At 65.7% G+C, this 46,847-nt stretch carries 42 protein-coding genes and 1 pseudogene; 34 read left to right on the top strand and 9 right to left on the bottom strand.

Going from position 1 to position 46,847, the window contains the following annotated elements; translation table 11 throughout:
• Positions 1 to 131: 131 nt before the first annotated feature.
• The 6 genes from AC6EH9_RS19270 to AC6EH9_RS19245 all read right to left on the bottom strand — a co-directional run bounded on the left by AC6EH9_RS19270 (position 132) and on the right by AC6EH9_RS19245 (position 6,931).
• Positions 132 to 674, bottom strand: a complete 543-nt coding sequence (locus AC6EH9_RS19270) for a hypothetical protein (protein ID WP_498425295.1) — start codon at positions 672 to 674, stop codon at positions 132 to 134.
• Positions 675 to 1,158: 484 nt separating this feature from the next.
• Positions 1,159 to 2,202 (bottom strand): sigma-70 family RNA polymerase sigma factor, encoded by a 1,044-nt coding sequence (locus AC6EH9_RS19265; protein ID WP_498425294.1) that lies wholly within the window; start codon positions 2,200 to 2,202, stop codon positions 1,159 to 1,161.
• 90 nt (positions 2,203 to 2,292) lie between these two features.
• Positions 2,293 to 2,589, bottom strand: coding sequence for a hypothetical protein (locus tag AC6EH9_RS19260; protein WP_498425293.1), 297 nt, complete (start codon positions 2,587 to 2,589; stop codon positions 2,293 to 2,295).
• A 98-nt stretch (positions 2,590 to 2,687) separates the two neighbouring features.
• The gene (locus AC6EH9_RS19255; protein ID WP_498425292.1) at positions 2,688 to 4,661 is read right to left on the bottom strand and encodes an AAA family ATPase; all 1,974 of its coding nucleotides are present in this window, start codon (positions 4,659 to 4,661) and stop codon (positions 2,688 to 2,690) included.
• Complete coding sequence (locus tag AC6EH9_RS19250; RefSeq protein WP_498425291.1) at positions 4,648 to 4,869, bottom strand: hypothetical protein; 222 nt, start codon at positions 4,867 to 4,869, stop codon at positions 4,648 to 4,650. The genes AC6EH9_RS19255 and AC6EH9_RS19250 overlap by 14 nt, the downstream gene beginning before the upstream one ends.
• A 19-nt stretch (positions 4,870 to 4,888) precedes the next feature.
• On the bottom strand, positions 4,889 to 6,931 hold the full coding sequence (locus AC6EH9_RS19245) for a DEAD/DEAH box helicase family protein (RefSeq protein ID WP_498425290.1): 2,043 nt from the start codon (positions 6,929 to 6,931) through the stop codon (positions 4,889 to 4,891).
• A gap of 384 nt (positions 6,932 to 7,315) precedes the next feature.
• Here AC6EH9_RS19245 and AC6EH9_RS19240 point away from each other — a divergent pair, with 384 nt between their 5' ends.
• From AC6EH9_RS19240 to AC6EH9_RS19225, 4 genes are read left to right on the top strand one after another with little or no spacing between them, the layout of a single operon-like run.
• Positions 7,316 to 8,095, top strand: a complete 780-nt coding sequence (locus AC6EH9_RS19240; RefSeq protein ID WP_498425289.1) for a ParB/RepB/Spo0J family partition protein — start codon at positions 7,316 to 7,318, stop codon at positions 8,093 to 8,095.
• Between the two features lie 32 nt (positions 8,096 to 8,127).
• The gene (locus AC6EH9_RS19235; protein ID WP_498425287.1) at positions 8,128 to 8,958 is read left to right on the top strand and encodes a hypothetical protein; all 831 of its coding nucleotides are present in this window, start codon (positions 8,128 to 8,130) and stop codon (positions 8,956 to 8,958) included.
• A gap of 17 nt (positions 8,959 to 8,975) precedes the next feature.
• Positions 8,976 to 10,325 carry a DNA methyltransferase gene (locus AC6EH9_RS19230; protein WP_498425286.1) on the top strand — a complete coding sequence of 450 codons (1,350 nt, stop codon included), beginning with the start codon at positions 8,976 to 8,978 and terminating at the stop codon, positions 10,323 to 10,325.
• 1 nt (position 10,326) lies between these two features.
• Positions 10,327 to 10,884 carry a DUF1643 domain-containing protein gene (locus AC6EH9_RS19225; RefSeq protein WP_498425296.1) on the top strand — a complete coding sequence of 186 codons (558 nt, stop codon included), beginning with the start codon at positions 10,327 to 10,329 and terminating at the stop codon, positions 10,882 to 10,884.
• Positions 10,885 to 10,896: 12 nt separating this feature from the next.
• On the opposite strand, the gene AC6EH9_RS19220 is transcribed toward AC6EH9_RS19225, so the two are convergent.
• A complete protein-coding gene (locus AC6EH9_RS19220; RefSeq protein ID WP_498425285.1) occupies positions 10,897 to 11,178 on the bottom strand; it encodes a hypothetical protein in 282 nt (93 codons plus the stop codon).
• 39 nt (positions 11,179 to 11,217) lie between these two features.
• Between AC6EH9_RS19220 and AC6EH9_RS19215 the strand changes: the two genes are divergently transcribed.
• The 11 genes from AC6EH9_RS19215 (at position 11,218) to AC6EH9_RS19165 (ending at position 19,817) form a co-directional block, all read left to right on the top strand.
• Entirely contained in the window at positions 11,218 to 11,526 is a 309-nt protein-coding gene (locus AC6EH9_RS19215; RefSeq protein WP_498425284.1) for a hypothetical protein, read from the top strand.
• Between the two features lie 738 nt (positions 11,527 to 12,264).
• Entirely contained in the window at positions 12,265 to 13,527 is a 1,263-nt protein-coding gene (locus AC6EH9_RS19210) for a tyrosine-type recombinase/integrase (protein WP_498425283.1), read from the top strand.
• A gap of 1,361 nt (positions 13,528 to 14,888) precedes the next feature.
• Positions 14,889 to 15,200: a hypothetical protein gene (locus AC6EH9_RS19205; RefSeq protein WP_498425282.1), complete on the top strand. Its 312-nt coding sequence runs from the start codon at positions 14,889 to 14,891 to the stop codon at positions 15,198 to 15,200.
• Entirely contained in the window at positions 15,200 to 15,895 is a 696-nt protein-coding gene (locus AC6EH9_RS19200) for a hypothetical protein (protein ID WP_498425281.1), read from the top strand. The genes AC6EH9_RS19205 and AC6EH9_RS19200 overlap by 1 nt, the downstream gene beginning before the upstream one ends.
• A gap of 1 nt (position 15,896) precedes the next feature.
• Positions 15,897 to 16,343 carry a hypothetical protein gene (locus tag AC6EH9_RS19195; RefSeq protein ID WP_498425280.1) on the top strand — a complete coding sequence of 149 codons (447 nt, stop codon included), beginning with the start codon at positions 15,897 to 15,899 and terminating at the stop codon, positions 16,341 to 16,343.
• Positions 16,344 to 16,348: 5 nt separating this feature from the next.
• Positions 16,349 to 17,356: a DUF6881 domain-containing protein gene (locus AC6EH9_RS19190; protein ID WP_498425279.1), complete on the top strand. Its 1,008-nt coding sequence runs from the start codon at positions 16,349 to 16,351 to the stop codon at positions 17,354 to 17,356.
• Positions 17,353 to 18,057, top strand: coding sequence for a hypothetical protein (locus AC6EH9_RS19185; RefSeq protein WP_498425278.1), 705 nt, complete (start codon positions 17,353 to 17,355; stop codon positions 18,055 to 18,057). The genes AC6EH9_RS19190 and AC6EH9_RS19185 overlap by 4 nt, the downstream gene beginning before the upstream one ends.
• A gap of 1 nt (position 18,058) precedes the next feature.
• Positions 18,059 to 18,406: a hypothetical protein gene (locus AC6EH9_RS19180; RefSeq protein ID WP_104105342.1), complete on the top strand. Its 348-nt coding sequence runs from the start codon at positions 18,059 to 18,061 to the stop codon at positions 18,404 to 18,406.
• 4 nt (positions 18,407 to 18,410) lie between these two features.
• On the top strand, positions 18,411 to 18,854 hold the full coding sequence (locus tag AC6EH9_RS19175; RefSeq protein ID WP_498425277.1) for a hypothetical protein: 444 nt from the start codon (positions 18,411 to 18,413) through the stop codon (positions 18,852 to 18,854).
• Positions 18,855 to 19,116: 262 nt separating this feature from the next.
• Entirely contained in the window at positions 19,117 to 19,350 is a 234-nt protein-coding gene (locus AC6EH9_RS19170; RefSeq protein WP_489967009.1) for a hypothetical protein, read from the top strand.
• Entirely contained in the window at positions 19,347 to 19,817 is a 471-nt protein-coding gene (locus AC6EH9_RS19165) for a hypothetical protein (RefSeq protein ID WP_498425276.1), read from the top strand. The genes AC6EH9_RS19170 and AC6EH9_RS19165 overlap by 4 nt, the downstream gene beginning before the upstream one ends.
• A 76-nt stretch (positions 19,818 to 19,893) precedes the next feature.
• Here AC6EH9_RS19165 and AC6EH9_RS19160 read toward each other — a convergent pair.
• Positions 19,894 to 20,004: pseudogene (locus AC6EH9_RS19160) on the bottom strand (hypothetical protein); the annotation flags it as partial.
• Positions 20,005 to 20,437: 433 nt separating this feature from the next.
• Here AC6EH9_RS19160 and AC6EH9_RS19155 point away from each other — a divergent pair.
• Positions 20,438 to 21,292 (top strand): PIN domain-containing protein, encoded by an 855-nt coding sequence (locus AC6EH9_RS19155; RefSeq protein WP_498425275.1) that lies wholly within the window; start codon positions 20,438 to 20,440, stop codon positions 21,290 to 21,292.
• Between the two features lie 462 nt (positions 21,293 to 21,754).
• On the opposite strand, the gene mobF is transcribed toward AC6EH9_RS19155, so the two are convergent.
• Positions 21,755 to 25,276, bottom strand: a complete 3,522-nt coding sequence (gene mobF / locus AC6EH9_RS19150) for a MobF family relaxase (protein ID WP_498425274.1) — start codon at positions 25,274 to 25,276, stop codon at positions 21,755 to 21,757.
• Positions 25,277 to 26,563: 1,287 nt separating this feature from the next.
• Here mobF and AC6EH9_RS19145 point away from each other — a divergent pair.
• The 18 genes from AC6EH9_RS19145 to AC6EH9_RS19060 all read left to right on the top strand — a co-directional run bounded on the left by AC6EH9_RS19145 (position 26,564) and on the right by AC6EH9_RS19060 (position 46,843).
• Positions 26,564 to 27,136, top strand: coding sequence for a hypothetical protein (locus AC6EH9_RS19145; protein ID WP_498425273.1), 573 nt, complete (start codon positions 26,564 to 26,566; stop codon positions 27,134 to 27,136).
• Between the two features lie 27 nt (positions 27,137 to 27,163).
• Positions 27,164 to 27,835 (top strand): SAF domain-containing protein, encoded by a 672-nt coding sequence (locus tag AC6EH9_RS19140; RefSeq protein ID WP_498425272.1) that lies wholly within the window; start codon positions 27,164 to 27,166, stop codon positions 27,833 to 27,835.
• Positions 27,835 to 28,599, top strand: a complete 765-nt coding sequence (locus AC6EH9_RS19135; protein WP_498425271.1) for a CpaE/TadZ family protein — start codon at positions 27,835 to 27,837, stop codon at positions 28,597 to 28,599. Before AC6EH9_RS19140 ends, AC6EH9_RS19135 begins: the two co-directional genes overlap by 1 nt.
• 149 nt (positions 28,600 to 28,748) lie before the next feature.
• Entirely contained in the window at positions 28,749 to 30,080 is a 1,332-nt protein-coding gene (locus AC6EH9_RS19130) for a TadA family conjugal transfer-associated ATPase (RefSeq protein ID WP_498425270.1), read from the top strand.
• Entirely contained in the window at positions 30,077 to 30,934 is an 858-nt protein-coding gene (locus tag AC6EH9_RS19125) for a type II secretion system F family protein (protein WP_498425269.1), read from the top strand. The genes AC6EH9_RS19130 and AC6EH9_RS19125 overlap by 4 nt, the downstream gene beginning before the upstream one ends.
• A complete protein-coding gene (locus tag AC6EH9_RS19120) occupies positions 30,931 to 31,833 on the top strand; it encodes a type II secretion system F family protein (protein WP_498425268.1) in 903 nt (300 codons plus the stop codon). Before AC6EH9_RS19125 ends, AC6EH9_RS19120 begins: the two co-directional genes overlap by 4 nt.
• Positions 31,834 to 31,875: 42 nt before the next feature.
• On the top strand, positions 31,876 to 32,061 hold the full coding sequence (locus tag AC6EH9_RS19115; RefSeq protein ID WP_498425267.1) for a hypothetical protein: 186 nt from the start codon (positions 31,876 to 31,878) through the stop codon (positions 32,059 to 32,061).
• Positions 32,030 to 32,437, top strand: a complete 408-nt coding sequence (locus tag AC6EH9_RS19110) for a TadE family protein (RefSeq protein ID WP_498425266.1) — start codon at positions 32,030 to 32,032, stop codon at positions 32,435 to 32,437. Before AC6EH9_RS19115 ends, AC6EH9_RS19110 begins: the two co-directional genes overlap by 32 nt.
• A 26-nt stretch (positions 32,438 to 32,463) precedes the next feature.
• The gene (locus AC6EH9_RS19105; RefSeq protein ID WP_498425265.1) at positions 32,464 to 32,892 is read left to right on the top strand and encodes a TadE/TadG family type IV pilus assembly protein; all 429 of its coding nucleotides are present in this window, start codon (positions 32,464 to 32,466) and stop codon (positions 32,890 to 32,892) included.
• On the top strand, positions 32,889 to 33,311 hold the full coding sequence (locus AC6EH9_RS19100; protein WP_498425264.1) for a TadE/TadG family type IV pilus assembly protein: 423 nt from the start codon (positions 32,889 to 32,891) through the stop codon (positions 33,309 to 33,311). The genes AC6EH9_RS19105 and AC6EH9_RS19100 overlap by 4 nt, the downstream gene beginning before the upstream one ends.
• Entirely contained in the window at positions 33,308 to 36,412 is a 3,105-nt protein-coding gene (locus AC6EH9_RS19095; RefSeq protein WP_498425263.1) for a LysM peptidoglycan-binding domain-containing protein, read from the top strand. The genes AC6EH9_RS19100 and AC6EH9_RS19095 overlap by 4 nt, the downstream gene beginning before the upstream one ends.
• 159 nt (positions 36,413 to 36,571) lie before the next feature.
• Positions 36,572 to 37,471, top strand: a complete 900-nt coding sequence (locus tag AC6EH9_RS19090) for a bifunctional DNA primase/polymerase (protein WP_498425262.1) — start codon at positions 36,572 to 36,574, stop codon at positions 37,469 to 37,471.
• A gap of 352 nt (positions 37,472 to 37,823) precedes the next feature.
• Positions 37,824 to 38,660, top strand: coding sequence for a serine/arginine repetitive matrix protein 2 (locus AC6EH9_RS19085; protein WP_498425261.1), 837 nt, complete (start codon positions 37,824 to 37,826; stop codon positions 38,658 to 38,660).
• Positions 38,653 to 39,612 carry a ParB N-terminal domain-containing protein gene (locus AC6EH9_RS19080; RefSeq protein ID WP_498425260.1) on the top strand — a complete coding sequence of 320 codons (960 nt, stop codon included), beginning with the start codon at positions 38,653 to 38,655 and terminating at the stop codon, positions 39,610 to 39,612. Before AC6EH9_RS19085 ends, AC6EH9_RS19080 begins: the two co-directional genes overlap by 8 nt.
• A 219-nt stretch (positions 39,613 to 39,831) precedes the next feature.
• A complete protein-coding gene (locus AC6EH9_RS19075; RefSeq protein ID WP_498425259.1) occupies positions 39,832 to 40,314 on the top strand; it encodes a cell wall protein in 483 nt (160 codons plus the stop codon).
• A 2-nt stretch (positions 40,315 to 40,316) separates the two neighbouring features.
• Positions 40,317 to 41,966 carry a M23 family metallopeptidase gene (locus tag AC6EH9_RS19070; RefSeq protein ID WP_498425258.1) on the top strand — a complete coding sequence of 550 codons (1,650 nt, stop codon included), beginning with the start codon at positions 40,317 to 40,319 and terminating at the stop codon, positions 41,964 to 41,966.
• A gap of 129 nt (positions 41,967 to 42,095) precedes the next feature.
• On the top strand, positions 42,096 to 42,923 hold the full coding sequence (locus AC6EH9_RS19065; protein ID WP_498425257.1) for a hypothetical protein: 828 nt from the start codon (positions 42,096 to 42,098) through the stop codon (positions 42,921 to 42,923).
• 500 nt (positions 42,924 to 43,423) lie between these two features.
• Complete coding sequence (locus tag AC6EH9_RS19060; RefSeq protein WP_498425256.1) at positions 43,424 to 46,843, top strand: NACHT domain-containing protein; 3,420 nt, start codon at positions 43,424 to 43,426, stop codon at positions 46,841 to 46,843.
• Positions 46,844 to 46,847: the final 4 nt, after the last annotated feature.

The following is a 46,847-nucleotide window of genomic DNA, read 5'->3' as shown; positions in this document are numbered from 1 at the left end:
AGTTCGAGACCATCATGACCACGCCAGCCACTCAGGCTGCGTGACCCAACCTGTCACCCGATCGTGCAGCAGTCCCGAGTCGACCAGGGCGGACATCCACCGGAGAGCCACGACCCCGGAGAGCAGGACGATCAGGACCAGCGCGAGCCACGGCAGCAGTCGCTGCTGCAGCACCGTGACGATCTGCGCAGACTGCGGGGCATCGCCTCGACCGCGGAGGCGGCTCCGGACGCCGCGCGCACGACGGCCACCACCGCCACGACCACCGAGGCCACGGACGCCGACATCCCCACCACGGGGGTCGGTGCCTTGTCGACCAGCCCGATGACGGCGAGCAGGTTGGCGACGAGGGAGTCGTGCTCCGAGGCGTAGTTGTGTCCCGCCACCATCAGCCAGGGGACGACATGGGTGACCGTCACCAGCACCACGCCGATCCAGAACGCCACGGGCACGAACTCCCGGAAGCCCCGGAAGTGCCACACCCGGCCGAGTCGGTCGACGCCGTTGACGACCACCCAGGCTACTAACACCGCTGCGAGAAGGACCCACGAGCACCCGAGGACGGACCAGTCACCGTCGTACCGGGCCGCGACTGCCGACGCCGTGGCCCAGCCCTGAATCCCACCGGAGGCGGAGTAGAACCAGGCCAACCAGGTGGTCGCCAGCAGCAGCACGCTGCCGCAGGAACAGGTTGACGAGGACTCCGACGACCAGGGTGAAGGCCGCCATCGTCACCACGCCGAAGGACGCGAGCAGGTAGCGCGAGTTCCGTCGGAGCCAGGCGGTCTCCGGGCTGTCGCAGTGGAAGGAACCCCAGCGGCCCCTGAATGCGAGAAGCGTTAGACCTCCTGACCTGGCGCTTCTGGAGCTCCCTGGTGGCCCTGACCCGGCAGAACGTCAACACCGGTGCCACCCTGTCAGCCCCTTCCGATCGCTCAAGGCCTGAGCCGTACCGGAGGGTCTCGCATGCAGTGAAGCTGAGCCCGTTCGTCTGTACCTTGGTGGACAAAGCCTGCCCGACGTTACGGCCAAAGTCGGCGTCTCCCGCTGGGTTGTCAGAACTGCTGTCATAAGGGCTGGTTATAACTTGCGAACCCAAAACCAACCATACGCTTTTACCAAAGAGTGACCGCGATAAATAGCTCTCCCATTCGGATGTCAGGTGAGGTAGTCGTCACGATCAAGGTGACTAGTCCATTCTTTCATTCTACCCATTGCTTTAGATTCGATCTGTCTAATGCGCTCACGAGTGACGCCAATGGTCTGACCAATCAGTTCTAGAGTTAGGGGCTCGTCGCAAGCGCCGTCTAGGGCGTATCGGAGGCGCATGATCTTGGCTTCTCTGTCAGAGAGCTGATCCAGGAGCGCGCCTACTAGCGCCTTACGAGCAACCTTGACGTCGATCTCATCGAGCAGTCCGTCCCACTTTGAATCAAAACCGTACTCGACTCGAACATAGTCATCACCCGCTGCGCAAACGTCCTCGTACGAGACAACGTTTTGGGCGCGGGCTGCAGCTCTTCTTATTTCCTCCGATAACTCGCCCTCATCTTCCTTGTCTAGTTGCTCCCAGACGTGGGCTGGAACTCGGATAACACCGACTTCGTTCATGCGCCATCGCTGAATTGCTTGTCGGACGTGCCACGAGACGAACGTGCTGAGTTTGTAGCCCATCTCATGGTCCCACCCCTGGAGCCCCCGAATTAGCCCGTTGTAGCCCGCTTGAAAGGCGTCTTGCACCCAATCCTCGCCAATCGACGTTGCAGTCCCCTTAGACCAGTGAAACACCAGGCGAAGATTCGACAAAATGAGTAGCTCGAACTCGTCGCGGCCGATCCGTTCGACCTGGCCTAAGGCGTCTCGTACGTGCTGTGGGATCGTCTCGGCAGACTTTAGACGCTCCTCGGCAAGAACTCCCGCCTCAACCCATTTGGCAGCTTCCACCGTTCGGATTGGATCGAGAACAGGAGGGATATTTTCGGAAATAGACTGATACCAGGCAAATGCGGTTGAAGCGCTACGGCGTCGAGTCCGCGTTGTGACTTCAGGCTTCGCAACGCACTTTCTGGGTCGCCTTCCCAGAATCTGATCAACCTCGCTGACCACAGATATCTCTGCTGCAGTGGGATTTCGCTCCTCAATATTCGCGAGAAACGCGTCTAAGTCGAGTTTGGTCGCGACCTCCGACTGTCGGTCTTCCATTAGTTAGGCGCCTTCACGGAAGATCTCTTAGCAGATACGCCGTCATAATCAGACGTAGCGCTCGCGAAACAGACCGGGTATTTCAGCGACTCACTCCGCGTCCGGCCGCGGCAGTTCAAAAATTTCAGTAAGGTTGTAGCCACCGGCGGTTACCTTTTGCGCAATGTACTCAGTTCCAACGTTGCCTAGCTGTTCAAGGACACGGATCGGGGTGTCCGTCGACATGTACCACGACAAGAACTCGCGCACCTGCGGATTAACGGAGCCGCGGTTCCACATGGTTCCAGCTGAGGCTGGCGCTGCGGACAGGTCGAAGTCTTTCTGAATCGCCAACATCGCCGCGGCTTGAAATGCTCCTAGCGACGTTTTAAAGTGCCCAAGGGTCACCAGCAATTCTAAGACGTCGCGATTGACTGTCGATGGCCCGAATGTGACCTTGTCCGCGTTTGACGCTGACTCGTCCGAGTCTGAATTTGGATTGGTCGTCACTTTACCCTCACTTCTGAACGTACTGGCGACAGCCGTTCGATGCCGTACTCACGTCCGATTTTACCGCCGAGCATATGCGCGTGATGTTCGGCCGTGTATTCACCCGACTGAACAAAGAGAATCACCTGCGTGTCGAACGTGCTGACCCAGCGCAGGATACTTTCTCGGTGTCCAACATCGAGGCGGCCAAAGGGCGTGTCCATGACCATCGGGGCTTCCTCCGCAGAGCATTCTGCCAATGCGCCGATGAACGCCATCGTAAGGATCTGGTTCTCACCTGACGAGATGAGAGCCAGAGGGCGATCCTCTTGGTCCAGCACACTCAGGAGGTAGTCCTCGCTGATCGCGACACCCGAGTACTCTTGCTCCGTGGCCAGTCGACGGAAGAGGTCCGACGTAGCCGTCTCCACCTGCGCACGCATGGCTCCCCGGAATCGATCGTATGAGCGTGCAACTATCTCCGTTGCTTCTTTCACCGTCAGCTGAAGTCGCCGTTCGTTCTCATCTACCTCCGGCTGCGCGGCAATCTGGTTGCCGAGCGATGCCACCTCGGATCGCAGTTTGCCCCGATCAATTTCAAGGGCGGCGACCAGAGAGCTGATCCTCAAACGTGTTGTCTTCTGGGCGATCAGGTTCCGGTCAAGGCTCTCAATGTCGACGGTGTTGCTACTGATCTGCTCACTGATCTGGCGGATTTTCTGCTGCCGCTTGTCGTCCCTGAGTCGCTCACGGCGAAGGTCCTGTTCCTGCTCATGAACGCGTTGCAGTGTGCTGGCGGCCGTGCTGAACCGGCGCAAGCGGTCTCGCTTGAGGCGAGCTTCCTCCACACTGACCGCGGGAACCGCAGCTAGTTCGTCCTGAAGTTTGGCGATGTCCGCACGTAGGTCAGCCTCATTGTGCGTCGCCACCGGCTGCTGACATGCCGGGCATACTCCACTTCCCAGTTGCTGCTCGATCTGCCCGATCCGATACCGAATCTTGAAGCGCTCGCGATCGGCGTCCTCGGCGGCAACGATCGCACCCTCCGCCTGCCCGAAGTCATGGATCAGCGAGTTGGCTGCTGGCAGCCACCAATTCGCCTCTGCGAGACTCCCCAACGCATCTCGATAGTCAGCAATGGTGTCCTTCGCTGCCTCGCACTCCTTCTCCAGGCTTTTGCGCTCGTAGTAGAGTTCCTTAATCTCATCTACTTTCGAAAGTTGTGCTTCAAGTTCTTCGATCTGAGCGGCTAGCTCGTCGTCACGGGCGCGGAGCTCCTTGAGGTCGCGCTCCTTACTGGCTAGCTCGTCCTTCTTAGAGCGGTACTTCTCACTAAGGGCGTCGTGCTTCTTAGTCTTGCGAAGCATCTGCTCCATGCTCGTGGCAATCGAATCCTGGATAACGTCAAGATCCGATCCCATGCTCCGCATGAAGGGAAGACCTAGAGCCTTTTCGACTTGGGTTCGCACGAATCCTTGCGATGACGAGCGCTCTTCCCGCAATCGTTCTTCGAATCGATTCAACATCTCGCCGTCGAACAGAAAGAAGTCTGAGATGTCATGGCTCAGAATACCGTCAACGATGTCTGGAATGTTGGATGCGGGAAACGGCAATCCGCCTGTTGGGAGTAGATCGGTGCGTAAGTCACTAATCTCTGCGACGTCGGTTCCGTCGCTAGTTCCAATGCCCGAACGGTGGAGTGTGTACTCCGCGCCGCTATGGCTGAACTTTAGGCTGACACCGAATGGCGCCTCACCCCCTGCGAGTGCGTCGAGGTTGACCAACTTGCCAGTCGGCAGAGGTGTCCTGCCGTCCTTCTCCTTCAGTTTGCCGTATAGCGCCCACGTGATCGCTCGCAGGAGACTTGTCTTGCCGCGCCCGTTCTCGCCGTGAAACAGAACAACAGGAGCGGAGGAGTCAACCGCAAGTTCAATGGCGTGGTCACCGTAGAACGGACCCCAGTTCTTAAGAGTGAGCTCAAGTAGTTGCATTGTTTGCATCCTCACGGTTCCTGGCGGCATCGAGTAGAACCTGGCGGATCGTGCGCTGAATTTCGCGCCGGTCTCCGCCGTGCGTTCGGCTCTCCCAGGCGATCGTGACCAGTTGGTCCCACACGTGGGCGTCGATGGTCGCGTCGGCCTGTTCCGCGCGCTCCTGCAGGATCGCGTTCAGCGCCTCCTGTCGAGGCGAGAGTTTCATGGGTCTTCGGTCTCCTGTCCTAGTCCTCTTCGACATCCGGGAGCGGCTGATCGGCCGTCACGGGTAGCAAGCCCTCAAGGTAGATTTGCGCACCGACATTTCTTGAGTCGCCTGCAAACTCCATCGCACGAACCACCTCGCTTGGCGTGATCGCGAAGCCATCACTGCCTACGACGATGACGTCCAGGATGCGTGAGCTGAACTTTCCTGGCGTTCGACGTAGCACTCGACCGCGTCGCTGGATGTACTCGCGTGGGTTGGTCGATGAGGCGAGGATCAGAGCGCGGTTGATCATCGGGATGTCGACGCCCTCGTCAAGGCACTTGATCGCCAACATGATGCCGCCTCGGTTGGTGAAGAAGTCGATCGTCGTCTCATGGTCTCCACCGTCCTGAGAGTGGTACTCAAGAAGGTCGGGACCAAGTCCTTCCAACTCACTGCGTACATCGCGCAGGTGGTCGACGTCGCTGCAATATACGAGCCAACGGTCTCCAGGGGAGTACTCCCTGGCCACGACGGTACGCGCAATCGGGGCTTTCGCCGCCGCACGCTTCGAGATCCGCGCACGCTGGCGAAGAAGGTGCAACGCGTACTCGGTCGCCTCGCCATTGTTGCGCGCCATCTCGCGCGAGACCTGCGTCGTGAGCCTGTCCCAACGTTCCTCTTCGTCTTCGGCAAGAGTGCAGGTTTCGAAGTAGTACTCGTATGGCACCAGGACCTGAGCATCCAGGGCGTCACGGAGTGTGAACTCCGGCTGCAGGACCTCGCCAAAGAACGTCTGAATAGCCGCAGTGCCCATAGGGTCGCCGTACCGTTCCGCCGTGGCGCTCAAGCCCAGACGGCCTCCGGCCTCGACTGTCTCCAGGATGCGCCGTGTGTCCGGCGCTCCGACACGATGGACCTCATCCGCAACTACTAACAGATGCTCGCCACCGTGAAGCAGGTCAAGGAAGCGCTCAGTCGAAGCCGTTTGATAGGTGGCCAGAATGATCCGCTGTCCGAGCGTCGTGTCGTCCCGGCTGTAGTCACCAAGGCGTCGGCTCCACCCGTCGCGCGAATAGCCGGCTCCGGCCAACAGCACTGGTGCGCTGCCGATCAGTGCTGTGATCTCGGCCCTCCACTGCTTGTGGAGGAGTTCTGATGGCACGAGCACGAGTGCTGGTCTACCTGAGGCCGTCCATCGCCGTATCGCTTCGAGGGCAGTCCTGGTCTTGCCGCCACCCGTGGCGAATGCGACTACGCCGTGGTGACCGGCGGCGACCCACGAGTCGAGAGCTTCTGACTGATAATCCCGAAGCGGGATCGCGTCCGGTAGTAGCTCTGCGCGCTCGACCGCCTGGCGTAGCGAGATGATGATGTCTTCAACTGGCTCCGCTGGCACCACTCGCCGAATGACGGCTGCGGCGTCGGCGGAGTTTGTGACGACCAGTCCGCGGCGCAGTCCTTCCCAGGTCTCATCAAACTGATCTTCGTGACGCGTACAGCGCCGTTCGTCCGTGTCGCCCGCCCAACTACGGAACGTCTCGATCTGCTCGTGATTGGCGAAGCCAGACCACGCGGCAGCGGTCTCGTTCGCGCTACCAATGAACGAGACTCTGTCACCGCTGCCGTCGCCGAAGACGCCGATCTTGTCGTGGAACAGTCCGGACCGGCCGGAGGTCACGAACCGAATCTCGAGCACGTCCGCGTCGATCAGTGCTCGAAGCGCCGCAACTGCACGTGTCTCTAGGTGCGTTCCGTGGGTGAGCGCTGCCAACGACGTGGCAGCGACATCAAGCGGAGCAGGTTGTTGATCCTCCGCAACGCGGACGATGGCGTCTGCATCGGCCTCACTCAGATGTGGGGAGCACAGCATGCGCATCCGTCCGCCCCGAGCTGCAAAGTCGCCAAACGCGACGGGAGCAAGTGCCAGGATCGCGGAGGAGAAGTACCCCGTCGCACGGTCGTAGGTCGTGGCGTTCGCCAGCGCAGGGATGTAGAACTCGTTCAACAATGAGCTGCCACTGCTTGAGTAGTTCTCTTGGAACGGGGTGCTGCGCAGACTCGGTAGCCCTGCGTTCATGGCCAACCCTTCGCGAGGAACCCTTGCCGTGTAGGCCGAGAGCCTAGGTGATTTTCATGCGTGACATCTGACATCACGACACATCGCCCGCTGGCGCTGAGGAGCTACTCGGTGGTCATCGCAACGCTGGGCTGCCCGGGCTGTCGGCAGTCCCTTCTAGAGTCCCAATCTGACGAGCGGCCAACCAGGACCCTTCAAACGTCTGGCCTGTCGGTCGCGACACGACGGTTCTGCGGCGGTCCAATGCCGTGCTTGAAGGCGCGGGCTGGCACAATCGTGGGGATGTAGTTGGGAGGGGTTCCGGGCGTGACAGCGAGACAGAACGACGGGCCCTCATGGCCAACTGTGGTGGTCCCGACGGCCGACGATCGCCGCACGTTCCCGATGAGGGAGGTGCCGGTCGAACGGATCAGGCCCGAAGACGGACTTGGGCGCAAGCGTGATCGAGATGGGCACCGAGAGCTGCAGCGTTCCATTCAGCAGTTCGGTGTACTGACGCCGATCACGGTACGTCCTGCCCCCGATGGCAGCGGCGAGTACCTCCTGATCAAGGGTCAGGGTCGAACTCTGGCCTGTCGGCTCCTGGGCATTCAGACTGTCCCTGCCGTCGTCGTTGATGATGAGTATGCAGAGACTGAAAAGGTCCAGCAGTTTCTGGTTGAAAACGTCGCACGACTTAAGATGCGGCCGGTCGATCGGGCCCTCCTGATTGCACGCGCCCGTCAGGACGGTGAGGAGACCGCTGACATCGCAGGCCGCTTCGGCGTTTCGTCCTCAACCGTTCGACGACTTCTGGCGCAGCTAGATGGCGCAACATCCCATGAGGTCGAGGCGCTCCAATCTGGCGAAGTCAGTCTGACGATGCACGCGGTTATTGCTCGCCACGTTGCCCCCGCCGAACGACCCGGTGTGCTCGACATCATCTCAGGCTCTGCCATCACGACGAAGGAGCTCGAGGCACTCTTCGTCGCGCTTGGGTGGCAGCAACTGGTTGGACTCGGGGACGAGACGCGTGCTGAGCGACTGGTTCTCCTCAACTGGGCGTGCGGCGCCTTGGATGGACTTCCACAAGGCACGCCGAAGCAGCGCCTGCAGCGCCTCGCCGCGCAGTTCCCGACGGCGATCAAGAAGCAGGGACGCTCTTACGCGGTGGTAGCGCAGTGAAACTTGTGCAGGTCAGTCCGGACGATCTGACGGTGATCCCGGAACTCGCCCGGTCGGGAAGCGCCAAATCGTTCGAGGATCGACTTCGGTCCTCGATCGACGAGATCGGATTGGCTGAGCCGCTCAAGGTGGCGGTCAACCCCGATGGGGGCTACCTGGTCATCGATGGTGCTCTCCGGCTCCGAGCGGTCCGATCGATCAGAGAACAGGACCCGTCTCGCTTCAGTGTCGTGTCGGCGTATCTTCTGGCATACGAGCAGCGGTACGAGATCCGCTACCAGTCGGACATCTATCAGGACCTGCTGCCGAGCCAGCTGGCGACTCTGGTGGAACACCTACACAAGTCAGAGAACGTTTTGAAGGTCGACATTGCGCGGTACATCGGTGTTTCGCCGGCAACTCTCCGCAACTACACGGGTCTAGGGCGCTTGATGGAGCGCGGCGGACAGTTCGCGCGCATCGTTGAGCTGATGGACGTCGGTGTGTTTCCTGCGTCGAATCCGTACGCCTGGCTGCGGCTGACCGAACAGGGGCTCAACCGTGTCCTTCAGGAGCAGTTTGCGAAGGGGGACGATCCAGACGAGTGGATGACGTCGGCCGCTGATGCGGCACGGCTCGGCGGGACAGAGCGGTATCCGCTGAAGTACATCGAGATGGTCACCGCCGCGTTACCCCCAGAGTGCTTCCGCGTCGGCGAGGACGTACGTGCGATTAAGCGGGACTTGGGCCTCCGACGCGCAGATGGCCGATCGAAGCTCCACGGCATTCAAGCCGCACGGAACCACTTGAAGATGGTGAGCGAGCAGTCGCACCAGCCGGTCTTGGTGTCCGCGGCGAGGTCGCTACAGGAGTACCTGAAGTGACGGCTCAAGTGGACTGGTTGGACGACGCATTCTTCGACACGCCTGAGCGTGGCTCAGTCGATGGAGGCACGACGTCGTCGGGCGACCTGTGGCACAGCATCAGTTCGCGCTGGGGCCATTCGATGCACACGATGTGCTCGTACCACGGCATGTTCCCGGCCAAGGTTGCGCACCACTTCATTCAGCGTTATTCGCTTCCCGGCGACGTAGTGCTTGATCCGTTTAGTGGTCGTGGCACTACGGCGCTCCAAGCGCGCGTCGAGGGTCGCATTGCAATTTGCAACGACCTCAATCCGCTTGCCTACGTGCTGTCACGATCGAAGGTGGATCCGCCAGGGTGGGAAGAGGTCAACGACTTCGTAGACGAGCTCGAGCGAGACTTCAAGAGCACGAAGCACGGCGTTCCGGATGTCTCATCCGACATCCGGATGCTCTACCACGACAACACGTTGGTGCAACTCTGCTTCATTCGCGATCGACTCCCTATCAAAGATTTGGAGGCATGGTCGCGCAACCAGTTCATGGTGGCGGGCGCGCTAGCCGGGATCATGCACGGTGGGTGGCGGCGAAACGGCACCAGCCAGTACCTCAGCATCAGCATGCCGAACACCTTCAGTATGTCGCCAACCTATGTCGAGAAGTACATCCGTGAGAACGGGCTAGAGAAGCCGGACCAGGACGTCTTCGCTCGACTGCGCGACAAGCTCGCCCGTCTGTACCTCGATGAGAGCCCTGGCGAGGCAGGCCAGGCCTATCACCTCGACGCCGCATCCCTGTTGTCGGGCGAGACCATTGCGCAGGGGTCAGTTGACCTGGTCGTTACCTCCCCGCCGTACCTCCAGGTAGTGAACTACGGTCAGTCGAACTGGATTCGTCTTTGGTTGCTGGGCATTGACGAGGTTGGACGCGAGCAGGGTGCCGGCCGTAAGAAGCTGAACGCCGTACTCGACCACCGCCACACGTACTCGTCCTACTGCGACTTCATGTTGCGCACAACCTTGGGCATTCAACGAGTCCTGAAGAAGGACGGCGTGGCTGTCCTCGTAATCGGTGACGTCAAGGATTCAGGCAAGGACGACCCGCTTCCGCTTGCGGCAAAGATGTGGGCCGACATCGAGTCACGTACCGGTTTGCGGCTGATCGAGCTCGTCGAGGACGACCTGCCTGCACGCAGCAAGGTCAGCCGTATTTGGGGTGACACCAAGGGAGAAGCGACGAATCGCGACTGCGCTCTCGTCCTTGCTCACGCTGACGGCAAGCCGGAGCTGGACCGAATCGACATTGACTGGGACGAGCCCTGGAAGGACGGCGGTCCCGACGCAGCTCATGATCGCGTCCGTTCGATTCGTTTGACTTCGGAGATGTGATCTGAGCACCTCGGTCAGACCAGGCCTGGGGTCGCGGAGGCTCGTTGCAGTCCTGCTGAATCCGCCAGCCACCACGTCGGGAGCGCGCACCCGCAATGCTGTTGGTCGAGTGGCAACCGTCCTAGATTGCGACGAGGTAGAGATCGTAAACCTCTGTTCTGTCGCTACACCGACAGTACTCGAACTGAACGCGCTCCGCGGTGACGAGTGGGCGTCAGCGCGTGAGGCTTTGCAGACCGCATTGATTCGTGCCGACGTACTACTCGCCGGATGGGGTGTCGCAGGCATCTCGGGACACGCTCGGACGAAGCTAGATGCTCAGGTTTACTGGCTGTACGGGCGTGCGGCTGCGCTTGGCCTTCAAACTATTTGGATGGTTGGCGGGGAACCCCGACATCCTTCGAGGTGGCATCAATACGTTGCGAACAAGTACGGGCGGACTGCGGGTGGGAGTTTCGAGGAGAGGATTAGACAGGTTCTCGTACCCTGCCCGATCCGAGTCGTCCGCGAAACGTACCGAAGTTCGGCAATCGGCGAGTGCGGTCCGCCAATTGATTGACCGAAATCTTCTCTACGTAATTGTGACGAGTTTGAGAGTTTGACTTTCCGCGAAATACTTAAGGCCAACGACAAGTCTGATCGGGTGCGATGACGGGCCCGGACGCTCTAGGGCAATACTGAACTGCACGGTGCCGTCGACATTTGCTTGCAAACGGTAAATGTAGTCACGCGCAAGCTCCGCTCGAACCGCAGATGCGAGTTCCTCGCGACTGTGGTCGTCGAGTCCGGCAATCTCAAGGATCCCTGCCTTCTTCTTGGTAAGATAGCCGTACTTTCCCTCGTCAATCACCACATCAAACCCACCTAACCTCATCGTATCCGCGCGGTCATCATGCCGTTCATCGACAAGCTCCTCCCATACCAGGAAGAGATGCGTGTAGCCGCCGAGCGTCGGCTTGTCGAACTGGAGGGCGCATCGAAGAAGCTCATCGCAGCTCACCTCTCAGACGCTCTCGAACTGGCGGACCTTAAGCGGGAGCGCGCCAGCATCGCGGCTGAGCGCGCCGAGCTGGGCGCGGCGATGAAGGCGGGTGACCTCTCTCGCGGCCGGATCCTCCAGTCGCTGTCTCACGTGTTCAACTTGCTGGAGAACGGCCACACCTTCTACATGGCTGCAACGACCAGTCGCGGCGAGACTTGAACCAGTCGCACTTCAGCCCGATCTGGTTTCTCTACGACGAGATTGTCGGCAGCGATCTCACGGCAACTATCCAGAGACTCCTGTCGGAGGACCTACCGGAAGACGTCCAGCGCGAGCTTGCCTCGATCTCCCAGGTCAGTCCAACCCCCGACCCCCTTGGCGACGCCGGGATCCAGAGCCGGCGCCACGCGCACACGTTCACTCTCGGGGTGACCTGAGGCCACACGGGCAGATCTCGGGCCCTGCGGCACCCAGTTCGCGGCCCACGCGACGTGAACGGCCCCGGGGACAGCTTCCTTGGGAACACAAACGCCCCGCACCAGAGGTACGGGGCGAGTTGAATGATCATTTGGTGGTCGGGGTTCGACCGAGACCATTTTGGGCAGAGCCTAGGGGCCTCGGACCCCTAACCCCCTGCTTGCAAAGGACTCGGACGCCGTCGGCCTACGTTCGGCTCCGAGCCGTGACAGAAGCGGTCAGAACAGGACGTTCCTTGTTCCTCGTATGTTCCTCGTCGGGGTCGAAGGCAAGAAAACAAGCCTCTGACCTGCAGAAACGCTGTGGGCGATACTGGGTTCGAACCAGAAAACCACGCTCCCCCTTGCACGCCCTGCAACCAGCAATTTACGCTTCTGACCTGCGGTTTTACTGAATCTCGGGGTTGGACAAGCGTGGACTACGAGGACCACGAACCGCCCCCTGAGGACTACGTAGGGACTACGAAACGGGGCGCTGCAGATGGTTGACCGACGACAGTTCGGCCAGATCATGCGGCTGCCGAGCGGCCGGTACCAGGCACGCTACGCCGACCCCAAGGGCCGGGTCACCGACAACGGCACACGCCTGCGCCACAACGCGCCCCACACGTTCACCACCAGGGGCGACGCCGAGGCCTGGCTCGTGGACGAACGCCGACTGCTGTCGGCCGGCACCTGGACTCCCCCAGCCGTACGCCTCAGGAGCGCGTTCGCGAAGCCCGTCACTCTGGCTGAGTACGCGCCCCAGTGGCTAAGAGCGCGGAAGGTCAAGGGCCTACCCCTCGCCGACCGGACCCGCGACCACTACCAGGACCTGCTGGAGCGCTTCATCATCCCGACGTTCGGCGATGTGCTCCTCAGGGACATCTCCCCCGAGGCCGTCGCTGACTGGTACGACACCGCGGCCGCCGACCGGCCGACCTATCAGGCTCACGCCTACTCGCTGCTGCGCGCGATCATGCGCACCGCCGCCGACCCCACCAAGAACAACGGCACTCCCCTGATCCCCTACAACCCGTGCGGGATCTCTGGCGGCGGCTCGTCCGGTGGCAAGCGCAAGATCAGGCCCGCCACGGTGGATGAGATCATCACCATCGTCCAGAACATGCCCGAAAAGCACCGGCTGATGGTCCTCCTGGCCGACGGGTGTGCCCTGAGATTCGGTGAGCTGGCCGAGCTGCGACGTATGGATGTGGACGTGAAGAACGCCGTGATCCACATCCGCCGCGGCGTCGTGCGCTCGAAGTCAGCCGGTGTCGTCGCGAAGGCGCCCAAGAGCGAGGCCGGGATCCGCGACGTCCCCATCCCACCCGACATCCTCGATGCCGTCGTCGAGCACAAGAAGCTCCACGCGGCGCCTGGGCTTCAAGGGCTGATGTTCCCCGGAGCCACCGGTGGCCACCTCTCCCCCAGCGCCTTCTACGGCAAGGTCTCCAAGAAGCGTCGTGGCAAGCCCGACACCAGAGGCTGGGGTTGGTACGAGGCCCGTCGCCTCGCGGGCCGCGAGGATCTCCGCTTCCACGACCTTCGTCACGGCGCCCTCACGGAAGCCGCGCGTCACGGCGCAACTCTCGCCGAACTCATGGCACTAGGCGGTCATTCCACTAGTGCCGCTGCCATGCGATATCAGCAGGCCGCTTCCGGCCGACTGGCCGAGCTTGCGCGAAAGCGTGCCGAAGCCAGGGGCTGGAACCCGGATCGGGATCTGGCGCGGACTCGGGATGGACGTCAGGCTGCAACTTGAACATGCGACCCCTTGCCCCACGTGCGATCGCATCTGCTAGCCGTCACCGCTTGTCGATTTATGGCATGTTGAGCGCTGACCTGCGGAAACGCCCACGCTGCGGCGACTGCATCGCTCGCTCGTTTGATCCGACGTGCCCCGGATAGACCCCATGCACCCACGTAAACGCGACATAAACGCGGCACGGCTCGAATCTCATTCTCCGCGTCGACGAGAACGCCAGCCGCTGTAACCAGGGCAACCCCACCACGCTGGCTCCCATCTCGGGTGTAGTCGCCCTCCTGTTTACTGCGACCGCCACGGGCGTCGCGCTCGCGGCGTGCCGGAATGACCCCGTGCTGCGGGATCACGGCACACATATCGTGGGCCAAGGGGCCGGGCTTCTTCGCCTTGCCCTTGTTGGGCTTGCCGAACACCAAACACCGGCCTAACTGCGAGCACATCCCCCACGCGGTCCGCTCCGCAATCGCTTCTCCTCCGGGGGTCGCCCCGTCTGCCAAGAACCGGTAGCCGAACTCCGGATCGTCCTGGTGGGCGCCGGGGTTGGTCATGCTCCAGGCCTAGACCGGTTGACCGCGTTGGGGCGCAGAGGGGGCGATTGTGCCGGTTCCGCCTTCCGGCATGCCCGATTCCCTTTACCGTGCACGTACTCGTACAGGGGTGCGGCAACGAGCAGCCCTTCTCCAGAAGCAGGGTGGCATGGTTCGGCGCGCGCGAAACCTAGGATCAAGTGGTCTTCTCGGCACTTCGACAAGTCGGGAACAGCGTTCGGGGCCTCGCGTGGGTGTGCGCACCATGGGAGCGACGTGTGTCTGGCTGATGGCTCTCGTCCCGACGCTCGTGGTGGTCGACAGCCTTGAGGTTGAGGTCGCCGAGGCAGTCGGGCCGGTGCTCTCCCAGGAAGAGCTTGCCCTCGCCCAGGCGCGAGCGAGCGGTGAGCCGGAAGAGATCGTTGGGATGCGTGAGGAGTACGCCAAAACCTTCGCAAACCCTGACGGCGCCTCGTTGACGCAGGAGTCCTCCACCGCCCCATTGTTCGGGCGTGACGAGGACGGGGACCTCGTTCCCATCAACACCAAGCTGCGGTTCACAGAACACGGAACCGTCGCGCCGGGGGCTACCGCCGTGCAGATCGAGTTTCCGTCGGAGGGCTCCAACACTGTCACTCTCAACTATCTGGGACGAAGGGCATGGACGGCTTCGTGCAAGCGAACGGCAACACCCGATACGTCCTCCGTAACCCAGGTGGCGTGGGCGTTGACCGGACAACGGGCCTTCCAACAGACGTTTTCACGGTCATCAGACGCGGCGACGGCTCCGTCGTCACCATGTTCCCCGGCACGAGTCCGAAGGGCTGATCCGTGGCTATCAGAATCGAACTCTGGACGAGCGACGGGCTCATTGACGGTGCGGAGCACTGGTGGGATGACGTCGAAGCGACTTTGGACTCGCTGGATCCAACCAGAGAGTTGTTTCCGTTGCTGTGGCAAATCGACCCCTTTGGGGACGCAACCTTCACAAAGTCTCAGCTTGATCCTCTCGGTGAGGAGCTACGACATCTCGCTACGGCAACGTCACGCTCGACGGTGGTGGCGATCGCAGAGGAGCTCACAGCGCTATGTGTGAGCGGCCTCGACGCGAACTCGTCAGAGCTTAGGTTCGTGGGGGATTGATGGCTTTCCTGCGCGTCCTTGTAGCGAGCGTCATTGCGTGGCTCGGCCTCGTGTCGGTCGCCGAAGCCATTCCCCTGCCGGACGCGGTGAGGACCGGTTACACCTACCACGCTCCGGAGTTGCCGGCTGCGACGGATCACGCGGTCAGCGAGCGCGGACCGCCCTCGTCCGCCTACGACCAGCTTCCTCTGTCCCCCGACGTCGACGACTCGTCGTACGGCATTGCCTCGCGCCCCGACGTTCGGCCGGTCCACGACTACAACGACCGACCTCGCTTCGCGCAGATCGACAGTTGGGCTGCGACCCCGAAGTCGGCCGAGGACCTGGGGAGCATCTGCGTCGGCCTCACGCGGAGTCGTGTTGCCGCAAACGCAGGAACCAAGCTTGGCTGGAGCACAGGCGATGACATCTACTCGCTGACGAACGCGGGTAACAATCCTGCTTGGTCCACGGTGAGGGGACGGTTCTGGAAGAACGAGGCCTCCAGCCCCAAGTACGGCTCGTGGACAGACGATCAACTCGCCCGAATGCGGACGGGCCGCGCTCCGCAGCGATACAACCCCGACAAGGGCGGAATGGAGTCCATGGACCTCAGCCACGAACCGATTCCATTCCGTGACGGTGGGACATCCGTCATTCCTCGGTGGCCGCAGGATCACGCCGCGGTCGATCCCTTCAGACATCCGGGGTACTGACATGACCAACCTTTCTGCAATCTTCACCGCGCAGCAAACAAGCCAGATCGACTGGAACGGGCCCCTCTTTAGTCTGTACGAACTTCCGAGCGCGGTATGCCGAGTATCGCTTGAGTTCCGGTCGGCCGGCTCCGCCTTCCGGCAGGGCGTACGCCTGAAGGTCCGTGGCGGACAACTTGAGATCGACGGAGTCGAAGCGACTGACTTCGCACTGTGGTACGACACTGCGCCGAGTCAGGTTGAAGTTAACGTTCGCTGGAAGGGGAAGGGTCCGCGTTCGCTCCGGATCTGGAACTCCTGGGAGCACAACGGCGTGGCGCATGCCTGGCTCGGCAACGCGGGAATGCGCGTCGAGGAGGTCGAGCCGGGTCGCTTCCTCCTGCGCTGCAGTGATGGTGAGGGTGAGCCGGACTTCGATGATCTCGTTGTGGGCGTGACTGTCGAATGAGACGGGTGGCGTCGTGGCTCGCGGCGTTGGCCGTCGCACTATTGGGCTGGCTGCAACCGGCGACGGCCCAAGCCTTTGCTGCTCCGCAGCCGGTTCCTGTTCACATCTACGACAGCCCGATCTGCGACGCGCCGCAGGACGACACCGTGTCCGAGCGAGGCCCGCCCACCAGCTACGGCTACACCCATCACCCCGCGGCCGACGACCTCGTGTCGCACGGCGCTTTCGAGCGCTCAGATGTCGCCGCTCATGGAGCTACGACCACCTACAGCAGCAGTGCCGAAGTGGCACAAGCAACGGGCGCCACCACTACGACCAGCCGGTCTGCTCAGGTACGGAGTGGGGACCTCTCGTCGCATTCGGTTGCGGTGGTTGCCGCAAACAAGGGACCGACCACGCTGTTCCACTACACGGACGAGGCGGGCCAGCGAGGAATCCTTGAGAGCGGGCGCCTGAACCCGTCGCTGAAGAGCGTCAGTCCCAAGGACGCTCGCTACGGCGACGGGCAGTATCTGACCGACGTCACTCCAGGAACGAAGAACTTGCGCATAACTCTCGGCGTGCTTCCTAGGTATCCCGTTCCAAGGCCGGAAGTTCACCCATTACGTAGAGATCGATGTTTCCGGCCTCAACATCGTCAAGGGACGCGACGGCGTCTTCGTCAACCGGTCAGGAGACCCACTCGATATCACCCGCCGCCTGATCAGTGGTGGGATGAACTGATGCGATATCAGCGCGTTCGATGGCTCCAGGACTCGCCGGAGTTCCCTGTCATCCTGTACAGCGAGATCGACGACGACGGTTGGGAGATCCGGAAGGTCGATGAATACGCCGACGGGCACCAGGACCTTGCCTCCTCGAGCATCGAGACCGGCAAAACAGTCCTCGGAGAGGACCGCGTCCCGCCCCTGGTAGAGATCAATGAGGATCCCCAGTTCGAAGGTGGAGCGATCACGAAGCAGGAGTTCGAGGCCGTCTGGGCCAAAGCCAAAAAGTGGTTCGACCTGCCATGACCTTGCTTCGCCTCGCGCTCACCCTCGTCCTCGCAGCCTTCGGTTGGTTTGTGCCGCCGAGTGCGGCCGGCGCACTGGCCGATCCTGCGCCCATCGCCATCCACACGTACTACGACGACCACCACACTGAGTCGCTCATGCGCACGGCGACCGAGCGCGGGCCGCCTGCACGAGACCACCGCACCATCTACGACCTCGACGGACTACAGCGGCTCGGGCACCTGGCGCGCCCGCGGGCCGCTACACCCCGCCTGGCGTATACCTATGACCACCAGGGACCGCTTGTGTCGCCCATGGGCGGTAGCCAGCCCGAGTCGAGGCCACCCAGCTGTCTAACGCTTGGTCTTGCCTCCAACCATCGATCTGACAACGCCGCAAACACGGGTCAGAAGTGGGCGTACCGCGGTGTAGGACGCAACCACCCTGGTTACGACGATGCAATGAAGGGCCGGGTGAATCCGCGCAATCCGAACGGCACGGCCACTCCCGAGCAGCACAACCTCGGTAACACCACCGACAGCTCTTACACATCCTGGACCCGTGATCCGGCTATCGCGAGGCGGTTCGCTGGCGAGGATGGCGTAGTCCTCCGCGTACCGCGAGGTGGTGGCTCCCCGTACAAGTTTGAGTGGTCGCCAGACGTCTACTACGAGCAGGAAATCCTGATCCGAGGACCGGTGTGCGGAGCTCTGATCTGCTGACATGACCAGATTCCTCGAACCTGACGAACTCCGCCAGATCCTCGCGTCGAGCAGCGACACCATCGCGCAAGAACTCGCTGACCTGCTGGAGGCCACAGACTCGGCCGAACTGATCGCTGTGGAGCCTGCTGCTGCCTCGACGCTGCTTCCGACGTACGAGACGCGACTGGCTGCCGCGGAGGCGGGGCTCGGGCCCCGAACGGAGGGGCTCGCGCCGTTCGTAGCCGCACTGCGTGAGGACCGCACGGTCGAGATGTTCTCGGTCGCTATGGGCAGGACCGTCGGGATTGGACTGCTATCGCTTGACGGCGATCTGGTGGCCATCACCCTGATACGGGCTGGAGGGTAACGGCGTGATCAGACTCTGCGGCGCTGTCCTGCAACTGGTCCTCGCCTGGTTCGTGCTGCTCGGTGCACTGACGTCGCCCGCATCCGCCGACGTCGTTCCGCCGACTTCGCAGGGTTCGGTCTTCGCCTACGATGCTCCGCATGGCGCCGCACTGATCACGTACAACACCAACAGGCGCGGTCCGGCGACCACCTACGCCGCCGACCGCTGGTCGCGAGGAGCGTTGACGGGCCAGGAATCGGCCGTTGACCCGGCGAGCAAGCGCTACACCATCCACACGCTGCTCGTGCAGCCTGAACTGCCTGGGGCTACGACCCGGGAGCAGGTTCGGCGAGCCAACGTGGCTCTCTCGTCGCGTCAGCGCTTGCGTGTTGCCGCAAACGCAGGACGCCGAGCGTTCGACATCCATCCGCGAGTCTCGGGTGTCGGCGACACTCGGGCCAGCTGAACGATCCCCGTCTGGGAGCGCTCCGGGGCAAGCTGACGCCGGACGACCTCCAGGATCTCGCGCACAATCCGAACGCGAACTACTTGCTCGACAGCGCCACCGGCAACATCAACGTCATCCAGGAGGTTGACGGCGTCATCCTGCGCATCACCACGCCGCGGGACGCGTTCAAGATCATCTCGGTGGGGCGCATGAGGCCTAACCAAGTGCCCAATGGACTTGAGAGTGGCCGCTTCGTACCGATCGGCCCGGGAGGCTAACCATGGCAACCGTCCACATCCGCGACATCATGAGATGGCTCGCTGAGGCCGGCCAGGCCGATGCTCAGCCATGGTCGGGCGAGTTCTTCCTGGAGATTCGCTTCGATGAGCCGACAGCCTCGCTCCCTGTGGACGCTGAGATGGCAGGAAAGGTCATCACGGCTGACACTGCTCAAGGCACAGTGACAATCGTCTTCGACGACAACGGGCAGCTGAGGTCGCTGGATATCTCATGAACGTCCTGGTCCGCGTACTCGTAGCGCTGCTGATCGCGCTATCGATCGGCGGGACTCCCAACGCAGCCGAAGGTGCGGACGTCGGGCGCGCCGTGCTGCCAGTCCACACGCACGACGGGCTCTGGACCACCTGTAGCACGCAGGTGACCTGCCACGCCGACCTCGGGCCGCCTCCTCATTACAGCCATCGCTGTCGCCATGCCGCCGAGGCGAGTGGATCGCGCGCCGCTTCGGCGCGCCCGCACAACGCGGCACCCCTTGCGAACACCACGTACGACGACCCCACGCAGCTCGTCCTGGTCGCCGGCGGCGGTCCCACGACCGGGAGGCTGGGTCAGGTCGATAGGGAGAACCTTCCCTCGCGCGGTCGATCGCAGGTTGCCGCAAAGGGCGGAGGTGCTCTTGTCGATGCCGGCAAGTACGACTACCTCTTCGGCCGAGTGGCGTCGGACGGCCACCGAAGTTGATCGGCCGGTGGCAGTGATGCTGGAGGTCGATGCCCTCGCCGGCAGCGTCAGTGGCGAGAAGGATCCGCACGGGCGTCTTGACGGGATCCTCGTTGAATCGGGCACGGATCAGTTCGCGGGTCTCGGCATCAGTGCCGCCCTCGATGATCTCGACGCGTTCGTCCTTATAACCCTGCTGGCGCAGAATGTCGCGGAGCCACCGAAGGGTGTCGACGTACTCGGTGAAGACGACAAGGCGCTCGTTGTTCCAATCGCCGTGCGAACGGAGCGTGCCCTCGATGTACGCGAGAAGTGCTTCCAGCCGCGAGTCGGGTCGGCCCTCGAAGCGGTGGCCCCATTCGCTGAGCCAGTCGAGATCCTCCAGATCCTCATCGGTGAGGGGTGGCAGGGAGCTCTTGGCCTCACGGAGGGCCTCAAGCTCGGGCTGGTCGACCTTGCCTTCCTCAAGCTCGTCGGCACCGGGTCCGAAGATCTCGTCGTAGTCGAGGTCGAAATCGACATCTAGACCACGCGAGCGGGTGCCTCGGTAGACGTCGACCTTCTGGGCGAACGCGACCGGCGACGAGAAGAATCGCTTCGTTCAGCTCAACGGGCAAAGGCGACGCCTCGGGTTGAGTGCCGTGGCGCCTACCAGCGACTCGTTCGACTACCGCTCTTACATCACCGAGCGTTGGGATCAGCGGCTCGCGTTCAATGTTCTTCCTTGGCCAACAGTGACCCACCAGAAGCTCGTCGAGCGGGCGGTGGACCATCTCCCGCCCTTCAACTCCAAGGGGACTGGGTACCGGGACGCCCTGATCTGGTCGGATGTCGTGACGCTGGCTGCCGAGGGATGCGATGTGGCGTTCGTGTCTGCAGATGGCGTCTTCGGTGATACGGCGGGGAACCTCGCTGAACTCCTTCAGGAGGACGTTGAACGGGTCGGCGGCAAGGTCGAGCTGGTCCGTGACTTCGGCGCGTGGCTACTGGAACAGCTTCCATGGCAGGTTGAAAACCTGCCAAAGGCTCTCAAGATCAGTCGAGATGCCGAGTTCTACGGCTTCTACCTGAAGTCCGACTTTCAATCCGAACTGGCCCCCGAGCTCTCCGACCTCGGGCTGGATCAAGCTCCCTATGCCCTGGAAATCGACGAGGTTGAATGGGACGGCCACTTTGAATCCGTGAGCGAAGCTGCTGTCCCGCCGGATCTCACATTGGTTGAATACGACATCGGCCAGACGGTGCGATTCACCGCGGTCTTCGATCGTGAGGTCCAGCCAGAAGGTGACTGGGAGGGGTCGCGCCTCGGAGTCGGCGGAGGGTGGCAGGTCGCTGGATCTGTCGCGATGGTTGTGCAATCGGCAGTCCTCTTCGGCGGTGAGTTTGGCTTCAGTATCGACGAGGTCGCCTGGCGCAGAGCTGACGGCCGCGGACCTGGCGCCACCATCTATCGTCCGGAGTTCGACCCAGCCCAGCTATCGCTCGACATCCGATGACCAAGTCCGGTCGTAAGAACTCACACTGGGCGTGAGAGCCCGGTCCCAGGCCGCCGCGTGTGCACCGCACACAGAGTTCGAAGTGCAGTAGCGAGGGCTACGCCGCCACATTTGATTGCGTCCCATGCCAAGACGAGCACGACGAGGTTGAGCCACCCCGGTGCACCGTTCGCGATGATCCCGGCCAGCATGTGCATCGCCACAAGCAGAGCCGCCGCGAGCGCACTGAGCGCGGCAGCAGTACGCCAATGAGGCTCCTGCGCACGCACGCGGCGAGCCAGCAGGTTCGTGGGCGCGTAGAACTGGAGGTAGCGGTGCATGCCGCGACGGCGACGATGACCGTCAGCGCGAGCAGGATCAGCATGGGTCCTTCCCGGTGGTTGGACTTCCTCGATACGCCGGTGGCTGACGGGACCCGAACTGCACCGGACACCCCTGTGGAAGTCGACGCCGCGCGCCCACCTATGGAGCCGAGATGGCCCGGGGTTCCATCGAGGGTGACGGCGTCGGCCGCTCGCTCAAGTCCGCCGATCCGGCCACGCGCAGGGCGGCGAGTGCACGCTGACGCTCCCAGCGCTGGGCGTCGTTCTTCGCTCCACCACCAACCGGCAGGTCGGAAGTGATCTTGTAGTGATCGCGGTATGCCGCGACCGTCGCCGCTTCGTCGAGCCAGACGTCGCATCCAGTCACGCCGACGGGGCGGGGTCCGAGTCGCCGAGTCCATGGCTCGTGGCTCTCGACTGCGTCCTGCGCCAGTGCCCAGGCGCGCGCCTCGATCAGTTCCTTGCGCTCGTCGATCGCTTGGCGGTCCTCAGCGGGCATCGCACCGAGCGGCTCGGGGATCAGACCGGCGATCAGGCGTGGGCGGAGGTCACAACCGCGCGGCGGAGCCGCGGCCAACTTGTCGACGCGGTAGCGGAGAACGGCGGCGATATCGTCGGCGTCGTCCAGACCGTGACGGCCGACGGCTCGCGGAACCAGTCGCTCCAGATCGTGGTGGTAGGACTCCGCGCGACGAAGCGCCGCAGTAAGCGGGCCGAAGGCCGTCGACTCCACGACCGCGGCGTGCTCCTCTGCGGTCAGCCCCGATCGGCTCAGCAGGTCAGCGAAGCGATCGTGCTGAGCCTCGGCCGCGATCGTCTCGAGTTCAGCGGCGAGGCGGTCGATGCCACCGTGGAGCTCATACTCGGCCTCGATCGTCTGCGTGGCCGAGAGGTCTGCGCCGCTGTGCTGGAGGACGCCGTACAGCACGGTTCTCGCAGTAACGTCGTCCGCCTCGGGCGTGGAATGGCTGTCGTCGGGCTGGTCGAGGGCGACGTACGCGATGTTGGAGTCGCGGCCGCGGGTCATGGACACGTAGAGGTTTTCCCGCGTCGTCGACGCGGTCACGACAACGTGCGCCGTGTCGACGGTGATGCCCTGGGCACGATGCGCGGTTACGGCGTATCCGAGGTCGACGTGGTCCGCTACGTACTCCGCCGGGAGCACGGTGCGCCCACCACGGCCCGGTCCCAAGCGCTTGACCACAACGGCTCCGTCGCGCCGGATGTCGGTGACCCGCCAGCGGTCGCCGTTCTTGACCCACCCACCGCGCAGTGTGCGGATGCGTCGGTCGTTCTGGCGCGTGATGACATTGTCTCCGACCGAGGCTCGGCCGCCGTCGACCAGGTCGATCTCGTGCTGGTCGACGGCGCCGTCCAGGAGCAGCCGTTCGGCCCGTGCGCGCTCGTTCAGAGCGCGAACGTCCCGAGCCGACTCGGTCACGAGGATGCTGGCACGGCCCGCGGCACAGTCCGCTCGCCAGGCGACGTACGCGGCATCGACCATCTCGTCCGTGACGCCCTCGCGGATGCGCTTGTGGCGGGCGTACGCCGAGATGACCTGCACGTCGCCCCGGCTGAGCGCGAGCGAAGCCTGCTTCTCCCAATTATTGGTGAAGCGATGGATCTCGACCAGTTCCGGTGCGTCCGTACGTCGCTCGACAACGAGTGCGAAGGCGCCACCGGCGTCGACCGACTGGAGCTGGTGGGGGTCGCCGACGAGCAGCACCTTGGCACCCGCACCTGCGGCGATCCCGGTAAGCCGGTCGAGTGTCACGGTGTCAGCCAAGGTCGCCTCGTCGATGATCACCAACTGACCGCGCCGGAGTTCGGTCCGGCCGTGGTCATGCTCGTGAAGCCACTTCGCCGTGTTCTCGCACGCGACGCCAAGGTCATCGGCCAACGCCTGGGACGCCGCGGCGGACGGCGCGAGACCGACCACGCCCCCCCGCCCGCGCTCCGCCGTCCAAGCTGCTCGCAGCGCTCGCATCGTGGTGGTCTTGCCTGCCCCGGCCGGCCCTACGAGTACGTCCACCTGGCGGCCCGACTGGCAGATGCTCTCCACCGCACGGCTCTGTTGTGCGCTCAACTGGACCTTTCCGGTCGCAGCCGCCCGCCTCGCAACGCTCGCGGCCGTCGGTGCAGTCACCTTCTCGGCACGACCCAACAGCCGCGCCTCGGCATCGAGTACCGCGGCCGAGGAGTACTTCTCACCGTGCCGCGGTCGGAATCGGCTCGTGCCGTCCTCGTGCTGGAACCGGGCGGGGCTGAGCGCGAGTTCCGGCGGCGTCAACATCACGGAGCGCGACTGCGCCGCATCGACGATGAGACCGACGACGGCCTCGCGGTCCTCGGTCGTCGCGAACCTCAGTGCCATGGTCTGCTTCGACGCCTCGGCCATCAGGTTCCAGTGCGTCCACACGGCCCGTTTCACTGCCACGGCGGCGACCACGTCGGCGCTGATCGCCGCGATCGCAGACAACGACACGTCCTCCGCAGTCACGGCCTTGCCCTGTCCGCCGGTCAGCGCCTGTGCCCACGCCATCGGCTCGGTCCCCATCCGCTCGGCGGCACGCTGCCGCCACTCGGCCGTCAGGTCTGCAAGCGATCGGAGCTCCTTCGGCGGGCGAGTGGCAAGCGTCGCCTGGGCTCGGAGTACGACGATGGTCTTCGCTGAGGGCGTGCGTCCGTGGCGGGCGGCGTACTCAGCGATGAGCTCGTCCTTCTTGAGCTCGATCTCGCGGGTGCGACTGGAGAACTCGGTGATCAGGTCGTCGCTCACGCCAGCGATCTCCCATCGAGCGTTCCGGTCGGGTCCCCGCTGCCGTAACTCCCACTCGATGCCGAGGTCACGCGACAGGCGATCCGCGACCAGGGCGTCGTAGTGCGCCGACAGGCCGGTTCGGGAGGCGAATGCCGGGCGTCCGTCGAGGCTGCGCCAGCGGCCGTCCATGACGGTGAGGACCTTGTTGGCGATGACGACGTGCGTGTGGAGCTGCGGATCGCCGGCCCGCGAATCGAAGTGGTCGTAGGCAACGGCCGCAACGCCTGCCACGTCGACCTGGGCCACGGCGCCGTCTCTGTCGGAGATGCCTGCCCGGGTGGCAGCCACCCCTCGCTCAAACAGGTCGATCACGTCGGCGACCGCCCCGTGGTGGGCGGCGACGATCCGCTCCTGGGTGGCGGCGTCGGCCACACCCCAGAGCACGGAGACCGACTTCGGGACGCTGAAGGTGAGGTCGAATCCGGCGACCGCTCGTCGCATCCCGGCCGCGGTCTCCTCGGCCTCGGTCCGGGTGATCTCGGCCGCGAAGTCACCCTGGGTCATCTCCGGGTCGAGCGCGGCGACGCGCTCCTCGATCCGGTCAGCGAGCCGCTTGTACGACGGATACGCCCGGCCGAGTTGTTCAGCTGTGATGGGGTCGCGGCCCATGCCAACAAGCAGGGCGAGCTGGTCCTCGGTCACCTGCATGCCCGACCGGATCTGGCCGGAACCGAAGGCTCCGACGCCGGACCCGAGCCAGCGGCCCGGCGGCGTACCGATCTCAGAGTAGTAGCGGGTCAGGGGCGTCGACATCGCGCGCAGGCCATCACCGGCCGCGACGCTGCGCAGCAGGTACTGGTATCCGCTACCTGCGGACATCCGGCGCATCGAGACCGTCACGGCCGCCTCCGTTCCACAGGCGTCAGGTGCGCGTGTTCCTCCACAGCCCCCTCGATCTGCACACCGTGTGAGAACAAAAGAGGAGTAGGACCGGGTGGAGGGAGGCGCGTACCTGATGTAGGCGAATCGAGGAACTAGAAGGGTGGCGAACGCGGTGAAGTCTTGCGCAGTCCAAGGACTTGGTGCCGTAATGGAAATCGGACGACGTCTTGGTTCGTCAACGAGGCGACGTTCTGACCCATCGCTTGAGCCGACCAGGCTCAGGACAGAACAGGTCTCGGGCATGACGAACCCACGAGCATTCATCGCGATAGCCGCGGTAGCCACGCTGCTGGCGGCACTGGCCGGCTGTGCTGGGAACACACAGGAATCGGTGGCCAGGCCCTCGCCCTCGAGCGCTTCTTCCACGAGCCCTCGCTCTACGGCCTCGCCGTCTGACACCAAGCCGTCGACAGACTCGCACCGCGCCGCCGAGGCGGCTCGCAGTTTGGTGGGGGACTACTTCACCGTCGTGGATCGCCTTCGCCAGCAACCCACTGCCTCGATGAGTGCACTCAACAGGGTCACGACGAGCTCACAGTTTGTCGCTCAGCGAAGGTTGATCAGCAGCGAGCGCGCCAAGGGGCTCCGGCAGGCGGGTTCCACTCGCATCGCTGAACTTCGAGTCGAGTCTGTCAACCTCGACAACTCCGACCCATCCGCCGGCAAGGTCCCCACAGTGGCGATCGATGTTTGCTGGGATGTGCGCGAAGCCGACCTCGTAGACCGGCGCGGCAGGTCAGTCGTGAGTGCCTCCCGCCCGACCAGGGGCTGGACCCGGTACACCGTCGCCAACTACCAGTACTCCAAGAGCCCCACAGAAGGCTGGCGAGTCGCGACTAGTGAAAACCTTGATCAGGCGCCATGTACCGCCACGTGACCTCGTCTATCGCGACAATCCTGGTGGCCGCAGCCGTGACACTGGGAGCTCAAGTTGCGGCCCATGCCGAGCCCGCCTGCCAAGTCACCGATCCGCTAACCGGGCATTGCACGGTCTGGGTCGAGGTGCCGAGCCAATCGGGAACGCCCCGGACGCCGCCTGATGAGGGCCCACGGGACACCGGGTCGGGTGCATCGTGCTACTGGGACCCGGAGGCGCCGGGGCTCGGTGGCCCTGCGGGTCCGGTGCCCTGCCAGTCGGAGTACGGCTACTGGTCCAACGCACAGAACTGCTATCTCATGGCGTTGGATCCTCAGCCGCTTGCGGGCGATTCTTCCTGGCAGGGCCACGAGCCGGGTGATGGGGCGGTGTACACCTGCTATCAGCCGCAGACCGACATTGGCGTCTGGGTCTGGTTCCAAAACCCACCACCCGGCTCTGGGACGGGGCCAACTCCTCGAGAGGTCGCCCAGATCGCGATCGACTCGATGCAGTTGCGCGCCATCGACATCGGCATCGTGCCCGAGTCGGGGCCAGATCGCGTCGGCCTCGTGGGGATGCCGGTGTGGATGTGGGCGCGGAACCCTGATGAGGAGACATTCGGCCCGACTACAGCGACGGCCAGCGCCGGCGGCATCACCATCACCGCGACCGCGCGGACCCACCGGGTCACCTGGGACATGGGGGACGGAACCACGGTGGTCTGCCGTTCGGCCGGGACCCCGTACCAGCCGCGCTTCGGGAAGCAGCAGTCACCTGATTGCGGACATGTCTACGAGCGCTCGAGCGCCAGCGAGCCTCGCCAGGAGTACACCGTCACGGCGACCTCGGACTGGGTCATCACCTGGTCGGGGGCAGGGCAGAGCGGGACCCTCCGGTTGAACGGCCTGACCCGCTCGGTCGCCATCACTGTCGGAGAAGCACAGGTGCTCGTCCAGTAGCAGCGGCGTTGATGAGGGGAGCAGGGCATGACCGAGACAGTCACCCGAGATGAGACGACGACCCGTCGAGGATCGCCGCCAGCCACTCCCCTTGCGCCGCCGCCCAAGCTGCGGCGCAGGCCGGCGCTGGTGGCCGGCGCGGTCGCGGCGATCTGTGTGGGCGCTCTCTTGGGCGGATGGGCCTGGACCTCGACCACCAACACCCAAGAGGTGCTGGCGGCACGCGACACCATCGCGCGCGGCACGATCATCTCCGCGGAGGACCTTGAGCGAGTACGGATCAGTGCGGATCCGGCCCTGGCGCCGCTACCGGGTTCGGTCTACGACGACATCGTCGGTCAGCGTGCGGCACTCGACATCGCCGCCGGCACCCTGCTGACCCAGGACTCGACCGCCTCGCAGGCGCTTCCAGCTGGGGACATGTCCGTGGTCGGTGTCGCGCTCACTCCTGCGCAGGCCCCTGGAGTCGCCCTGCAGAGCGGCGACCGCGTCAGGGTCGTGGTCACGCCAGGTGAGGGGGGCGAGCAACCCTCCGGGTCCCCGGCCGTCAACGAGGCGGAGGTCGTCGGCAGCCACCTCGACGAGGCGACCGGCCAGCTCATCATCGACCTGCTCGTCCCCCATGCCGACGCCGCTACGATCGCGGCGCGCGTGGCCACCGGCAACGTCGCCCTCGTCTTGGACTCCCGGGAGCGGTGATGGCTGTCATCGCCTTGTGTTCGGCGTCCGGCTCCCCCGGTGTGACCACAACAGCGGTAGGGCTGGCCATGCTCTGGCCGCGACCGGTTCTCCTCATCGAGGCTGATCCCACCGGTGGGTCCAGCCTACTGGCGGGCTACTTCCGGGGTGCGAGGGCGTATGAGGCTGGGCTGATCGAGCTGGCGCTCTCAGCGGTCGAGGTGTCTCAGGCTCTGCCCCGGGTGGCCCAGCCGGTTGCGGGCTCGAACGTCTCGTTCGTCGCCGGCACTCGTTCCCATGCGCAGGCGACCGGGCTGCGTGACCTGTGGGGTCCCCTCGCAGACGTGCTCTGCGATCTGGACGAGCAGGGCCAGGACGTGATCGTCGATGCCGGCCGGCTCGGGCTGGTCGGCTCCCCGGAGACCCTCCTGGCCACCGCTGACGTGACCGCGCTGCTCACTCGCTCGACGCTGCCGGCGTTGGCCGCTGCACGATCGCGCGCGGACGCCATCTCCCGAGACCACCTGTGGCAGAACCCGGCGGTGATCCTGGTCGGCCAGGGCCAGCCTTACCGCTCCCGTGAGGTCACGAAGGTTCTCGGGCTCCCGGTCCTTGCTGATGTGGAGGACGATCCCGAGGCCGCCGCCGTGTTCTCCCGTGGCACGGCGCCGGGCAGGAACTTCCACACTGGGGCGCTGACCCGCAGTCTGCGCGCCACGATCGCCGCCCTGCAGGCGCAGATCACCCGTGGGCGCACCCCCCTGTTGACCGAGGCATCCAGATGATGCCCCAGCGACACAGCGAAGCCCCCGACTTCACCGCGCTTCCGCTGTTCAGCGATGCGTCAGGGATCGCAGAGGTCACCACACTCCCTCGCTCTGATGTCGCGGACGGGTCGATGCGGGTTGCCTCGACGCCCGACCCGAGCAGCCCTGTGGATCTTGACTGGGGTATGGTGGCGGGCCTGCGGGCGCAGGCGTCGGAGCAGCTCAGTCAGGCTGTTGCCGCCGATCGGGGGCGCCTCGACAAGTCGGCGCAGGAGGAGTTGGGACGCTCCATCGTGCTGGATCTGGTCGAGTCCTCGATGGCCGAGCGGGTCAACTCCGGCGCAGGCGCGTGGACGCTCGTGCAGCAGGAGTCGCTCGCCCGGGCGGTGTTCGACTCGCTGTTCCGGCTGGGCCGGCTGCAACCGCTCGTGGATGACGACCGGATTGAGAACATCATCATCGCCGGCTACGACAAGGTTCGCCTCGAACTTATTGACGGGTCGCTGATCCCGGGGCCGCCGGTCGCGGACTCCGATGAGGAGCTGATCGACTTCCTCGTCTTTCTGGCCTCGCGCAGCGAGGTCAACGCGCGTGGGTTCTCCGCGGCTCAGCCGCGCCTGCACATGCGCCTCGATGGTGGGGCGCGCCTGGCGGCAGCCGCGTGGGTGACTCCGCGACCGTCGGTGGTGATCCGCCGCCACCGGCTGATGGAGGTCACCCTCGACGACCTGGTCGGGCGCGACATGCTCACCCCGGTCGCCGCTTCGTTCTTGCGGGCCGCGGTCCGTGCACGTAAGTCGATTGTGGTCTCCGGTAGCCAGGGCGCAGGGAAGACGACCCTCGTGCGTGCGCTCTGCGCCGAGATCGATCCTGGCGAGGCGATCGGCACCTTCGAGACCGAGTACGAGCTGCACCTGCACCAGCTCGAGCGCCATGACATCGTCCACGCCTGGGAGGCACGCCCGGGCTCCGGGGAGCGTGGTCCCGACGGCCGGCAGGCCGGCGAGTTCACCCTCGACGAGGCCTTGGTCGACTCGTTCCGGTTCAACCTCTCCCGCCAGATCGTCGGCGAGGTCCGTGGCCGCGAGATCTGGGCGATGATCAAGGCGATGGAGTCAGGAACCGGCTCTATCTCGACCACCCACGCTTCCGACGCGGTGGCTGCGGTCCGCAAGCTGGTCACCTGCGCTATGGAGGCCGGCCCGCACGTCACCCAGGGGCTGGCCACCAGCAAGCTCGCTGCCACCGTCGACCTCATCGTGCACCTGCACATGAGCACGACGGGCAGCGGCCATACGTCGCAGCGACGTCGCCGGGTCGCGGAGATCATCGCGGTCACTCCGGGTGAGCGGGAGACCGGCTACGCGACGACGCTGGTCTTCGGAGCTGAAGGGAGCGGGGCGGCGCTCCCGACGATCCTGCCGGATGAGTACCGCGCGCTGACGGCCGAGGGGTTCGACCTCTCCGGCTACCTCGCCGCGCAGGGGGTGGCGTCGTGACGCCGCTGATTCCGGCACTCGCCGGTGCACTGGTCGTCGCGGGCCTCCTCGCACTGATCGCCGGCCTCCGCCCGGCCCCGGCGGGCGAGCCTGCACGACCACCCTCCGGCCCCTTCTCCCGCCTGCGTGCGACATCGCGTCGTACGCGTCTGCTGCTGGTGGGCGGGCTGGGCCTCGGCGTAGTCGCCTGGTTGGTCACCGGATGGGCGCTGGCGGTGCCCCTCGGCCCGATCACCGCGGTGGGGTTGCCGATGCTGCTGGGTGCCCCTCCCGCGGCTGCCCAGATCGAGCGGCTCGAGGCGATGGAGGAATGGACCCGCGCACTGGCGGGTGTGTTGACCGTCGGTGTCGGCCTGGAGCAGGCGCTCGCGGCGACCCTGCGGTCCACCCCGGCGCCGATTGCCCCAGAGGTGGGCCGGCTGGTGGCGCGTCTGCGGGCCCGTTGGGCGACCGAGGACGCGCTGCGGGCCTTCGCCGACGACCTCGACGATGCGACCGGCGACCTGGTCGCGGCGAATCTTGTGCTGGCCGCTCGCCGGCGGGGCGCCGGGTTGGCCAGCGTCCTCGAGGGGTTGGCGGAGTCGGTCTCCGCGGACGTGCGTGCGCGTCGGCAGGTCGAAGCGGACCGGGCCAAGCCGCGGGCGACGGCACGGTGGGTCACGCTGATCAGCGCCTCGGTGCTGGTCCTGCTCGCCGTGTCGGGTTCCTACGTCGAGCCGTACCGCTCACCGGTGGGGCAGCTGATCCTGGCCGGGCTGCTGGCGGCCTACATCGCCACGCTGGTGTGGATGCGGCAGATGGCGATCGGTCAACCGCTCCCCCGCTTCCTCCAGCCGCGGGAGGTGCCTCGATGACGACCGGCCTGCAGATGATGCTCCTCGCGGGAGGGCTGGTGGGCCTTGGCGTGGCGTTGCTCGTCGCCCGGTTGATCCCTGCGCAGCCCGATCTCGCCGAGGCCCTGACGCGGCTCACCCCGTCGCGCCCGACCTCGATCGACCGGACGGCGGCCGGAGTGAGCGGTAAGGAGAAGCTCGGGGTCTGGGCTATGCGGATGCTGCCTCCTGGTCTGTGGGTGCGCACCCCGCACCGTGAGCTGGCTCTGCTGGGGATGCCGGTGGCGCGCTTCTACGGCGAGAAGCTCACCTTCGCCGGTCTGGGGCTGCTCATCGCGCCGGTGCTGGCCTGGTTCTTCAACCTCCTGGGATTCGCGATGCCGATCGGTGTCCCTGCTGTGGCGTCGCTCGGGCTGGCTGCGGTGATGTTCTTCGTGCCGAACTACAACGCCATCGACGATGCCCGCAAGGCGCGTCAGGAGTTCGCTCGCGCGCTCGGTGCCTACATCGACCTGGTCGCGCTGGAGCGAAACAACGGCTCCGGGGTCCGGCAGTCCATGGAGGCGGCCGCCCAGGTCGGCGACTCGTGGGTCTTCAAGCGGCTGAGTGAGGAGCTGACCAGGTCCCGATGGTCGGGCCTGCCGCCGTGGGACGCCCTGCACACCCTCGCCGAGGAGCTCGGGCTCCCCGAGCTCGACGACTTCGCCGACATCATGCGGCTCTCCGGGGAGGAGGGCGCGGGTGTCTACGCCACCCTGCGCGCGAGATCGGCCGGCATGCGCAACGCGATGTTGAACGACGCGATCGCCGAGGCCAACGCGGTCGGTGAACGGATGACGATCCCCGGGTCGCTGCTCGGCGTGATCTTCATGGCGCTGCTGGTGGCGCCCTCGCTGCTCCGGATGCTCACCAACACCTGATCCCGAACGACGGGACCGGGCCTGAAGGGAAGGGAAGGACCCATGGACCGAATGCTCAGCACTCTGCTGGCGGTTCAGCTGACGTGGCACAGTGTTCGACTGCGAAGCGAACGAGGCTCGGTCACCACCGAGCACGTGCTGTGGGCGGTCGCCGTCATCGCGATCGTCGGCATCGTGGTTGCGGCGGTGAGGGCCTATGTCACGACCCAGGCCGGCAACATCAACTAGCCGGGGCAACGAGTCAGGCTCGGCTTCGGTCGAGCTCGTGATCTTGTTGCCGGCGCTCTTCGCGGTGATGTTCCTCGGGATGCAGGCCGCGCTGTACCACCACGCGCGCACGGTCGCGATCGCGGCCGCACAGGAGGGTGCCCGGGCCGCAGGCGCGGAATCCGCCCGCGAAGCCGACGGTTCCCGCGCCGCCGAGACGTTCATCGTCCAGGCCGGCGGCGACGACGTCCTCCGCGACGCTGAGTCCACCGCGACCCGCACGGCGACCACAGCCACCGTGACGGTGCACGGCGCCAGCCTGAGCGTCATCCCCGGGTGGAGGCTGACCGTGCGGCAAAGCGCCACAATGCCCGTGGAACGGCTGACCCCACCATGACGGGCCTCGCCCTGCTGGGCCCTGCCATGAGAGGTTCGCGGCCCGAACGGGGCTCGGCCTCGGTCGAGGCCGTGATCGGGGTGCCCGCGTTCATGCTGTTCGTCGGTCTCATCGTCCTGGGTGGGCGGACCGCGACCGCGCACCAGGCTCTGGAGTCCGCCGCGGCCGACGGTGCACGCTCGGCATCCCTGGAACGATCCGCAGGTGAGGCCGCCCGCGCCGCCGAGGCCGCCGCCCGTTCGAGCCTGACCAACCAGCAGATCACCTGCCTCGACATGAGGGTCGCCGTCGACGCCGCCGGCTTCGCGGTGGCCGTGGGCCAAGACGCCGCAGTAGCGGTCACCGTCTCCTGCCGCCTCGACCTGGGGGACCTGTCGGTTCCAGGGGTCCCGGGGAGCCGCACCTTGCGAGCGACGATGTCGAGCCCGATCGATACATGGCGGGAGCGACCGTGAGCAGGCGTCGTGACGAGGGTGGATCGGTGACGGTGTGGCTGGCCCTGGGCAGCTTCGTGATGATGGCGCTGGTGGGCCTGGCCGTGGATCTGGGAGGTCAGGTCCACGCGCAGCAGCGCGCCCATGACCTAGCGGCCCAAGCAGCGCGGGCCGGCGGGGAGCAGGTACAGACGACCGCCGCCGTGGAGGGCCGCTATGCCCACATCGACGCAGCAGCAGCCCGCACGGCCGCACAGGACTACCTCGCCGCGGCGGGTGTCCGGGGCACCGTGTCGGTCGTGGGCGGGCAGCGGATCGCCGTCACCGTCTCCGATGCCTACGACCCCAAGTTCCTGTCCTTGTGGGGCATCAAGCGACTTCCGGTCACTGGAAGCGCTTCGGCACGCCTTGCCCGAACGGTCGGAGGAGCAGAGCGATGACCTCGCTGAAGGACCGCCTGGCCGGTCTGGCCGCTTGCCTGACCCTGATGCTGCTGGTTCTCGGTACACCCGCTGCGCTGATCACGATCGGCGCCCTCCCCCACTGGGGCGACTTCACGTGGGACCGCTTGAGCAGACCCGACGACGGCACCCTGGCTCTAGCGGTGATCGGCGTGGTGGCGTGGCTGGCCTGGCTCGTGTTCACCACATCGGTGGCCGTGGAGCTCGTCGCCCTCATCGGCGGGATCCGTGCCCCGCGACTGCCCGGTCTGCGGGTTCCCCAGGTGAGCGCGAGTCGGCTGGTCGCGATCGCGTCCCTCCTGTTCGTCGCCGTGCCACCCGTCTCGCAGACGCTCGCCCCACCCCATGGCGTCGCCGCCGCCGGCCCAGTGGCTCAGACGGTGACGCCGACCAGCTCGCTTACCACCACGCCGCCCTCTACGCCCCCTGCGGCTTCGTCAGTGTCTCGAGCGCGGGGGGCCGTCGAGGAGACGGTGCCCTACACGGTGCGGCGCGGCGACAGCCTCTGGAAGATCGCCGAACAGCAGCTCGGCGATGGCCGGCGATTCCACGAGATCGTGGCGCTCAACGAGTCCGTTCTCCATGGCCGGCCCGACTTCATCACCCCGGGCACCGTCCTGCGGATCCCGGCTGTCGCCGCAGATCCCGAAGGCGAGACCTATGTGGTGCGCCCGGGCGACACCCTGTCCGGCATCGCCCAGGCTCGGTTGGGTGATGCCACGGCCTTCCCGCGGATCATCCAAGCCTCACGACACATCGCGCAACCCGACGGCGCCCGCCTCACCGACCCCGACGTGATCGGGCCGGGGTGGCGCCTGATGATCCCGACCGGCACCGAGCAGCCGCCCAACCCGGCGGACCGAGCCCCCGCGGACCCACCGCCCAGACCGCCCAGACCGCCCACCGATGCTCCGCCCGATCCCCCGCCTGATCCCCCGTGGACGGCCCCCGTCGCGCCAATACCCCCCGACTCCGCCGCCGGCAACGACACCCGCACAGAGCGGTCGAGCAACGCCACCGAGGACGACACCGTCGTGCCAGGCTGGGTCCTGCCCGGGCTCATGGGTGCCGGGGCCCTCCTGGCGGGTTCGCTGCTGCTCGTCCTACGCCGGCAGCGACACACCCAACGACGCTACCGGCGTCCCGGCCGGACGATCGTGCCTCCGCCACCCGAACTACGGGCGGTCGAGAAGTCCGCGCACCTGTCCGGGTCGATCACGGCACCGAGGATCGAGGTCCTCCACCAGGCCCTTCTCCATCTGGCCGCCACGTGCGCGGAGCCTCCCCGTATCGAGAGCATCGAGCTGGCCACGGACCGCATCCGCCTTCACCTGGCCGCTCCCGCCGACCTCGGGGCGCCCTGGCGCGGCGACGCGAGGACCTGGTCGGCCTACCTGGACGACGACTTCGCCAGCGACTCCGGCGACAGTGCGCCGTACCCGCTGCTGGTCAGCCTCGGCCCCGGCGAGAACGGCGCCCTCACGCTGGTCAACCTCGAGGAGCTCGGCTCCCTGGCCCTGACCGGGGACGTCGAGGTGGCGATGGCCCTGGGGCGACACATCGCCGCTGAACTGTCGCTGAACCCCTGGTCGGTCCTCGTTGAGATCGAACTCCTCGGACTCGGCGCCGAACTGGCCACGATGGACCCGCTGCGACTGCACCATCACGGCGACACCGCCACGGGATTCTTGGAAGGAATCGCCCGAGACATCGAAGAGCAGGTCGCGACCACGGAACCCGACCGCTTCCGGGCACTGGTGGCCACGACCGACAGCGACCCGCACACCCTCGAGCGGATCGCGAAGATCGTCACCACCTGCGTCGGCCGGCCCGGCGTCGCCGTGGTCACGATCGGCGCTCACCCAGCTGAGGACACCGTCGAGGCGAGCCTGAGCCAGCAGGGCCGACTGAGAATCGATGCCCTGAACCTCCACCTCACCGCAGCCGGGCTCACCCCCAAGGAGGCGGCCGCGTGTGCGGCGATCGTCGACCTCACCCGCGACGCCACCGACGAACCCGTACCCGTCGCAACAAGCGATGACGGTCCCGAGGAGGCGCTCGTCGACCAGGCGGGAGCCCTACGCCCCGAGGTCGCCACAGTGCGCCCGGACGGGCCGGCGGGGTCCTCATCGCTGCTTCCCCTGGAGACAAGGGTCTACGAGGCCACCGCAGCTACCACCGCCGATGACATCGATCGGACCGCCCCGCTGGTCTCGGACCCGGCGAGGAAGGCACTCGATGCGGATCCCGGACTCGACGACGATCTCCGGTTGTGGCGCGCCCCCAGCTCCCCCGTCCCCCGGCTGACCCTGTTGGGCCCGGTCAGCGCGCGGACCAACGGCGAGGCGACAGCGGTCACCCGCCGCAAACCGTTCTACGTCGAGATGCTCAGCTACCTCGTCCTGCATCCCACCGGGGTCACCACCGCTGAGGTCTGTGATGCGTTCGGACTTCGGCCGGACCGAGCCAGGACCGATCTCGGCGTGGTCCGACGCTGGCTCGGCACCGACCCCCGGACCGGCGAAGCACACCTGCCCAGCGCACGCTCCCGCAACAGCGACCAGGGCCGCGGCACGTCGCTCTACCGTGTCCAGGGCGTCCTGAGCGACCTGGACCTGTTCCGCCGCCTGCGCACCCGCGGACAGAGCCGCGGCGAGGAGGGCATTGCTGACCTCGTGCAGGCGCTCACGCTCGTCACGGGCGAGCCCTTCATCGGGCTACGCCCAGCGGGATGGCACTGGCTCCTGGACGGTGACCGGCTCGACCACATCATGAGCTGTGCCATCGTCGACGTCGCGCACATCGTCACCACGCGCGCCCTGACGACCGAGGACTTCGAGCTCGCCAGGGTGGCAGCCGAGACCGCCTTCCGGGCCGCGTCCGACGACGAGACAGCTCGTCTGGACATGGTCGCTGTCGCCGTCGCCACCGGCCACGCCGATCTCGCCGCTCGACACCTGATCGAGGGGATCTTCGAGCGCAGCGACGACCACCTAGGACCCATCGACCTGCCGGAACGGACCGTAAGGATCGTGCGGCAACGCGGCTGGGATCGCACGCCGCCAGACCCGCATCGTTGACCCACCAACAGCGGTGGAGGTGCGCCGGATCGCCCGTGTCGAGGCCTCCGGCGAACTTTCGGGGGGAGGCATCTGACCTGCGCAAACGCAACCTACCCCCACTGTTTCGGTGGGCCAGGGGTAGGAAGTCGGTGATGTCGGCGAGTCACCGTCGAGGGCATGAACAACCCGGCTTCGACGTCGCCGCGCTGGTCGGCCTCCACGATGTTGCAGGTCTCGACAGACGCCGATCTTCGGACCGCAGCCTCGGGCTATGCCAGCCTCGGCATCCCGGTCTTTCCGTGTGTAGCGGGCGGCAAGCAACCGCTGACGCCGAACGGCTTCCATGACGCCAGCACGTCGGCGCAAGCCGTCGATGCGTGGTGGACGCGCAACCCGGACGCGAACATCGGGCTGCCGACCGGTGCGGTCTCCGGCGTGCTCGTCGTCGACGTCGACGTCCACCGCGGCGGCAACGGATTCGCGGCCTTCGAACGAGCCTGCGCGACTCACCTCGCCGACGGCTGGGGCTGGCTGGTGCGGACCCCCTCCGGTGGACTGCACGCCTACTACCCGCCCTCGGGCGAGGCGGGACAGCGGTCCTGGCAAGCGCCCACCGCGCACATCGACTTCCGTGGGGACGGCGGGTACGTCATCGTCCCACCATCGCGTCTCCAGGCTGCCGGCCAGCCGGCGTCCTACCGCGTGATCGCGGTCGCGCAGCACCAACCGCGCCCCGTCGACGCCCACAGCCTTCGCCAACTCCTCGAGCCGCCGCGCCCGACCCCGCCGCCACGATCACTTGCCTGTCTGGGCACTCAACCCGACAAGCTGGCCGGCTGGGTCGCCACCCGCCCCGAAGGAGCCAGAAACCACGGCCTGTTCTGGGCTGCCTGCCGGATGGCCGAGAGCGGACACCGCTACGACACGACCCTGGCGCTGCTGGGCGAAGCCGCCCGCTGCGCCGGATTACTCGACCGAGAGACCGAAACGACGATCCGCTCGGCCTATCGGATCGCCTCGCGCCTCTCCCCCGCGATCCACCCGAGCCCGACCACAGTTGAGGCGGTAACCCTGTGAACACGAACGCCTACTACCAGCACCAACCCGCTCCACCCGACCCACAGCCAACGACCACCCCGGCGACCGACACCGAAGTGGCCTGGCTGGCGCGACACGGCGACCCCTCACTGCCCCATCCCGCGGCGAGCCTGCAATCCGGGGGCGGACGGTCCATCGCCTGGGTGCGACCCAGCGAGCTCGCCACGACGGTGACGAGCCCGCTGCTCACCCGCGGCGCCGACCTCCAAACCGAGCTTGCTCGCCAGGTACGACGGGCCCCTGCCTCGGCAGCACGCGCCGGCGGGCGGGTCACGAGATCCGCGATCGCCCGGCCGGCACCGGTGAGTCCCACACCGGAAGGACTCGGGCTGTGAACGCCGACTTCCACACCTCCGAAGGGCTCCGCAGCCTGCTCGTCCGGCTCGACGAAGCAGGCTCCGACGCCTGGCACGACGACGAGGAGGCTGCGGCCCTGATGCGCTTCGCGATGACGAAGTACGGCGCTCTGGCCCGCAAGCACGGCCTCGAACCCGACGACGCCGCGGTCGCCGCGTTCGAGGTGATGCGGACCCGGGCGGCACGCACGGCCACCGACCCGTGGGCCGTGGTCACTAGGGCCGTCCAGGTCACGCTGATCGCCGAGGAACGAGCAAATGGACTGCTCTGCTCGACCGGGCGGGCACGTCGCCTGGCCAACACCGCCGACCACGACGCCGAGCGGTTCTGCGAGCGCGAGTCCCCGCTGGTGGACTACCACCCGGCGTTCCGGGTCGAACCCGAGCAGGACCTCCTCGACCAGGCCTGCGCCGCCGACGGGCACGGCGAGCAGACGACGGCCTACCAGGCGGTGGATGCGGCCGTGGAGCTCTTCGTCGCCCTGGGTTGGCCGCGTGACACCGCGCGGACGGCACTGGACTACGTGTGCGCCCGGCTGATCGAGGCCGGGTCACGCACCTATGCCCATGAGGTACTTCGACGAGATCACCACGCTCGGGCCTTGCTCGACCTCGATCGGCGCGCGTGGGCGGCCCTGCTCCGGGTGGTGCTGGGAACCCCGAACAAGGACCTCGTGCATACCGCGGCCGGCCGGGGCCTGCTGCTGAGGCTCCTGATCGACGAGAGACCAGATGAGCTGCTCGCCGATGAGAGGCTCGTAGCGGCTATCCACTCCAGCGCGAGACGCGCGGCGAGGAGGGCTCATGTCTGAGGGCGGCCACATCGAACTGGAGCGCAGCGTCGAATCGATCGCCGTGGGCGTGCGCCACCGCAGCGACCTGGGTGATCTGGCCCCGCTGATCGGATCGATCGAGAGGCTCGGGTTGCTTCAGCCGATCACCATCGCACCCGATGGCACGTTGCTGTGTGGGCGACGCCGTCTGGAGGCGATCCGGCAACTCAAGTGGCAAACAGTCAAGGTCTGGGTCCGCTCAGGTCTCTCCGACGAGCTCAACAGCCTGCTGGCGCAGCAGGACGAGAACCTGCTCCACAAGCCGTTCTCGGTCATCGAGGCCGCCGCCCTGTACCGCGAACTCAAGACCGTGCTGGCAGAGGACGCGGCCCGCCGGCAGCAGGCGACCCGCTTCGGCGCCGCTGCAGCACAGGCTTCGGCCGGTGGTGCCGAATCGGCACCACCGTCGCGACCTGGGAAGACGCGCATTCAGGCCGCGGAACTCGTCACCGGTTCAGCCGCCTATAACCGCCTGGAGCAGGTCAGCGAGATCGAGGACATCGTGGCCGACGAGGATCAGCCCGGTCCCATCCGGGACCTGGCCCAGAACGCGCTGGGCAACATCGCCAGCGGCGCTGCGGTGAACCCCTGGTTCAAGGAGATCGCCACCATCAAGCACAGCGCGGCCTCACGAAGCGGCGAAGTGGACGAGCTCCATCGGCTTGCGAGCGAAGCGCTCGAGCGCGTCAGCCAGCCCGCCAAGAACCGGCCGAAGCCGCCGCCGCTGCGTCGCAAACGCTCGACTCGCTCGTTCGTGCACACCTGGACCGACATGGACGGCTGGTCTGCGCGCTACGACCCGGCAGAGATCGGTGCAGCGCTCACCGCGGACGAGTGGGCGCTGTTCGAGCGGGTGCTCGAGGAAACGGCCACCTTCCACCACCAGGCGCGCACCGCCCGTGACGGCCGTGGTGCTGGTGTCGCGGTCTGAGGAAGGTGATCAGGGATGTTCCGCTCACTGGCCACATCGTCTCCTCGTCGACGTCGCATCCTGGTCGTTGCGCTCGGGGTGGCCGTCGTGGCTGCAGCGCTGGGAGCGTGGCTCGCCCTCACCCGCCCCGACACGACGGCTTCTCCGCCTCCCCCGACCGGGGGCGAGGCCGATGGGCGCACACAGGCTGCGGCTACCACCCCGGAGACCAGGCTCGTGGTGCTCGAGGCGATCCCTGCGACCGCCGACCCATTGGTCTTCGCCGAGTCCGTGGCCCAGCGGCTGTTCGAGTGGGACACGACCGCAGCGTTCGCACTGAGCGACTACACCGGGCGGCTGCTCACCGTCGCCGACCCGACCGGGCAGGAATCGCCCGGCCTGGTCACCGACATCGCGGGCTACCTCCCCACCGCCCAGGCGTGGGCGTTCCTCACCCCGTACTACACGCGTCAGTGGCTCGAGATCTCCTCGGTCGAGGTGCCGGACCTGTGGGGGCAAGCCCTCGCTGAAGCCGGCCAAGCGTTGGCGCCGGGGACAGCGGCGTACACGATCCGCGGCACCCGCCATCGCTCCGGGGTCTGGGAGGGCGAGCCCGTCGCCTCCGAGCACGCGGTTGCTTTCACCGTGTTCATCGTCTGCGAGCCGTCGTACCCGACCTGCCATCTGCTGAGGCTCTCACGCCTCGATGAGCCGCTGGATTAGCGATGCTCAAGTCCGCAGTCGGCCTCGGCCTGCTCGTCTTGTTCTTCGGGCCGGCGGCTTTGTTTGTGGGCGTCGGTGTCCTGCTCAACCCGTCGGCGCAGGCGTCGTGCCTCCCTGGCGCAGGCGTCGCCGTCGCTCAGCTGCCCAATCGCCTCTCCGCCACCACAGCTGGAGGCACGGCCGTCAGTCTCAGTCGCTCGCAGCTCGTGCACGCGGCGACGGTGATCACCATCGGCGGCCGTACCCCCGGCGTCAGCCGGACGGGGATCAAGGTGGCGTTGATGGCGGCGCTCACCGAGTCGTCCCTGAAGATGCTGGCCAACTCCACCGCCTATCCGGAGTCGGCGTCCCTCCCCCACGACGGCGACGGCTCGGACCACGACTCGCTCGGCATGTTCCAGATGCGGCCGAGCACCGGCTGGGGCACCGTGCAGCAGTTGATGGATCCCGACTATCAGGCACGAGCCTTCTTCGGAGGACCCCACGGCCCCAACCAGGGCTCACCTCGCGGCCTCCTCGACATCTCCGGTTGGCAGCAGCTGCCACCGGGCGTGGCGGCCCAGTCGGTTGAGGTCTCGGCCGTCCCGGACCGCTACGCAAATTTCGAGCCCGTAGCCGAGGCGGTACTGCGCACGCTCACCAGCCCCGACCACAGCGGCGCTGACGGTGGTTCGGTGCCGGCACCGGAGTCGACCCGGATGGTGTTCCCGCTGCCCGCTGGGACCTGGATTCGCACGGACACCTTCGGGCCGCGCATCGATCCCGTCACCGGAGAGCCCAGCGTGCACACCGGTGTCGACTACGCCGCCGCGGCAGGGACTCCGATCGTGGCCGTCGCCGACGGCCGCGTCGTCTTCGCCGGTCCCGTGTCCTCCGGGTACGCCCATCTGATCCTGATCCAGCACACCGTCGGTGCACGGACCGTCGTCTCGGGCTACGCCCACATGTACCGCGATGCCATCCACGTGCAGGAGAACGAGATCGTCGCCGCTGGGCAGCACATCGCCGACGTCGGCGCGGACGGCAAGGCGACCGGCCCTCACCTGCACTTCGAGATGAGGCTCGGGGGGCCCTTCTCGGCCGCGATTGACCCCGAACGGTGGCTCACCGGCCGTGGGGCCGCGCACCTCCCGCCCGGCTCCTCGGCCAGCCAGGCAGGCTGCGGCTCCGCCTCGCCGACGCAAGCTGCGCCCTACGCCAGCGCCGCCCCCAACCGATTCGTCGACGACCCGACGTCTCCCGGCCGAATCACCGCGAGGACGGCCCACGTACTCGCTCAGATTCAAGCGCACTTCCCCAGCAGCTCGTGGGCCTGCTGGCGCGCGGGCGACTCCCGCTCGGAACACCCCGATGGTCGCGCCTGCGACGGCACCTTCAGCAACACGATCGGTGAGCCCGCACGAGGGCGCTCACTCACGCTGGGGTGGCGGGTCACGAACTGGCTCAAAGCCAACGCGCGCACACTCGGGGTCGAGTACCTGATCTGGCAGGGACGGATCTGGTCGGTAGCCCGCAGCGCGGAAGGCTGGCGGCCGTACAGCGGCGGCGGCATGCATGATGCAGCTTCGGTGACCGGCGGGCACTTCGACCACCTTCACTGGACGGCGCTGAACACCGCTAGCGCAACAACAGAGCGAAGCCCCGCCCCGTAAGTCTGACCTCGGGCATTCGCGGTGAAGTGACGCAGGTCCGATCCGCCCTCAATGCGGCAATGAGTGCGACCAATCAGGCAGCATGGCCGTGGGTATCTGGATTGCAGCCAAAGACGAACGGAGAACTCCATGTCGCCACGCGCGGTCGGGAACCATGGAGAAAACGGCGACGAAACCATCGCCCGGTTTATCGTCGAGAAGACCCTCGGCGTACGCGTCTGCTCCTACGACGACCGACGTGGCAAGAGCCTCCCCGACGCCGTCATTCACCGCGCTGGTGGTGTGCCGCTCGAGATCGTGTCCGATCCGAACAAGGCAGAGAACCAACTCGCCAATGCGCTAGAGAAGTTTGGCCGGCGCAAGCAGTACGCCGGACTCCAGCACGGCTATTGGGTCTCGCTGACGTCCAAGGCCAGAGTAAAGGACCTGACATGGCTCGAGAATACGTTGCGTGATCTCGAGGACCCCGCCAAGCGCGACCAGGTGCCGAGCAGGACTGAGCAGTACGAGTTCATCGCGCCGTTCGACAAGTTCGCACCCGGTGAGGTCCGGTTCGCGGTCGGTTCCGGTGGAGGGCGACCCATCACGGACGGCCCCAGCGTCGTAGCCGCAGCCTGCGCAGTGCTCGCCCGCCCCGGGTACGCGGACGTGCCAAACAAGCTCAAGGAGTTCGGTGGCTCTGAGCGGCACGCCGTTCTGACAGTCGACAGCGAGAACGACCCCGTCTTCGAGTGGCTTCGGGACGCAACACCCGACGACGTAAAGCAACTCCCGCCGCCGCAGCTGGACCCCGAGATAACCCACCTCTGGATAACGCCACGGTGGCTACCCGCGCTCACCCTCCATTGGGACCCAGCAACCGCGTGGCGAGGAACCGAATGGGAGTGGGGCCACGTCTCCGAGGTACTCGACACATGGGACGACCCCTGCTGCACCGAGGTCCACGAACCGCAGTGACTCAACGTCGGATCCCGCATACCCCTCTACCCAACTCCGTTGCTCGTGAGCAACTCATGTCGAGCACTGGGGTCGGGACCTAACTTGAGGGCGCCGCTACCTGTTCGCGCTCCTGTCGGAACGCGTTGGCGCCGCGCCGGGTGTGAAGTCTTTGGGCAATCTTGCCGTTTGACGTTCTGCACCACTCGCCCACCTTCGCACCGCACCTGCAGGGGTGTCGGAGGCGCTTCTTCTCCATGTAGTCCGGCCTTGTGCGACTCATAGTTTGATTCTCGCAGTCAGGACGTGCGTTTTGGGGCAGCAACCACTCACGAGTCGGATGCCAAGTGCTGCCGCTGCAGTAGCCACTGTCACCCGATCGTGCAGCAGTCCCTCACGACGGCCAGCCCATGGAGATCACGCCCGCAAACTGAACGCCGACCCGAGAAACACTCCCGACAAACGTCGCCACGCAAAATATCAACGGCATCGCAGCCGACTGCGGCGATAACCTCGGTGCGGTGGACACAGCAGAGGCCGGCGAGCCGAACACGCCTGAGCCCGCGAACTGCGGGGACGCTTCGCGAGAAGCCTGGCTCTGGTCCCCACCCGAGAAGCCGTACGTCGAACTTCCCGTCACGCCAGAGCTCGAGTCCCTGCCACTTGAGAAACTGGCACCTAGAGACGCGGAGCGACTCTTCCTATGTCTGCTCGAACGGCAATGCAACGTCACCTACGCCAAGTCCTACGGGCTGCCCGGGCAGGAGCAAGAGGGCATTGACGTCTACGCCCGCCTGCGCGACACCCCACGACCCTCCGTGCGGGGCACAGAGCCCGAAGCAAGCGACAGCGGAAGGGAACCGGGCGGGGTGGCGCTCGACGGAAGCGCTCCGCCGACGCTGCCCTTGAGGACGCTCCGCCGCCATGTCGTGCTGCAGTCCAAACGCGTCAGCGATGTGTACCCGTCAACCCTCAAAGATGCGGTCACCAAGTTCCTAGACGGTCCTTGGCCAGTCACCGCACAGACGTTCATCTTCGCCACCACCTTCGACTTTCGCGAACGTAACCTCGACCAGGCGGTACGCGACGCGACGGACCGCCTCGAACGCGTCGGCGTCGAGTTCGTTCCCTGGGACCTCGAGCGCATCAACGAGCTTCTGCGAGACGAACCACGTCTGGTCGAACGGTTCTTCGGTCGCCACGCGGTCGGACCCTTCTGCGGAGAGCATCGCGTTCAGACCCTGGCCAACCACACCCTTGACGACCACGAAGTGCAATGGCTTCGCACCGAACTCGCGCGGCTCTACCAAGCGTCCTTCGCCGCGGTGGCTTCGATCCCGCCCGCACGCCCAGGTCAGGCGTCCTACGTCATGCTCGACGTCCTACCGCAGACTGACGCGCGCGAGCAGTGGCTCACGATTGCAGGAGTTACGGACGAGAACACAGGACTCGGGGCTCAAAGCTCCGACAACACCGGCCCTGACGCTGACGCATCCGGAGCCCACCCAATGCGCATGCAGCTCGCTCGCCCGCGCCGCCAGTTGCGTTCGGCGAAGGCGCTGCTCGAGGCGCCCGGCGAGCGTAACGCAGCTAGCGGGGCCGAACCTGCGGACAGCTGGATGGCCGGAGGCACTCGAAACCTGCTGGTCGGTTCCCCCGGAGCTGGCAAGTCGAGCCTGCTCCGGTTCGTGGCCACCGACCTCCTCGCCCCCAACCCCACCTCGGTCGATCTGCAACGTGCGCTCGGGAACAGCCTTCCTGTCTGGCTCCCATTTGGCCATCTGTGTGCCCACCTCGATGCCGACCATGAGAACTCGTTGGTCTCTGCAATCTCGGCATGGCTCAGTGCGCAAGGCCGTGCCGACCTGACGCCGCTGGTGACAAAGGCCCTCGAAGACGACCGGCTACTGCTGCTCGTCGACGGCATCGACGAATGGACCTCCGAGGGCACGGCCAACAAAGCTCTCGGGACGATCGAGACATTCCTCGGGCACACCAACAGCACCATCGTGGTCACGTCCCGCCCCTACGCGCTGTCTCGGCTCCCCTTCAACCTCGACTGGAGCAGAGCAACGCTGGCAGTCCTGGACCAGGCTCGACAACGACTGATTGCCGAGCAGTACCTGGTCCCACCTCCAGCCACCGACGATCCCTCAATAGAGCCATCCGCCCTTACCTACCCTGCTGGACCGGGCTCGAATCGCGAGACGTCCGGCGAAGGCGCGCGAGGCTCGTGGTTGGCCACCAACATCGACCCCTTCCTCCGCCAGGTAGCTATGGTCGTAGAGCTCCGTTACTTCGCCCGCACCCCGCTCCTGCTGGCCCTGCTGGCGAAGTCATGGCGGGGGCGACCCCTGCCCACCCGCCGGTTCGACGTCTACAACCTCATCGTCCACATGCTCGTCGACACACATCCGAAGATGCGCGCGAGAGCATCAACCGTCAGCGCGCAGAGCTTGGATGAGCGCGACTTCCTCACCGCGCTCCAGGCAGTGGCGTATCGGATCAAGGCCGACCTGATCCCGCAGCCCATGGCGGCTCGCGCGATGGAACGGCTGCTGCGAGACGCATTCCAGGACGAGGACGTCCTCGACCTGGATGAAGGTTCTGCGCGAACCATCGCCGGAGCTGCGCTCGAGATGGCCGAAGACGAGTTCGGCCTGCTCGTCCCCCAAGGTGCGAGACAGGTGAGCTTCGTACACCGCGTGATCGGAGACCATCTTGCCGGCCTCCATTTGGCCGGTTTAGAAGTCGTAGACCAGCTAGCGACGTTTGCCGCCCGATATGACGACCCCGCCTGGACTGATGTGCTTCTGGCGGCGCTCAGCGCGCAGACGAACCAACATCAAACAGCTGACCTCCTTGACCACGTATTAACTGTCACAGGGGGACCGGCCGAAATCCCAGCCGGGGATGTCTCATCGTTGGGGCAGTCGTGGCCGCAAGCCGACCTCAGAAAACACGCTGCGCTCCGCTTCGCCAGCGCGGCAATGGCTGCCGACATCAAGCTTCCGCCCCGTAAGGCCAAGGAGTTCCTCGACCGACTCGTCCATGCCGTCGAGCGCTCGACGTCCCTCGAGCTACGCGACGTGCTCCTCACCGCTCTGGCAGGATCAAGCGCCACCGACGCGCACTGGCGGCATCTCTCTCCGACCTTTCGCAGGTGGCTGAACGCGACCCGCTTCGAGCCTCGGAGTGCGATGTGGGCGTTGCGCGAGACCCCGCCGGGCGACCATGACCGAATCCGCGACATCCTCCTGACCGGGTTCGACCACGACGACGGCACCGTCAGATCGAACGCGGTCGAGGCCTATGCCGCGCGCTTCGGCGAGACCTCCGAGCACTCCGCCAGCACGGCCACCTACCTGGCTCCCCTTCTGGGCGTGCTCAGAGACGGACCGGAGGTACGGACTCAGGCGGCGGCACTCATGGCCATGGTCGTCGGTTGGCCCAGCCACGCTGCAACGAGTGAAGCGCTCGAGTGGGCACGCACTGAGCCGAAGACCAACCTGCGGACGGTCGCCCTTCACAGCCTGGCGGCACGCAACCCCGACGTGCCCCTGACCGACCTGTTCGACCACGACGAATATGCGTCGGTTATGCACTACCTGGACAGCGAGGCCTACATCCCAGACCACAGCTGGACCGGCCTCGACGCCGACTTGGTTACCCGAGCCGTCGCCGAAAGCGACCAGAATCAGCGCGACGCATTCGCCGAGTTTGCAGTCAACACGCTGCGGCAGAACCCGATGACCGGCGGCAACCGGTCGATGTGCTGGAACTTGGCCTGCGGCCCCCTCGCGGAGTACGCAGTCCTTCGAGACTGGGCTGTGGAGGAACTGGCCGACGAAACCGACAAATACCCACTTGAATCGCCCCGGGTTTCGTGGAGGCTCGGTTACTTGGAACCTGCCCCGATCGGGACGGGTGTTTCAGAGTAGTGCT

It is taken from the genome of Nocardioides sp. Z21_20 (genome assembly GCF_059766585.1).
The sequence above is the reverse complement of the archived record's forward strand: the minus strand, read 5'-3'. Positions and strand labels throughout refer to the sequence as shown.

What these genes read in the sequence shown, in the direction of transcription:
- AC6EH9_RS19265 (WP_498425294.1), bottom strand. Translation starts at nt 2,202, where the DNA reads ATGGAAGACCGACAGTCGGAGGTCGCGACCAAACTCGACTTAGACGCG.
- AC6EH9_RS19255 (WP_498425292.1), bottom strand. Translation starts at nt 4,661, where the DNA reads ATGCAACTACTTGAGCTCACTCTTAAGAACTGGGGTCCGTTCTACGGT.
- AC6EH9_RS19250 (WP_498425291.1), bottom strand. Translation starts at nt 4,869, where the DNA reads ATGAAACTCTCGCCTCGACAGGAGGCGCTGAACGCGATCCTGCAGGAG.
- AC6EH9_RS19245 (WP_498425290.1), bottom strand. Translation starts at nt 6,931, where the DNA reads ATGAACGCAGGGCTACCGAGTCTGCGCAGCACCCCGTTCCAAGAGAAC.
- AC6EH9_RS19240 (WP_498425289.1), top strand. Translation starts at nt 7,316, where the DNA reads ATGAGGGAGGTGCCGGTCGAACGGATCAGGCCCGAAGACGGACTTGGG.
- AC6EH9_RS19215 (WP_498425284.1), top strand. Translation starts at nt 11,218, where the DNA reads ATGCCGTTCATCGACAAGCTCCTCCCATACCAGGAAGAGATGCGTGTA.
- AC6EH9_RS19210 (WP_498425283.1), top strand. Translation starts at nt 12,265, where the DNA reads ATGGTTGACCGACGACAGTTCGGCCAGATCATGCGGCTGCCGAGCGGC.
- AC6EH9_RS19200 (WP_498425281.1), top strand. Translation starts at nt 15,200, where the DNA reads ATGGCTTTCCTGCGCGTCCTTGTAGCGAGCGTCATTGCGTGGCTCGGC.
- AC6EH9_RS19195 (WP_498425280.1), top strand. Translation starts at nt 15,897, where the DNA reads ATGACCAACCTTTCTGCAATCTTCACCGCGCAGCAAACAAGCCAGATC.
- AC6EH9_RS19185 (WP_498425278.1), top strand. Translation starts at nt 17,353, where the DNA reads ATGACCTTGCTTCGCCTCGCGCTCACCCTCGTCCTCGCAGCCTTCGGT.
- AC6EH9_RS19180 (WP_104105342.1), top strand. Translation starts at nt 18,059, where the DNA reads ATGACCAGATTCCTCGAACCTGACGAACTCCGCCAGATCCTCGCGTCG.
- AC6EH9_RS19170 (WP_489967009.1), top strand. Translation starts at nt 19,117, where the DNA reads ATGGCAACCGTCCACATCCGCGACATCATGAGATGGCTCGCTGAGGCC.
- AC6EH9_RS19165 (WP_498425276.1), top strand. Translation starts at nt 19,347, where the DNA reads ATGAACGTCCTGGTCCGCGTACTCGTAGCGCTGCTGATCGCGCTATCG.
- AC6EH9_RS19140 (WP_498425272.1), top strand. Translation starts at nt 27,164, where the DNA reads ATGACCGAGACAGTCACCCGAGATGAGACGACGACCCGTCGAGGATCG.
- AC6EH9_RS19135 (WP_498425271.1), top strand. Translation starts at nt 27,835, where the DNA reads ATGGCTGTCATCGCCTTGTGTTCGGCGTCCGGCTCCCCCGGTGTGACC.
- AC6EH9_RS19120 (WP_498425268.1), top strand. Translation starts at nt 30,931, where the DNA reads ATGACGACCGGCCTGCAGATGATGCTCCTCGCGGGAGGGCTGGTGGGC.
- AC6EH9_RS19115 (WP_498425267.1), top strand. Translation starts at nt 31,876, where the DNA reads ATGGACCGAATGCTCAGCACTCTGCTGGCGGTTCAGCTGACGTGGCAC.
- AC6EH9_RS19110 (WP_498425266.1), top strand. Translation starts at nt 32,030, where the DNA reads ATGTCACGACCCAGGCCGGCAACATCAACTAGCCGGGGCAACGAGTCA.
- AC6EH9_RS19105 (WP_498425265.1), top strand. Translation starts at nt 32,464, where the DNA reads ATGAGAGGTTCGCGGCCCGAACGGGGCTCGGCCTCGGTCGAGGCCGTG.
- AC6EH9_RS19095 (WP_498425263.1), top strand. Translation starts at nt 33,308, where the DNA reads ATGACCTCGCTGAAGGACCGCCTGGCCGGTCTGGCCGCTTGCCTGACC.
- AC6EH9_RS19090 (WP_498425262.1), top strand. Translation starts at nt 36,572, where the DNA reads ATGAACAACCCGGCTTCGACGTCGCCGCGCTGGTCGGCCTCCACGATG.
- AC6EH9_RS19080 (WP_498425260.1), top strand. Translation starts at nt 38,653, where the DNA reads ATGTCTGAGGGCGGCCACATCGAACTGGAGCGCAGCGTCGAATCGATC.
- AC6EH9_RS19070 (WP_498425258.1), top strand. Translation starts at nt 40,317, where the DNA reads ATGCTCAAGTCCGCAGTCGGCCTCGGCCTGCTCGTCTTGTTCTTCGGG.
- AC6EH9_RS19065 (WP_498425257.1), top strand. Translation starts at nt 42,096, where the DNA reads ATGTCGCCACGCGCGGTCGGGAACCATGGAGAAAACGGCGACGAAACC.